We start from the raw sequence: 57,671 nt of genomic DNA on the forward strand, positions 1-57,671 counted from the left end.
ATGAAGTTACCAAAACAAAAAAGAATGCGATCGCTCCAACTAAGCAAAAATTTCGTTTTCGAGCGCAGCTAACTTTCACCATCATACTTTAAGCCTCCCAATATTTACTTTCACTTTCTGGTGTAGGGTGCGTCGCCCTCGAATAGCTTTAGATCGTAACGAAAATTTCCGCCGCGACGCACCTTACAAAATAATAGAATTAAACCGACAAATCTTGACGTGGCTTGAAAGACTCAACCTGCAGCAATTTTTCGTATAATTCTCGTTCCTCCTCACTAATTTCCTTGGGAATTACAACCATAATTTCTACTAGCTGATCGCCCCGATCGCCATTTCCAGTCGGATAGCCCTTACCAGCCAGCCGCAACCGCTTCCCAGACGTAACTCCAGGCGGCAATTTCATTTTCACCCTACCATCCAGCGTCGGTACTTCAACATCTCCGCCCAACACCGCTTCGCTGGGAGTCAGCGGCAATTCGCAGCAAATATCCGACATTTCCAAACGAAAAAATGGATGGGGAGAAACCGTGATTTTCAAATATAAATCTCCGCCCCCCATACCTTGATTTCGCAAGCGAATCCGCTGCCCTGATACCATAGCAGGAGGCAGATTCACCTCGATCGCTCGCCCATCTTCCAAACGAATTCGCTCGGTTCCCCCGGAATAAGCTTTTTCCAAGCGCAAAGTCAGCCTGGCGTCAATATCCTGTCGCATTTCGCGATCGTCTATTTCCCTAACTTCCCGTCTAATTTCGCGATCGTCCAACTCCCTTCTATCTTCGCGAGAATTAGCCACATAACTCGTTTTCTTAGAAGCCGTATTCCACGGTTCCGGCGAACTAACTCGCGCTGCATCATTCGCTGTCGCCATCCTGACTTCCCGGCGCCTTCCGAGCACTTGATCGAGAAATTTATTAAAATCCGAGTAATCGCTAAAATCGATATCCTGAGCAGGTTTTTTGCGGCTAGCTTTACCGTTTCCCCAGCTTTTGAAATTGGGAAGTCGCACCCCTTGTTGGCTTTGAAATCCCTTTTGTTTCCAGAATTTACTAAACTGGTCGTATTGAGCTCGCTTGTCAATATCGGAAAGAATATCGTAAGCTTCATTAATATCCTTAAACCTATCTTCAGCAGATTTATCCCCCGGATTTACGTCAGGGTGCAACTGTCTGGCCAGCCGTCGATAGGCTTTCTTAATCTCATCAGCCGAGGCATCTTTGGGGACTCCCAAAATTAGATAGTAATTGCGAAAATTCTGCATAGTTAGTCATTAGTCATTAGTTATTAGTCATTAGTTATTAATTATTAGTCATTAGTCATTAGTCATCGTGCTTCCCTGCTTCAAACTAGGGACTAATGACTGGGGACTAATGACTAACCACTAATTAGAGCCAATCGTCGTCATCATCCCAATCGTCGCTTTGATTTTGATAAGGGCGAGTGGGGCGATTAGCACTGCTTCTGCGATCGCCCATACGATCGCCCATACGATCGCCCATACGATCGCCCATACGATCGCCCATACGATCGGGAATCGGATCGACAGTCGATCGGCGATACGGTTTAGCATTGGTATAATAGCTGCTGTCATCGCTGCGCCGCTTGGTACCGTCGCCCGTAAAAGTCCGCTTCACAGACTCAAAGAAATCATCATCATCGTCATCATCAGCAAAAGCTGAAACTTCCCGGCTCAAATCGTAAAGAGCATCTTGCAAATCCGAACCAACTTGGTCAACTCCCCGCTCGTCGTTGCGTTCCAAACTGTCTCGCAATTCCCGAATTAAAGTTTCAATTCGCTGGCGGCTTCTTTGAGCAAACTGCATTCCGCGATCGAGCGCAACTTCCCGCAACTGCCGCTCAGCTTGATAAGCTAAAGCTTCAGCGCGATTGCGTTTTTCTACCCTTTCCCGCTGCAACTTATCAGCTTGAGCAAACTGTTCCGCATCGCGAATCATTTGATTCACTTCCTGCTGAGTCAGCGTCGAAGCACCTTGCACAGTAATGCTTTGTTCCCTGCCGGTAGTTTTGTCCAAAGCAGTCACCAACAGCATCCCGTTAGCATCAATATCAAAAGCTACTTGCACCTGCGGAATCCCTCGCGGCGCCGGCGGAATTCCAGTTAGTTTAAACCGTCCCAAAGACTTATTATCTCTGCCTAATTCCCGTTCCCCTTGGATGACGTGAATTTCTACCACAGTTTGGTTGTTTTCAGCAGTGGAAAAAATGTCCGATCTCCTCACAGGAATAGTAGTATTCCGAGGAATCAGTTTTTTCATCACCCCGCCGATAGTTTCCAAACCCAGCGACAGCGGCGTCACATCCAGCAGCAGCACATCGCGGACATCCCCCGCCAAAATGCCCGCTTGAATTGCCGCACCCACCGCCACAACTTCATCGGGATTCACATTTTGATTCGGTTCTCGATCGATCAAACTGCGAACAATTTGCTGCACCAAAGGAATGCGAGTCGAACCGCCGACTAGCACAACTTCATCAATGCGAGAAGGGCTTAAATTTGCATCGGCTAAAGCTTGTTTCACCGGGCGCCGCAGCCGCTGCACCAAATCGGTGCACAGCCCCTCAAATTGACCGCGAGTTAAGCGCGTTTCCAGATGCAAAGGCCCGTCTTCATTCGCATCGATAAACGGCAAATTAATTTCGGTGACACCGACTCCCGACAGCTCAATCTTGGCTTTTTCTGCTGCTTCGATCAAGCGCTGCAAAGCTTGGCGGTTGCGTCGCAGATCGATTCCTTCTTTTTCTAAGAATTGTTCTGCCAACCAGTCAACAATTTTGGAGTCAAAATCATTGCCGCCCAATTGAGTGTCGCCGCTAGTTGCTTTGACTTCAAATACTCCGTCTCCCACGTCTAAGATAGACACATCAAAAGTACCGCCGCCCAAATCAAACACTAAAATAGTTTGACTTTCTCGCTTCTCCAAACCGTAAGCCAAAGAAGCCGCTGTCGGCTCATTTAAAATCCGCTTGACATCAAGTCCCGCAATTCGTCCAGCATCTCGCGTCGCCTGCCGCTGCGAGTCGTTGAAATAAGCGGGAACAGTAATTACAGCACCCGTCACCTCTTGTCCCAGATAGCGGCTGGCTTCATCGGCCAACTTCCGCAACACCATCGCCGAAATTTCCTCTGGGGCAAAATCTTTTTTCAGGCGGGGACACTTGACTTTGATGTTGCCGTTTTCTTCGCGCTTAGTTGTGTAAGGGACGCGCTTTGCTTCTGGAGTCAGTTCGGTATATTTGCGTCCGATGTACCGCTTGACGGCGTAAAAGGTGTTTTGCGGGTTGAGAACAGTCTGGCGTCTGGCCATCTGTCCGACAAGGCGTTCTCCTTCCTTTGTGAAAGCAACCACCGAGGGAGTTGTCCGCATCCCTTCTGCATTGGCAATCACAACCGGTTTGCCGCCTTCCATGACGGCTACTACTGAGTTTGTTGTTCCGAGGTCAATGCCAACTACTTTACCCATGCGTCTGTTGTCTCCTGTGGCGTGGTGTCTAGCCTTTTCAATATAAGCGTTAAGTATGATTGCATTTATTGTACCGCGTCGAGAAGCGGGGGCTGCGGGGGATTGCCTCACCTGCGGCTGAGCCTGGGGTGCGATCGCTCCGCTGGTGGATTGGCGATCGCCTTTAGGAGTAGGATTGTCAACTTAGGAAAGCCGTGTATGTCCTTCTTTTGAAAGCAAAAAAAATTTGAGAATTGATTAACTACTGCGTTTTGCTAAACTAAAAGCAGCTAGCAGGATTGTTGAGCAAACAGGAACATAAAAATATGACTGTCAACTCTGTTCAGAATTCAGAATCCTCTCAAGAACACTCGATCGTTGACGTGCAGCATACCAACTGCTGCATTGTCGGAGGTGGGCCTGCGGGTGCTGTTTTAGCATTACTTTTAGCGCGGCAAAACATTCCAGTCATGCTGCTAGAAGTACACAAAGATTTTGACCGAGAATTTCGCGGCGATACGCTGCATCCGTCAGTAATGGAAATTATGGATCAATTGGGAATAGCCGAAAAATTGCTGGAATTGCCCCATACAAAAATGCGCCAACTCACCATCCAAGCTGCTGGCAATACCGCCACACTCGTAGATTTGTCCAGTCTCAAAACCAAGTATCCTTACATCACTATCCTTCCCCAAGTCAAGTTTCTCGAATTCATCATTGCCGAAGCGCAGCGCTACCCCTGTTTTCAGCTAGTAATGGGAGCTAATGTACAAGAAACGATCGTAGAAAATGGGGTTGTGCGCGGAATTCGATACCGGGGACGCAGGGGATATCATGAAGTGCGATCGACCCTCACTGTCGGTGCAGACGGTCGCTTTTCCCGCCTGCGCCAATTAGCAGGTTTTGAACCGATTAAAACTTCCCCGCCGATGGATGTTCTTTGGTTTCGTTTGCCGCGCAGTGCCGATGATGTCAAAGATTCCGGCGTGGGAGGTCGAGCTGTTGGAGGTCATTTATTAGTCACGATCGACCGCTTGGGTTATTGGCAACTCGGTTACATTATTCTGAAAGGCAGCTATCAGAAATTGCGCGAATCAGGAATAGAAGCTTTGCAAAAATCTGTTGCTGAATTAGCACCAGAATTTGCAGATAGGGTAGAGCAACTGAAAGATTGGTCGCAAATTTCTTTTCTGTCCGTTGAATCGAGTCGCCTTCCCCGCTGGTATCGTCCCGGTTTGCTCTTAATTGGGGATGCCGCTCACGTCATGTCGCCCGTAGGCGGTGTGGGAATTAACTATGCTATTCAAGATGCTGTCGTCGCGGGCAATGTACTCAGCGCCTCGCTGAAAAACGATCGCGTGCATCTGTGGGATTTGGCAGAGGTGCAGCGACAGCGGGAGTTGCCCACACGTATCATTCAAGCATTTCAGTCCTTTGTACAGGAGCAAATTATTAAGGGGGCATTAAATAGCGATCGACAGTTTACACCGCCACCTTTTTTGCAGTTACCAATTTTGCGAAATATTCCAGCGCGATTAATTGGTTTTGGATTAACTAGGGTTCGGGTGCGAAATCAATGAGATACACCTATACTTAAGTTATACCTATCATCAAAATAGAGGTAGCCTGAATGACCGGATTAGAAGTATTGCAGTCAGTTGAATTTCTCAATATAAAAGGCAAACAAGTGGCTGTCTTAGATGTCGAAACTTGGCAAGCACTCATCGAATGGTTAGAGACTTTAGAAGATTTGCAAATTGCCAAACAAGCATTAAAAAAATTAAAAGCTGCTGGTGGAAATCGCGAGCGTGCCGGTTGGCGGGATTGGGAAGCAGTTAAAGATAAATGGGATGAAGATTGAGGTTATTACAGGATTAAATTTCAGTACAAACTTAAGGAAGCCAGAGTAATGCAAAGTATTAAAGTACGATCGCGGGTTGGTGGGGACGGGATGTTGCATTTGCAAGTCCCGGTTGGGATTACAGATACAGATTTGGAAGTTATTGTAGTTTTCCAGCGCATATCACCTGCAACTGAAGCTAAAACACCGGAAGATTTAGGCTGGTCTCCCGGTTTTTTTGAGACAGTAATAGGAAGTTGGGAAGGAGAACCGCTTGTTCGTCCCGATCAGTTGGAATATGAAATGCGGGAAGAATTGCTGTGATTTATCTTTTAGACACTAATAGTTGTATCCGTTTGTTAAACGAAGACCGCAACTCAGCCGTATCTCGCCGACTAGCAATGATGCGATCGGGTGATGTAACATTATGCTCTGTCGTTAAAGCAGAACTTTACTGGGGTGCTTTTAGAAGTTCGCGTGAAGATAGCAATCTAGCTAGACTCAAACGTTTTTTCAGTGAGTTTGTAAGCTTGCCTTTTGATGACCAGTCTGCCGTAATTTACGGTCAAATTCGCGCTCAACTAGCTGCATCTGGGACACCTATCGGTCCTAATGACCTCTTGATTGCCTCTATTGCTCTTGCCAACAACCTAATTCTTGTAACTCACAATACCCGCGAGTTCAGCCGCGTTGAGGGTTTGCGTCTGGAGGATTGGGAGATAGATGGCTGAGTTAGATGTATCGAGTTTGCATCTACTCAAAATCAAAACTTGTTTCAAAACAATGCTTGCGACCCAAATAACATTATGAAATTCACCTTAGATGTAGAAAAAAATCCTACAGGCTGGCCAGACCACACTCAGCTACCAGAATCCGACGGTACTTTTGTGAAAAATTTCCAAGAACATCCTCAAAGCATTCTGTTAACCGATTCAATTACTCCCGTCTTCCAAAGCATTCATCCAGATGGTAACTATTGTATCGGTCAAGATAGCGGCATTTATTGGCGATTAACTGAGCCGCTAGAACGGGGTGCAGAAGCGCCTGACTGGTTTTATGTGCCTAATGTCCCGCCAACTATTGACGGTCAATTGCGCCGTTCTTATGTGATGTGGCAAGAATTTGTAGCACCGTTAATTGTGTTAGAATTTGTATCGGGCAATGGTACAGAAGAACGGGACAGAACGCCTTTGTTGCGATCGGGTCAACAAGAAACTAAGCCGGGTAAATTCTGGATTTATGAAAATGTCATCCGTCCGGCATTTTACGGGATTTATGAAGTAACTAAGGCTAGCGTTGAAGTCTATCACCTGATCGAAGATAGGTATCAATTAGTTGCTGCAAATGAGCGCGGTCATTATCCCATTGAACGGTTAGGAGTGGAATTGGGAATTTGGCAAGGAAGGTATCAAAATGTTGAGTTACCTTGGCTGCGCTGGTGGGATAGTGAAGGGAATTTGCTGTTATCGGGAGCAGAAAGAGCTCAACAAGAGCGGCAAATAGCTGAACAAGAGCGGCAAAGAGCCGATCGCGAACAAGAAAGAGCTCAACAAGCAGAAGACCAATTAGAGCAATTGCGCGCTCAGTTGCGATCGGCCGGAATTCAACCGGAATTGTGAATTGTCTGCAAGTGCGATCGCCCCCATCTGAGCCCGATCGCACCTAAAAACTTTACAATGGCGATCGGGAACTCCGATCGATCCTCTTGAAGCTAAAATCAAACAACAACCCAAAATAAATCTATGGGACTCTTTGACAAGATTCGCGGTGAATTTGTCGATATCATCGAATGGTTGGACAATACCAGCGACACCATTGCCTATCGATTCGAGCGCCACCAAAACGAAATTAAACAAGGTGCTAAACTAACTGTACGACCAGGACAAATAGCAGTCTTTGTCAGCGAAGGTCAAGTTGCCGATGTCTTCGATCCGGGAATGTACGAACTGTACACCCGCAACTTACCCGTTCTCAGCACCTTAAAAGGTTGGCCCTACGGTTTCAATTCTCCCTTCAAAGCAGAAGTCTACTTTTTTAACACCAAAATATTTACCAACCTGAGATGGGGAACCTCTAACCCTGTAATTATCCGCGATCCAGAACTCGGCCCAGTGAGAATGCGGGCTTTTGGCACATACAACATTAAAGTTTCCCATCCAGAAAAACTCTTAAAACAACTAATCAGCACTGACGGACTATTTCAAGTAGATGAAATCAGCGATCAGCTCCGCAATACAATAGTCAGTGCCTTTGCCAATTGGGTTGGCAATTCCCGCGTTCCCCTGCTAGACTTTGCATCCAACTACACCCACATGGGCGAACAGGTGCGAGTTGCCATAGAGCCAAGTATCCAGCAGTTTGGGTTAGAGTTAACTCAGCTATTAATTGAAAATATCTCGATGCCGCCTGAAGTTGAAGAAGCACTCGACAAACGAGCCTCAATCGGACTTCTGGGAAATATGCAGCAATATACCCAATATCAAGCTGCTAACGCTATAGAAGCATCAGCAAATAACCCTAGCGGCGGCAATCAAGCATTAGAATTGGGCATGGGAATGGCACTAGGTCAGCAAATGACAAATATGATGCAGCCGCCAGCATCGCAAACTCCACCGCCACCTCCCCCGCCAACACAAACTCAGTGGTATATTGCCCAGAACGGTCAACAATTAGGCCCTTTTGAATTGCATCAACTTCTGCAAAATGGTTTGACACATCAGGTAATGGTGTGGCGTGCGGGTTTTGACGGCTGGAAGTTAGCATCGCAAGTGCCGGAATTAGCATCTTTGTTGGCGACAGTCCCGCCGCCTCCCCCGCCAGCCGCCGCCTAAAATTTTGCATATTTAGTTAATTGGTAATTAGTAATTGATCTGCTTTCCAAATTACCAATTACCAATTACATCACCAATAAACTATTATGAATACTTCGGAACCTGCTGTTAAACTTTTTCCCTGTCCTAGCTGCGGGGCTTATTTAGAGTTCAACCCCCAAGCAGGAAAACTCAAGTGTGCTTACTGCGGCTGGGAAGATGCAATTCCCCAAACTGCTGAAGAGGTAAAGGAAAATTCTTACGAACAATATCTACAATTCGACGAAACAACGCTGACAGCTTTATCAACAACAGCCCTTGAAGTAAAATGCAATGATTGCGGAGCAAGTGTTACTTTTGAACCGCCAAAAGTAGCGGGCAAATGCCCATTTTGTGCTTCTCCAATTGTGACGCAACCTGCCAAAGCCAGCCCGACTGTGCATCCAGAGGGAATTGTAGCGTTTGAAGTTACTGATAAACAGGCCAGAGAAAGCATTCAGAAGTGGCTAAGCAACCGCTGGTTTGCTCCTTCTGCTTTGAAATCCCTAGCGCAACAAGAGAAAATTCAAGGGGTTTATTTGCCGTTTTGGACTTACGACACTTATACGGTTAGTTACTATCAGGGTTCTCGCGGAGAACACTACTACGTGACTGAAACTTATACGGAAACAAACTCGCAGGGCGAAACTGAAACTAAAACTCGCCAAGTGCAACATACCATGTGGTGGCCTGCTTCTGGCAGAGTCGATCGCTCTTTTGACGATATTCTGATTCCCGCCACAACTTCAGTCGATCGCCCCCGTCTGGATGCGTTAGAACCTTGGCATCTCAAGGAGTCGCTGCGCGCTTACAATTCATCTTATTTAGCTGGGTTTGAAGCGCAGCGATCGCAAGTTTCTCTCACTCAAGGATTTGAATCTGCTAAAAATGTCATGGCCGGTACTATTCACTTCGATGTTTGCAGGAATATTGGTGGCGACGAGCAGCAGGTTCACAGCATTTCCACTGATTACAATGCTATCACTTTTAAGCATATTTTGTTACCTGTGTGGTTGTGTGCCTATCGCTATCAAAACCAGCGATATCAAGTAATGGTTAATGCACGCACCGCTGAAGTTCAAGGCGAGCGTCCCTACAGTGTTTGGAAAATTACTGCTGCGGTTGTTAGCGGTGTCGTGCTTGCGGGTGTTATGTACCTATTGTTTACTGGTAATTGGAGATATATCCGTGTTCCCGGTCTGCCTCAACCGCAACCCCAACCAACTTCCCTACCTGTACCGAGCCAAAAATTACCGCCAGTTCCTATTCCCTCTACCGCACCTGTACCGAGCCAAAAATTACCGCCAGCGCCTGTTCCGTCTGCTAATTAGTTCATTGTTCATTTTTTATTTAAACGAAGTACAACCGCGTCTCTGAGCGATCGCCCTCACAGAAGAGTGCGATCGCTTTCTAAACTGTATTTCCAACATTCAACTCACCGAGGCGCTTCAAAATACTCAGCACGCTGTACAAATCGTTCCCCGGATTGAACATAGAAAACCAGCGAGAAAAAGCGTACTGCGGTGTTTCCCGCTTAACTAACTTGACAAATAAAAAACTCGATCCATTGACTAACAGCCCGTAAGTAGGTCGATCGGCACTCAGATTAGCTAACATATAAGCTAGTAACTGCGGTATGCCTACTTCCAAAGAAAACGCAGCTTTCTTAGATTCAATAACTACTACCCAAAACTCCTGAAATAAAGCCAAAACATCCAACTGTCCCCTCACAATCACTCCCTCATCTTCGTCAACAATTTCTACAGATTTTTCTGAAGTAACATGAAAAGGAGCAAGATAAAAATCAGCTAAATCCAAAAACGGAGACAGCACTACCATTTTGACTGTATTTTCGAGCAGCGGCGGATGTTTGAGCAAATTCCTGTAACTTGCTTTCACTCTGTCTAATCGTTGTTTTTCAGAATCACTGATTTCTGGCAAATCATCTTGCCACTCGCGAAAAAATTGGTCATCCTCAACCCACTCAATTTTGAAGTGGGTTTCCAAATCATTCAGTGCGACATTTCTAGCTTGAATTGTTTGTACCATAAATTTAACCAATTTATCAAAATTTGTTCTTAATCTATGATAGCAAAAATAGCTAAATTTCCGTTAATACTGAAGTATTGCGTCTTATAAAACAGGACATTGCTCAATAATGAAATTGCCCGCAGCTCCCCGACTTCTGAATCAAACAATCCTAAACCCATCAAAATGTAAGGGGTAGGGAAACGGCATTGCCGTGTCCTCCCCGCGCCGGACACGGCAGCAGCGGACACGGCAGTGCCGTGTCCCTACAGAATGACAAAATATTGTAACGAGTTGTAAAGTATAATTAAACCGAAGCGAACACAGAGGCCAAGTAGTATCAAATGCGAGTTGCGATCGCCGGAGCAGGCTTAGCAGGACTTTCCTGCGCTAAATATCTTACCGACGCGGGCCACACCCCCATCCTCCTAGAAAGTCGGGACGTACTCGGCGGCAAAGTCGCCGCCTGGAAAGATGCAGACGGCGACTGGTACGAAACCGGCCTTCACATCTTCTTCGGCGCATACCCAAATATGCTCCAACTATTCAAAGAACTCGACATCGAAGACAGGCTGCAATGGAAAGAGCACTCGATGATTTTCAATCAGCCAAACAACCCCGGAACTTATTCGCGGTTTGACTTTCCCGATCTTCCGGCCCCCTTCAACGGCGTCGCAGCCATCCTGGGCAACAACGATATGCTCACCTGGCCCGAAAAAATCCGCTTCGGTATAGGTTTGATTCCGGCAATGCTTCAGGGTCAAAACTATGTCGAAGCAATGGACAAATACTCGTTTTCCGACTGGCTCAAAAAGCAAAACGTCCCCCCCAGAGTCGAAAAAGAAGTATTCATCGCCATGTCCAAGGCGCTCAACTTCATCGACCCCCACGAAATATCTGCAACCATACTGCTGACAGCCCTCAACCGCTTCCTGCAAGAGAAAAACGGCTCGAAAATGGCCTTTTTAGACGGTTCCCCCACAGAGAGGTTGTGTCAGCCGATGGTAGACTACATAACTGAGCGCGGCGGTGAAGTACGGCTGAATGCACCCATCAAAGAGTTTTTGCTCAACGATGACAACACGGTGCGCGGCTTCCACATTCGGGGAGTAAAAGGGGCAGAGTCAGAAATTCTGACGGCCGATATTTACGTTTCCGCGATGCCGGTTGACCCGCTGAAGCTGATGATGCCGAAACCTTGGGGCGAAATGGATTATTTCAAACAGCTCGAAGGCTTGGAGGGAGTACCCGTCATTAATGTACACTTGTGGTTCGATCGCAAGCTAACTGACATCGACCATTTGCTGTTCTCGCGATCGCCCCTGCTGAGCGTCTACGCCGACATGAGCAACACCTGCCGCGAATATGCCAACCCAGACAAATCAATGCTGGAACTGGTTTTAGCACCGGCCAAAGACTGGATAGGCAAATCTGACGAAGATATCGTCGCAGCCACAATGGTCGAGTTAGAAAAACTCTTTCCCGATCAAATCCCAGAACCAGCCAAACTGCTCAAATATCACGTAGTCAAAACCCCACGTTCCGTCTACAAAGCCACTCCCGGACGCCAGCAGTGCCGTCCCACACAAACAACTCCCATTAGCAATTTCTATCTAACGGGGGATTATACAATGCAGCGTTATCTTGCGAGTATGGAAGGTGCCGTGCTTTCTGGTAAGCTGACAGCGCAGGCTATTTCAACGCCCAATAAAAAATGAAAAATTAAGAATTTTTCATAAAGAGGTAAAAAAATCTCCCGTTTTCTAAACGGGGGAAAATCAGTTCTAATCTTTAAATTTCTTATTCTCGGATGCTGCAACTGTCAAAACTCCAGTGCATGAGAACTCTGGCTTCTGTGGATGACTCTTACGAACTGTGCCGCCAAGTCACGGCGAGTTATGCCAAAAATTTTTATTTAGGCACTCAACTCATGCCCCAAGCCAAGCGTCGGGCGATTTGGGCGATTTACGTCTGGTGCCGCCGCACCGACGAACTCGTAGACGGGCCGGGTTCTGATGCAACGACCCCTGAAACCCTCAATCTGTGGGAAAAACGGCTAGAATCTGTGTTTGCCGGCCATCCTCACGACGACTACGACGTAGCTTTGGTGGATACGCTGTCTCGTTTTCCGGCGATCGACATTCAGCCGTTTCGAGAGATGATTGCGGGCCAGCAAATGGATTTGTACCGCAGCCGCTACGAAACTTTTGAAGAGCTCAATCTTTACTGTTATCGAGTAGCGGGTACTGTAGGGCTGATGTCGATGTCTGTCATGGGTGTAGACGAATCGAACTCCGCTGCTAACTGGAATTGGCACTGGGGGAATAGAATTCCCAAAGAAGAAGCCATCTCCCTCGGTATTGCCAAGCAGTTGACTAATATTCTGCGCGATGTCGGAGAAGACGCCCGCCGCGGCCGCATTTACATTCCCTTAGAAGACTTAGCCTTGTTTAACTACACCGAAGAAGATTTATTCAACGGTGTCATTGACAACCGCTGGCGGGAATTGATGCGGTTTCAAATTCAGCGAGCTCGCAAATTATACGCCAGCGCCGAGCCCGGAATTAAAGTGCTCAGTCCCGATATCCGCTGGACAGTTTGGGCTGCTACCATGCTGTACAGCAGGATCTTAAATGCGATCGAACGCAATCAGTACGATGTTTTCCAGAAGCGGGCTTATGTTAGCAATTCTCAGAAACTGCTGTGTCTCCCCGCCGCTTGGGTGAAGTCCAAAGTGCTTTAGCCGCGGGCAATTTTGCTTTTATCTTAGTCCGCGTAGGCGGACTTTGTTTGTATAGCCCCGAATTATATTCGGCGGATTCAAATTTTGTTTTCAATTGTTTGTTTTCAATTGAGCGATCGAACTTTCCAACAATTGCTTTTCCTGCTGGAGTTTTGCCTCTAAATTTTGAATTTGTTCCCGGCGGGCTTCAACTTCGATCGAGCGGCGAGACAACTCTTGACTTTGCAAAGTGAGAGATTGCCGCCAATCTTCTGCTTTCTGGGCTTCTTGCTGCAAAAAATCGGGAGTAAAGCCTGTTGTTAAATATTTCTCAACTAATTCTAGCACCCAGTTTGTAGCTGCTTGAATATGCAAAACCTTGCTATTTTCCCCAATATCTGCTAATACTAGCATCCCTTCATTTAAAACATTAGTTGCAGAGTTAATTGGATTTTGAGCAAAATCTTTCGGTAATGTCAAGAAACTTTTTTCAGTAAGAATAGCCCAAGTATCATCAGAATTTTGGCAAGCCAGCAATTGCAGACGTATCTCGCCTAAAATTTCCTGATTTTGTACTTCGGCTAAATATAACATGAGGGTGATTAGTAATTTGTAATTGGTGATTTGTTGTAGGATTTGGGAACTCGTAGGGGCTGGTTTTACAAACAATCTATGCCTGAAACTAACTATCTCGTAAACCCGCCCCGGCCACTTTAGCCGCGCCCGCAGTGGGTGAGAGTCAATATTTTCATTGGGATTCCAAGATTTTTCGCCCTCACGCACCCTACAACAACTTGACTAAAAACAGTCAACTGTCAACTGTCAACTGTCAACCGTTAACTATTAAAACAACTTTAGCCGATCGCGCAAAATCTCCGCCTGTTTTTCGGCTTCCGCCAAAGCATCCCTCGCGCCCTGAACCACATCAGGAGTAGCCTTTTCCACAAACTTCTGATTAGTCAAACGCGCCGCAGTATGCTTAATTTCAGCTTCCACCTTGCTCAACTTCTTCTCTAACTTAGCACGCAAAGCCTCCAAATCGACCACCCCAGCCAGAGGAATCAATACTTGCACAGTACCGACAACCCCAGCAATTGTCTGCCCCAAATCTGCATCCACACTAGCAGTAACTGTCAGATTTTCGACTTTTGCCAAATCCTGAATGTAAACGCCTCCATCTGAGATTATTTGGCGTTCTTTTTCGCTTTCGCTTTGCAAAATCGCCGTCACCTTCACACTGGGTTTGATATCAGCATCTGCCCGCAAATTGCGAATAGTGCGAATTGTACCGAACAACAACTCAAACTGCTGTTCCAAATCAGCATCTATTAGCGAGATATCCGCTTCAGGATAAGCTTGCAAAGCCAAACATTCACCATCACCTGTTTGAGTCAGAGTGTGCCAAATCTCCTCAGTAATGTGCGGCATAAAAGGATGCAGCAATTTCAGAATTCCTTCCAACACAAAAGCAAAAGTTTGCTGTGCCACTTTCTTAGAATTTGGTTCAGCATCCTGTTGCAAGCGAGACTTGACTAACTCAATATACCAGTCGCAAAAATCGCCCCAAATAAACTCATAAAGTCCCTTTGCCGCTTCCCCCAAACCGTAATTTTCCAAACAATTGCGGCTTTGTTGCACAACTTGATAATAGCGAGAAAGAATCCAGCGATCGCACAATTCCAACCCCTCTTCACTCCCATCTTGAGAAAGCGAGTCTTCATCACTCCCACCCTTAGCAAAGGGAGAGTTCTTACTCCCCCCCTTAGCAAGGGGGGGCTGGGGGGGGTAAGGACTTCCCAACTGCTGCGGAGTCTGTCCCTCCAGATTCATCATCACAAACCGGGCCGCATTCCACAGCTTGTTTGTGAAATTCCGGGAAGCCTCGACTGATTTCGATTCATGAGTTTTGCGATCATACTCCATGCGAATATTTTGACCGGCCCCTACCACTTCCTTTACCAAAGTGTAGCGCAAAGCATCAGTCCCGTACTTATCAATTAACAGCAGCGGATCGATGCCATTACCTTTACTCTTCGACATTTTCCGACCGTTTTCATCCAACACCAAACCGTGAATGTAAACAGTATCAAAAGGCATCTTTTCAGTAAAATGTCCTGCCATCATCGTCATTCTAGCAACCCAGAAAAAGATGATATCAAAACCCGTAACTAAAGTCGTTGTCGGATAGTAAAACTCCAAATCTTTAGTTTCATCGGGCCATCCCAAAGTTGAGAAAGGCCACAACCCAGACGAGAACCAAGTATCCAATACATCTGGATCTCTGGCTAGCTGCACGTCATTACCAAATTTAGCCGTTGCTTTTTCCCTAGCTTCCGCTTCAGTTTTTGCCACCACAAACGGCGTCGTGTCAGTAATTTCCCCTTGGGTTTCGCTAACAGCATACCAAGCCGGGATTTGGTGTCCCCACCACAATTGTCTGGAGATACACCAATCCTTCAGCTTCACCAACCAATCGCGATAAACCTTTGTCCATCTTTCAGGAACAAAGACTGGTGAGTTATTTTGGTCTAATTCTTTTAAAGCACGTTGAGAAAGAGGATCTATCTTCACAAACCATTGCGTAGATATCAAAGGTTCGACCGGGACTTTGCCGCGTTCGCTGTAGGGAACAGTATGCTTGTAATCTTCTATTTTAACCAAAACCCCGTCAGTTTCTAACCGCTTCACCACATTTTTCCGGGCAACAAATCGGTCTTGTCCCTGGAACTCTCCGGCATTTTCGTTTAAAGTGCCGTCCTTATTCATGATGTTAATAAACGGCAAATTGTGACGCTTACCCATCTCGAAGTCATTCGGGTCGTGGGCGGGTGTCACCTTGACACAACCAGTTCCGAAAGTCGGATCGACAAACTCATCAGCAATGATTGGGATTTCCCGATTCATAATGGGCAAAGTCACAGTTTTACCGATAAGATGCTTGTAGCGATCGTCCTCTGGATTCACAGCCACCGCCGTATCGCCCAGCATCGTTTCCGGTCGAGTCGTCGCCACCTCCAAATAACCCGAATTGTCCGTCAAAGGATAGCGGAAATGCCACAAATGCCCCTCAACTTCCTGCTGTTCCACTTCCAAATCCGACACCGCCGACTGACTCGCCGGACACCAATTCACCAGGTAAGTGCCGCGATAAATCAGCCCCTCATCGTAGAGACGGACAAACGCTTCTAAAACCGCAGCGGATAAGCCTTCATCCATCGTAAAGCGTTCGCGCGACCAATCGACAGACACGCCCAAACTGCGTAATTGATTAGTAATAGTATTGCCCGATTCAGCTTTCCACTCCCAGGCCCGTTCCAAGAATTTTTCTCGGCCTAAATCGTGACGAGTTTTGCCTTCTGCTTGGAGTTGATTTTCGAGAATAGTTTGAACGGCGATGCTAGCATGATCCGTTCCCGGCAACCACAGGGTATTGCGTCCAGTCATGCGGTGATAGCGGACGAGGACATCAATCAGCGTCTCTTCAAAAGCGTGTCCCATGTGGAGACTGCCGGTCACGTTGGGCGGCGGGATGACGACGCAGTAAGGTTCGCCGCCGGCTTCTGGGTCAGCTTTGAAGGTTTGATTATCTTCCCAGTATTTTTGCCACTTGGTTTCGGTGGCTTTGGGGTCGTATTGCGGGGGTAGGTTTGCGGTCATGGTGGCTTGAGGGTTTTATCTTATTTAGATTGTGCCATAGAAAGGAGGAGAAGAGTTTTGAACCGCATCCGCGTCAGAGGCAGAGGGAAGAGCGATATTCAAGGCGGGGCGGGTTTACGTTAAAATCAAGGTAAAATTAAAAGGTTTGATGGCATTATGAATGTAGCAGCACTTCGACATCAAATCGATCGATGGCTCGATCGACTTTCTCCAGAACATCTGGCATTAGTTGCGAGTTTTATAGAGTTTCTAAGCCAAAAGCAACGTCAGGGGGTAATCATTTCGCAAAATAATCTGCCAGAGGTTTTCTCAGCAGAAATCCAAGAGATGCCTCCTGCTAATTCTTTTAGTATTCCAGAACCCTCAGAAATTGACGGAGAGGGCCAATCTAAAGCAGCGCTTCTACAAGATTTTCGGCAAGCTTGGCACGAAGCCATGACTGGGCAAACCATTTCGGTTGCTCAAATGTGGGAAGGAATTGAAAATGACTGACTTGCCCTTAATTCAAGTTATAGTTTCACCAACCTTCAATCGCAATTTACGCACTCTTGCAAAAAAATACCGCAGCATTCGCAATGATATTCAACCCATTATCGAACAACTCACACGGGGAGAACTGCCAGGAAATCGAATTGCTGGAGTGGGTTATGAAGTCTTCAAGTTGAGAGTCCGAAATAGCGACACTCAAAAAGGTAAAAGTGGTGGATACCGTTTAATTTACTACGTCCAAACAGCAATGGGAATCATTTTGCTGACCGTTTACACCAAATCCGAACAAGTCGATATTGCAGCAGAGGATATTCAGAACATTATTACAGAATACGAGCAGCAGCAGAGCGAAAATCGAGAGGATATCTAAGAGTTGGGGAATCTTGCGCCGTCGAATATGAGGTTTCGACATCTTCAGTGCTAAAATCCTTTTAATATCTTATTTGACAGAAATCCGTAATCCAAAACCCGCATTCTCTCGGAGAAAGCCACGATTTTGCAGAGAAACCTGTTTTCTTTTTGCCTTAGTCCTACTGGTAAAACCACTTGCAATAATTAAGGATCGCAATGAATAACAGTTATCAAACTCCAGGACTTTCGTTTAATTTGCTCACACTTAAACAAAAATTTCTAGTTTGTATGCCGGGTTTAACATAGTTTAGCAACACGGGCGACTGCTATATGTCGATTATTTCACCTCCTTGTAATCCACCCCGTAACTCGTATCTCTCCCCGACAAATACGTCGTTTTCCCCGTTAAAGTCTCCAGAGTTTGTTTCGTTTCAGCCGAAGTAATCGTATTCAGCGGCACGCCGAACTTGCTAGCCAAACCAGCCGCCACGCCCACACCTTGTCCTTGATAAATATTCACCGTCGCAATTCGCCCGACGGATACAGCCATACCGACATAACCGGACGATCGCCCGACAATGGCTAAATTCTTGACTTTGCTAGCCAAAGCGCTTTCTATGCCAAAATTATACACTGGCAGCGGCGGAATTCTCGCAGATAAATTCTTGACTCCGCCCCGCATATCGAAATCGTAGGAAAAACTGCCGATCGACTTTTCGGGTTCTGTTCCTCCTTTAATAATTTCCTGTCCCGTCAGCGGATCTACCACATCGCGAACATTCAAAGTTTGTCTGATATAAACCTCGTCTGGAATAAATACTCTCACATCTTTACCAGACTTCTTTTGTAGCCATTGTTGGAGATATGACATTTCTTTAACCATCTCAGGAGTCGGTTTTCTGCCGTTAGCTTCCATCTTCATTATTTTGTCAACTTGGTATTTAAACAGAAACCCGTTCCACGACAGCGAATTATCTTTATAAACGCAAACATTGGCTTTGTCAAAAAAGAATCCTTTATTTTGACTGAAGGGCATATTTCTGTCTATGTGATACGCTGCTCCTATAGCTACGCTTCGGATGTCGTAGCCGTCTGTATATGGCTGATAGATGGTACTCCAGAAATTCCTCATCCAGAATTTTGTACTGGCAGGATCTTTAGATTTTGTAATGCTTTCTTTAATCTTTTTTACTAAAGGGGTGTTGTAGAGAATTTCATCTTCTATTCTGTGGAAGTCGGACATCGTTATACCCGTAATTACCGGAACTACTGATACAGCTAGGGTTTCATTTTTAGATTTTATATTTTGAGATTCATATCCTGTATAATAAGATAATCCGGCTTTTCTTGCCAGTTCGGCGTCTTGAGTTGCGTCAATGTAAGAGTTAGCTTTAATTGTGACATTGCTGCCTTTTACTTCAGCATATTCAATTTTTCGATCGACTACGTGGGGAGTGAGAGTCGAGTTGGAAATAACTTTTATTCCGGCTGATGATAGCATTTCTTTGAGAGCTTTATTTGCCATTTTTGGTTCTAAGCAAGATTCGGGGACATTCGCTTTATCTAAGAATTCCCGGAAACATTGGGCGTAGGGTTGGCGGTACCAATCGGGGATTTTATCTAAATCGATGTAAGCTAAACCGCCGCGCGTGAGTAAGCCGCCCAAAGGAGCACTTCCGTAGTTCGATCGCACGATCGCAACTTTGCCCTTGGCGCCTAAAGTTTTCTTAGCCCATATCGCCGCACATATCCCCGATACTTCATCACCATATACTACTACATCGAACTTTTGCTCAGGTGATTTTTTGGGAGGTACGGCAGGCGGGCTGCTGGCTTTTTGGCGCTGAGTTTCAGTGTCTAAGGTGGCACTTGCTGGGTTTCTCTGTTCGATATAATTTTCTGCTTCTCTCAAAGGCGGATAATTAACTAAAAGTTTTACGGCGACAAAGAAGATTGCAATTGAAGCTAATTTCTTAAAAGTAGAGAGCATTCAGTTGACTCGTTGATAAATTTGCATTACCTGAAAGTGTTTTTCAGGGTTTACGGACTTGAATATAGCACGTTTAGATAATTTCGACACAGTTTTAACTTTTCCGGGAACGGTGGTAAACGAATCTTCTCAACCCAAACCTGGTGATGCTGTCCTTGGCAGCCAAAATGCTACAATTACATCAATCACCAATTTAAACATAAAAAACATGACTTTTGAGGCGGTTTTAAATCTTGTTAAGCACTTGTCTCTAGCCGAAAAGTTACGATTGATTAAGTGGATAGTTCCTGAAATAGAACGAGAATTAGTTGTTCGGCCGACTCCCCGCAAATCATTGTGGGGTTTATGTGCTGACTTGGGCATTGCACCTTCTGCCGCTGATATAGATGAAGCTCGCAGCGAAGAATGGGCGAATTTCCCAAGGGAGGATTTCTAATGCTGCGTGCTGTAGCTGATACTCATGCTGTTATCTGGTATATCTTTGGCGATTCACGACTTTCGGTGACTGCTAGAACGACAATAGAAGAGATAGCTGCCGAGGGAAATCAGGTGGATTTTTCATCAATTACATTAGCAGAAATTGTCTATCTGACCGAGAGAGGGCGGATTAATTCAACTACTCTCGATCTATTATTGAGAGAAGTTGAGAGCGATGATGCCTTATTGGTTGAAATTCCTTTCATCGCAATATAGCTCTGACTTTAAGGCAAGTTGACCGATCGCAAATTCCCGATTTGCCCGATCGCATTATTGCTGCTACTGGTTTGTATCTTAATGTACCCGTTATTAGTCGCGATCGCCGGATTCAATTATCTAGTATAGACAAGACACAATTTGGTAAATCTGAGTCACTCGGCGCAAGTTTAAATTTTCCGGCAACTGTTGTTAGCGGTTTTGCCTGTGTTACTGGTTTGGGAGGGCTATTGATGAGGGTAAGGATGGGGGGTGCGATCGTATCTCAGATATCTGGTGTCGGATAGGGCGATCGGCTACAATAATTTAAGAACAACAATTGAGTCACCTTAAAAATACAGAAAAAATGGAAAAAGTTTTTGTACATCCTGAATGTCCTTTTTCAGAAGACACCTTTAACTTATTGGCACAATTTTATGAAAACCCCAGCCTAGATTTTCGCATAACACACAAAAAAGATTTCTTAAAATATGTAGAGGAACCATTCAAGTATATTTTAAGCCAGGTAGAAGAGCAGTTACCTGATTTTATCAAAAAATATATAAATATTAAGTATGAGAGCTGTTGCCTCCTTGATTCATCAAGAAAATATTCGGTATGTACAGTCTATAGGGTAGACTACTGTAGTTTTAACAGTATGATTCCTTTCCAAGCTCCTCAGTTAATGTTAAAAGTTGAAGATCAGAGATTAACTTTTGGTTTGGAGGTAAAAGAAAATGTATTTCAGTTAATGCTATATAACTACAAAGAAGAATATAGAGATAACATTGATTTTATCGAAATCCTCAAAGGCTATAACTTGAGTAATAAACATCATTTTTATTTAGAATCTAGCTGGATAGACGAAGATTACGATGATGATGAGCATTATTTTTATGGTTTAAAGATGGAGGATGCTTATTGCCAAATGGAATCTGATAAAAATTTGCATGAGCTATTAGAAAATATTTTGAAAAATATTCCTATCGATTCACGAGAATGTGAAAAATTTAAAAGTGTTTTATTTGGTAATATTTTTACTGGGATATCACTTGAATTACAACAAATATTAGAATATTCTGCCCAACAACTAATTTATAAAATAGCGCAAACATTTAAAAAAATATTTCCATTATTTTTAATTTCTAGTCTCTACGATGACCCGGATTTACCTCGTCTACTCGATGAATATCTTTCAATCTATAAAAAGGAATTTAACCCAGTGCATCAATTAGAAGAAATTTCCGAAACTACTGGTTTTCAAACAACCCAACTAAATCAATGGATACAGGCGATTAACCGCAAAGGCCAAGCCATCATCCAAGGCCCACCCGGAACCGGAAAAACCTTCATAGCCGAAAAACTAGCCAAACACTTAATCGGCGGCGGTGACGGTTTCTCAGACATTATCCAATTTCACCCCGCCTACACCTACGAAGACTTTATCGAAGGCCTCCGCCCAATAAGTCAAAACGGACAATTAACCTACTCAATAGTTCCCGGTAGATTCCTAGAACTCTGCGAAAAAGCCGAAGCCTGTGAAGACACTTGCGTTCTCATTATTGATGAAATTAATCGCGCAAATCTTTCTCAAGTCTTTGGCGAGTTAATGTATCTCCTAGATGACCGACAAGACACAGCACGCTTTATTACACTAGCCAGCGGTAAACTATTTAGAATCCCTACAAATGTCCGCATTATCGGCACAATGAACACCGCAGACCGTTCTATTGCCTTAGTCGATAACGCACTGCGCCGCCGTTTCGCATTCATTCCCGTCTATCCAAACTATGATGTCCTGCGACAGTATCACCAAAGAGAGGAAACAGGTTTTCCAGTTGAAGAATTAATTAGTATTCTAGAGAAACTCAATAAGAAGGGAATTAAAAACAAACACTATGAACTAGGCATCTCTTTCTTTTTGACCAACCCATTAAATGAAGATATTATAAAAGACATTTGGCAAATGGAAATTGAGCCATACCTCGAAGAATACTTCTTTAATGACCAGGCAAAAATGAATGACTTTCTCTGGAATAAAATCAAGAAAACATTGGGCTATTGACAATCTAACGCCGTCATTAACGCGGATACCGTGACGTTACTTTATCCACCACAATTATGAAACCAGAATCACCCCGAATTATTGAACTTACAGAATATCAATTAGCAACTTTTGATCAAGACTCAATCCCCGAATCAGTAGGAGAGAAAATAGACCATAATTATTCCAAGGAAATAAAAATAAAATTTCCCGAAACTAAACCAAAATATCAATGGCACTTAAAATCTAAAGGCCGAGTTGGCAACATTCCAATCACTCCAGAATTTCACATCGCCATCCGCCCAAAGGTTCCCATAAACAACCTCTTCGGAATGATTGACTATGCCTACAACCTTAAGATAAAATTTCCCCAAGGCTCGATTCAGTGCCAATCTTTAGAAGAAAGTTACGAGAGATTAGCTAACATTCTTGCCCAAAAAATTCTAGAACGCTGTCGCAAAGGATTATATCGCGATTACTTACCCAAAACAGAAAGACTTGCCTACATTCGCGGCCGCGTTGATTTGCGATCGGCCCTGCAAAAACCTTGGGATGTTAAACTAAAATGCCACTATCACGAACAAACAGGCGACATCGAAGATAATCAAATTCTGGCTTGGACACTTTTCATCATTGGCCGCAGCGGTTTGTGCCGTGAATCTGTTTCATCCACTGTGCGAAAAGCCTTTCACGCACTCCAAGGATTTGTCACATTAAAACCTTTTAAATCCGAAGCTTGTATTGATAGAAATTATCACCGTTTGAATCAAGATTATCAACTTTTACACGCCTTATGTCGATTCTTTTTAGATAACACAGGGCCGAGTCACGAAACAGGCGATCGCGAAATGCTCCCTTTTCTGATAGACATGGCTAATTTATATGAACAATTTGTCGCTGAATGGCTCAAAGCAAATACACCAAAACGCTTTAAGGTCGAAGAACAATACCCAGTTAAACATGACAAAGATTATTTCGATGAGATTGACTTAATTATACGCGATATTGAAACAAATGAAATCCTGTACGTCCTCGATACAAAATACAAAGCTCCCAATAGAGTAGGCAGTGATGACCGTAATCAAATAGTTGCTTACGCAAATGCCTTAAATTGCCAAAATGCAATTCTCGTTTACCCGCAAGACCTCACAACGCGACTAGACATAAAACATGGCGCTATCCGAGTTCGCAGTTTAACTTTTTCCCTAGATAGCGACCTCGATGAAGCCGGAAAAACCTTCTTAACCTCTCTACTTCCAAACACCCTCCCCTAACTCTTCTCTGCGCCCTCTGCGCCCTCTGCGGTTCATTTCTCCACAAAAAAAGAGGCGCAATTGCGCCTCCCAAATCTTTCATGTCAGGGTTCTAAACACTAACAGCCACTTTCGCTTCTTTTGCAGTCAACTTCTCGTAAGTCGCCCGCATCTTCAATCCCACTAACACTTGGAACAAACCAGTTCCATTGTTGGAACCGGGATATTCGCGGTGCTGGAGCAACAGGTGAGTTAACTCCCCTTCATACTTCGCAGAAATCTTGCTCAAATGGCTTTCGATGTAAATCACTTCTTCGAGATTTTCAAACTGACCGTCTACTTCCAAAATTGAGACTTCGTGTCCGTAGAAAGCATCGGGCCCGTAGTACATCTTAATTCCGGGATAGGAACAAGTCAGCTTGCGGCCGCAAGGAACCCAGTTAATTGTTGAACCTTCGTCAAACAAATACGCAGGTTCAAAATTGGCGACGCCTTCGCGCTGGATCATCTGCACCCGCAGAACTTTCCGCTCTTTGTCATCTTTGATGAAGTTGGTCGGCAACACTTGAATTACCACATCAGCATATTGCTTTTGCGGGTCGATGTAGGCTGTAAAATCAGGTTTGCGAGCATTGATCGCAAACAGCACGTCTTCGTATCGGTGGCCCCGTTCCGCCATGTCGCGCTGGATTTTCCAAGCAATTTTTACTTCGTCGCTGATGTCGAGGTAGACGCTGAAGTCGAGGAGCGATCGAACTCGCTCGTCGTACAGCGGGTGCAGTCCCTCAATCACAATCACGTGATTCGGCTCTACCCGCTCAGGAGGATCGAGCAGACCGGTTTCGTGGTTGTAAATCGGCTTGTCGATCGCGTGACCTTCTTTGAGGGCCTTCATCTGCTCGGCCATCAGGTCGAAATTGTTCGCTCTGGGGTCAAGGGCGGTAATCCCAGTTTCCTTGCGCTGCTTGCGATCTAGACAATGATAGTCGTCGAGACAGATTACAGTAACGAAATCTTCCCCGAACAAATCTGTCAATCGGCGCAAAAAAGTAGATTTTCCGCATCCGGAATCTCCGGCAACGCCAATTAAAACCACGCGATCCGGCTTACTGGTCATAGTTTCCCTCTAACAAAATCACTGTTTACTAACTAACTCAAGTCTAGATTCCACAAAATTTAAGCCCGCAGATAGCGACAAGCAGGCTTTGTGCGGCTTTGCTACCCTGCGAGGATCGAGTTCTCACCAGCATACAGCAGTCAGTTGACTGCCTGCTCGGGAAGACCGAAGCAATCTTCAACGCAAGTAATTAATGCTAACTTTAGTGGTTGATCTTACCAGATTGCGTCCGCCCCCTACAAGCTCAGCGTCAATCGATTTTAGATTTTAGATTTTAGATTTTAGATTGGAGAATTAACGCCGTCAGTCAGCAGACGTGCTGGCATAAATCCAGAACCTTATAGCTCAATACGCTTGGGTTAAGGAAAATTGTAGCGAAAATGTTGGGCGGAGTGAAACGGAGGGTTCGTTCACTCGTACCCAACCGTAGCGCGATCGGTTTTTTTAGCACTAACTGAACCGTATTGCCTTATAGCTGGCTGCTGTCGGTCAATAGAAGCTATTTTTGCCCCGATGCCCCTACTCCATCCCCGACTGCCGATCGAAACGACTTATCGGGGCCGATCCCCCGATCGGGTAAAATATTGCCAGTACGCAGACAACAATAGCTATAGGTCAACACCTGAACGCAGCCGGGCTCGGCGAGCGCGGCGTTCGGCTAATTGGGAATTCCAGACGCGAGCGATCGTAACTTGACACTCCCACCTAAAGGCGAGGCCTAAAGATTGGCGCGACCAATTAGTCCAGATGGCCTTAAGAAAAAAGTAAATTGAGTCTAACGTCACATTCTCTTTCTTTATAACTCTGTATCGTGAAGGACAAGCAACAAATGTACAGCCCAACCATATCTGGTGTAGCGGCCAACTCAGAATCAGGCAGCCGCATCTTTGTTTACGAAGTCGAGGGTATGCGTCAGAGCGAAGCAACTGACCAAACAAGTCACCCGATTCGCCGTAGCGGCAGCGTATTTATCTCCGTACCCTACGATCGCATGAATCAAGAAATGCGAAGAATTATTCGCATGGGTGGCAAAATAGTCAGCATTCGTCCTTTAAATGGCGCTCCCGAAACTACTAATGGCAAAGTCGCACCAGAAGCAGGGCTACAGAGTCAGAAATCTGGAGAAGAAACTAAGCCCATGACCCAAGCAAAGGAAAAGGTTCAGGTTCCTGTTAACTTATACAAGCCGGCCAATCCCTATATTGGTAAGTGCATTTCTACAGAAGAAATGGTCAGAGAGGGCGGCGAGGGCACAGTCCGCCACGTCACCTTCGACATTTCTGGAGGAAATTTGCACTATCTCGAAGGTCAAAGTATCGGGATTATTCCCGATGGGACGGATAAAAACGGCAAACCTCACAAAATTCGGCTTTACTCGATCGCCTCCACCCGTCACGGTGACAACCTCGACGACAAAACAGTTTCTCTGTGCGTCCGCCGGCTGGAGTACAAACACCCGGAAACAGGCGAAAAAGTGTTCGGCGTTTGTTCGACTTTTCTCACCGGTTTGGAACCGGGGGCTGATGTCAAAATCACCGGCCCGGTAGGCAAGGAAATGCTGTTGCCCGACGACGAAGATGCCACCATTATTATGATGGCTACCGGTACGGGTATTGCTCCTTTCCGCGCTTATTTGTGGCGGATGTTCAAGGAAAACAATCCAGATTACAAGTTCAAAGGTTTAGCTTGGCTGTTCTTTGGAGTTGCTTACACTCCCAACATTCTCTATAAAGAAGAGTTGGAACAATTGCAGCGCGAGTTCCCCGATAATTTCCGCTTGACTTATGCCATCAGCCGCGAGCAAAAGACTGCTGACGGCGGCAAGATGTACATTCAAAGCCGGATTAAAGAGAACGCTGACGAACTGTGGGAATTGGTTCAAAAGCCGAATACTCACACTTACATCTGCGGTTTGAAGGGGATGGAAGGTGGCATCGATGAGGGAATGTCGGCTGCATCTAGCAAGTACGATGTTGACTGGATTGCCTATCAGAAACAGTTGAAAAAAGACGGTCGCTGGCACGTTGAAACCTATTAATGTGTAGCCTGATTTAATCTCAGTTGTAGGGTGGGCATTGCTCGCCCTACATTTTTTTTAAACAGTTGTTTTAAACAGTAGTGTAAAATATGAAGTAAGCTCACCGAAAAAGGGAGATCGCTGACATGACCCTAATTTCTACCCAAAAACTGACCTTTCAAGAGTATCTGAACTATCAGGGAGAATCAGGTGTTTGTTATGAATTATATCGGGGACATCTCATTGAAATGCCAACACCCACAGCAATACATATCAAAATCTGTGAATTTTTGGTTTACCAGTTCCGGCGCTTCTTTGCAGCACACAACCTACCGCTAGTTGCAGTTGTCACCACCGCAGTCCGAACCGAGGAAAACTCTTCCCGCGTTCCTGATGTTGTGATTTGCACTCAGAGTCTTTGGGAACAAGTCTGTGCCCAACCTGGTTCCGCAGTCTTGGACTTTGAAGAAAAACCGCTGTTAGTGATAGAAGTTACCAGTCAAAATTGGCGGGACGACTACATCCGCAAACGGGCAGAATATGACTTAATCGATATCCCTGAATATTGGATTGTAGACCCCAATCAACCGAAAATACGAGTGTGTAGCCGTCCCGAAAATGAAGGCAGTTACTCTCACCAGGAATTTTTGCCGGGACAGCAAGTTCAGTCTGTACAGTTCGCTGAATTTATTCTATCGGTGAATACGCTGCTCTCTGGGCCGCTAGTAGAAGATTTAATTCGAGAAGAAGAAGCACAGCGACAGCAGCTAGAACAGCAAAATCAGGAGTTAGAACAGCAAAATCAGGAACTCGAACAGCAAAATCAGGAGTTAGAACAGCAAGTTAATGCAGAACGGCAGCGGGCCGAAAGATTGGCGCAGCGGCTCCGAGAAATGGGGATAGAGATGGATACAGAACTTTGAATTGTAATATCAAATCCGGTTAATTAGTCATTTAGATCCCCGACTTCTTAAAGAAGTCGGGGATCTGGGTATTGGGCTTACTTAATGACAAATTGCTTTATTATCATACAATGATTGTAGGTTAATTGAGTTTCAACGGGTCAAAGTCGTGGCTTTCAAAATTGGTTTGCTAGGTTTGGGTACAGTTGGCGCGGGAACGGCAGAGATTTTGCTCTCTCCAGACGGCCACCATCCGCTGTTGCAGGAATTGGAAATCTATCGGGTGGGAGTGCGCGATATTTCTCGAACTCGGTCTTTACAATTGCCAGAAAATGTGCTGACAACTAATCTGGAAGCGATCGCAACTGACCCGGAAATTGATATTGTAGTAGAACTGATTGGCGGATTGGAACCGGCGCGATCGCTCATTTTACAGGCTATTGCCAGCGGCAAGCACGTCGTCACTGCCAACAAAGCAGTTATCGCCCGCTACGGGAATGAAATATTCGAGGCCGCTAACAAAAAAGGCGTTTACGTAATGCTAGAAGCTGCTGTCGGCGGCGGCATTCCGGTCATTCAAGCCCTCAAACAATCCTTAGTTGCAAACCGCATTAAAAGTGTCACCGGCATCGTCAACGGTACAACTAATTACATCCTGACGCGGATGCAAACAGAAGGCGCAGACTTTGCCGAAGTGCTCGCTGACGCTCAGCAATTAGGTTATGCTGAAGCTGACCCCACAGCAGATGTAGATGGATTAGATGCGGCCGATAAAATTGCTATTTTAGCCTCGCTAGCTTTTGGCGGACGCATCAAATTAGCAGATGTTCACTGCGAAGGTATTAGACAAGTTAGTGCTGCCGATATTGACTACGCCGACAAGCTGGGATTTGTGATTAAATTGTTGGCTATTGCTCAAGAAACCTCCCGCCGCAATGGCGAGCAAGCGGAGGGAGAAAGCGAACTGCTGTCAATTCGAGTGCATCCTAGTTTTGTGCCGAAAACTCATCCGCTAGCCAATGTAAACGGGGTTTACAATGCAATTTTAGTGGAAGGAGAGCCGATCGGGCAATTGATGCTGTACGGGCGCGGCGCGGGTGCGGGCCCCACAGCTAGCGCCGTAGTATCCGACATCATGAATGTGGCAGCCATCCTGAAAACCGAAACTGTTCCGATTCCCCATCCTTTGCTGAGTTGCAGTCACCAACACTACTGCAAAATTGCTCCGATGCAGGAACTTGTTACTCGCTTTTACGCCCGTTTTCTGACGCGCGATACTCCCGGGGTAATTGGCAAACTCGGCACTTGTTTCGGCAATCACAAAGTTAGTTTGGAATCAATTGTGCAGACGGGGATTCACGACGATTTAGCAGAAATTGTCGTCGTGACTCACGATGTTAGGGAAGGTAATTTTCAACAAGCACTCGATGAAATTCGCGCGATGGAAGCAGTCGATAGTATTGCTAGCACGTTGCGAGTTTTGTAAAAGTGATTTGGTAGCGGCGGGTTTTACAAACAAGATTTGCCAATAATTGACAATCTATAAAACCCGCCCTCGCCCAACGGTAAATCCCCGCTTACATTTTTCGCATTTGATATAAGTAAAAGTTGATTGAGATTATTCGTTGTGCGGGGGCAAGTTTATGTAGATTGTTTGTACTCATTAAATATTGTTGGTAAAATCCGCCCCTACCAAAAAATGAAAACTGAATTGGATTTTGTCGATCGCCCTACAGGAAGGCACTTGCTAGATTCTATCTACGAAAAATTTGCAAAACCCCAACTGCACGATACTTTTAAACCCAATAATCCTTCAATTTACATTCGGCACGATGAGGGGCAAGTTATTGATGGAAATTATATCATAAAAAAAGTGTTTGAAGACTCTCGGACTGGTTTTTATGCTGAAAGTCGCGTTCCCGTTTCTGGCAATAATTCGCCTGTTCTCGTGATTCGCGGATACGGTTCATGGTATCCTTTCGAGCGCGTTTTGGAAGATACGCCAGATGTATTTATGGCAAAACTAGAACGCCAGTTAAAATCGGCGCAAACGGAGGGTGCTGTTGATTGGATCGAGCAGCAATTTCACAGCGGAAATCCGCCGGATGTCATCGGAGAAAGTTTGGGCGGCAAAGTTGCTCAGCAAATAGCAGCAAAATACCCGGATTATATTAGATCGACTGTAATTTTTAATTCTTTGGGCGTTTCGGAAAAGTTAGCTCAAACTTCCACCGCTAACAATGTTTTTCACTACTTTACTTTAGGCGAAAGGTATGCTTTCTGGGCAAATGAAGGCGATTACATACCGGGAAAGATTTTTGTGATTTCCCATAAAGGCAACAACTGTTGTTATAAAATCGAAGAGGCGATCGTCCGAATGGCACATTTTGAAGGCAAGTTTCAGAAAAGGCGAGTTTTGGTGGTAGTATTGGCTCAGTTGCTTTTGGTAAACAGGCACAATGCGATCGTTCTGAACAAGCGAAAACCGGTAGTCGTTCAGATCGATCGCGCTCAATTGCAAATTTTCCGAAAAAACCGCTTTGTGTAAACTCAGAGAGAATTGCTTGAGGCTGCAGATGGCTGATTTTCCCGCGCTGCGGCGGCGAGAACCAGACAAAGTGCCGCTATCGCCTTTTCCCATTCTTGCTTTACGGCGGTGGGTTGAACCTCGTCAAAGGCGCTAACTAAACGAGGGATCGATCGCTCTAATGCCGATCGAGGAATTGATTTGTGCAGATCGACTAAACGAGTTAAACTTTCTTGATTCTTCAAAAAACCGACTACCCATTTAGTAGCATGATCGGGACTGTCAGGGACGTTTTTAATTCCTAGTTCTGTTTGCAACCAATCGTAAAAAAGCGGAAGCTTTTGAGCTAAAACAGTTCCAGCAGTTGGCAAAGTTTCTTTGAGTAAAGCAGTATCGAGACTTCCCAAGAGTTGACTGAGTTCCGGTGAATCGAGCAAGCTGGTTAATGGAAGTGAAAGCAGGGCTTCAGAAGCCTCAGGGGATACATTTAAAGTCCGCGAAAATGTTGGAATCATTGAATAGTATGTGGTATGGATGACTTTTGTAGCATAACAATAACGCGGATCGAGGAATATGAGGTAGCTCATATTAGCAATATTGTAACATCTCGATCGCCAAACAAGCATCTAAATCTAGCTGTACATATCTCCGTATATCTGCGTATATCTGCGTGAATCTGCGGTTAATAATTTCCCCTTAAATATTCTAAACAAATTCTCCCTTAGCAACCATCACCACCTTACCACCAACCAAAACTGCTATTTCCCCTTCATTTTGGGCTGCTTGTAACAACAGCAAAGAAGGTCGATCTATTTCATAACCCTGCTCAACTCTGACATCAATCTTTTCTTGCCCATAATAAGCATATTCTACCAAATATCCAGCCAAACAGCCGTTAGCACTGCCAGTCGCCGGATCTTCTGGAATTCCTAATGAATGGGCAAAAACTCGCACGCTTAAATCATTAACGTCGCTGTAGGTTTCTGGGCAAAATATCAAAATTTCTTTTGCTTCCATTCTATCAATTAGCTCAAAATATTTATCTAAGTTGACTTGAGATTTTTTGAGCGAGGCGAGAGTTTTTAATGGGACAATTATAAACGGTACTCCCGTAGAAACTTCTTGAATTGGGAAGTTTGCATCAATTTCATCTGGTTCTAAATTCAGAACATTTGCCAGACTTTCGGCTGATAAAACTTGACCAAAACTAGGCGGGTTTTGCCGCATCCACAAAATATCTGCCAATTCATTGTGATAATTAAAAGTAACTGGAATTTGACCGACGGCTAGATTGAGAATTACTCGATCGACCTTTTGGCGAATCATCTCTTGCTGCAACACAAACGCAGTGCCCAAAGTCGGATGACCCGCAAAGGGCAATTCCTTCTTGGGCGTGAAGATTCGCACGTCATAGCCGCCATTTCGCGGATCGGGCGATCGCACAAACGTAGTTTCTGAATAATTGATTTCCCTCGCTATCAGCAGCATTTGGGCCTCAGATAGTTCGGCAACTCCCGCACCGCAAAATACAGCTAGTTGATTGCCAGCATATTTTGACTCCGCAAACACGTCAACTATATAAAAATTCACATTTCCCTCGTTCAATAGTAGTTTGTGTAGCAGCGGTTTCAACCGCCTCCTCCTTATAAAAGAGGTTTTTAACTTGCTATTTCAAACAGCGAATTGCTTCCAACATTCCCCTGGCTTTATTGAGCGTTTCTTCGTACTCCATATCAGGGTTAGAATCAGCCACCAAACCAGCACCTGCTTGCACAGAAACCGAATGTTTATCGCCTCCTTGAGAACGAACAACCATAGTCCGAATGGCGATCGCACTATTCAACTGTCCCTCAAAATCATAATACCCGTAAACCCCAGAATACGGCCCCCGGCGGCAACCTTCCAACTCGTGCACGATTTCCATCGCCCGAATCTTCGGAGCACCGCTAACCGTACCCGCAGGAAAACCAGCTTTCAACAAATCCCAAGCCGTCTTATCCTCAGCCAATTCTCCCACCACATTGCTCACAATGTGCATCACGTGAGAATAACGCTCAATTCCCATTAATTCGTCAACTTTTACCGTACCGTTTCGGCACACTCTGCCTAAATCGTTCCTACCCAAATCAACTAACATGACGTGTTCCGCAATTTCTTTCGGATCTTGCAGCAATTCAGCAGCCAAAGCATCATCTTCTTGAGGAGTCTTACCCCTGCGGCGAGTGCCGGCAATCGGTCGCAAAGTTGCTATCTTTTTGCCATCGGCAGTATTTTCCGCCTTCACCATAATCTCTGGACTCGAACCGATAATCTGCCAATCTCCGAAATTGAAATATGCCATGTACGGAGAAGGATTAATCAGACGCAAAGAGCGGTAAAGTGCAAAAGGATCGCCGCTGTATTCAGATTCCAGCCGCTGGGAAATAACTACTTGAAAAATATCTCCCGCTTTGATATAATCCTTAGCTTTTAATACATTGGCACAATACTTTTCGGGAGTAGTATTGCTGGTGTAACTCAATTCTGTATTTCCGGTTGTGGAACGGGCATCTTGCCCGTCATCGGGAGGAGTCCATTCTATCAGAGTAGATTGCTGAGAAAGTGGCGATTTCAGCTTATCAACTAACTGAGAAACCCGATCGCACGCTTTCTGATAAGCCGCAGCCCAATCAACCCCAACCTCCCGCAAATCCGCATAAGCTACGGCCCAAATCTTCCGTTTCACCTGATCGAAAATCAACAAATTATCAACCTGCATCCACAACCCATCCGGCAAATCATTCTCGGTTGCTGGATAAACAGGAACTCGCGGCTCGATCCACTTAATTAACTCATAACCCCAAAACCCGAATAACCCGCCAATTCCCGGCGGTAACTGCGGCAATTTGACGGGTTTGTAAGACTGCAAACATTCAGTTAAAGCCGCAAACGGATCGCCCGTAAATACTTTTTCGGAACCGTCGCGGTAAACTTGAGTTGTGCGATCGCCCTTAGCCTCCAAAATCCACAGCGGATCGCACCCTAAGAAACTATAACGCCCGAGTTTTTCCCCACCTTCCACCGACTCCAGCAGAAAACTGTAAGGTTGACCCGCACAAACCCGATACCACGCAGACACCGGCGTATCCAAATCAGCAACCCATTCTTGATACACGGGTACAAAATTGCCTTGTTTCGCCAGTTCCGAAAATTGTGAGAAATCGGGGAATATCATATATAGCAGATGTTGAAGGAAGAAGGAAGAAGGAAGAAGGAAGAAAGAAGAAGGAAGAAGGAAGAAGGAAAATGCAATCCTGGCAATAATTTCAGCGATTAAAAGCGCCCTAACCGTCTTGGTACTCAATAAGCAAAAGACGGAAACCAACATCCCTCCGGCGACTGATACTCGCCAACTGCCATCACCGCCATCGGCTTGAGGGCACGCAGCCCCTCTTGCAAGCACCAGCGAAACAAACTTGCATACCTCAGCGGCAAGTGAAAAGAAAGCAATTCTTCTGAAATGTACGCAGCAGCCCCCAAGAGCAAAGCCTGCATATCCGCTTCAGTTTGGGCGACGCTGTGGCTCAAAGCAGACACCGCACAAGTATAAGCCACAATCTGACCTTGCCGGCAGGCAACGAAGGAAGAAAAGTCATTCAGGGCGTCTTCAATCTCCGAAGTTCGATCGCACCCGCACAGTTTTTCGCACAAAGCGGCACATTCACCAACATCCTCACTAGCCATCGGTCGCACCTCAAACCCATGCTGCGGCTGGCTGCGAAACTTGCCCTGCATTAACACGAAAGGTTCCTTCACCTCAAAACCCAAAGAAGCGTACAGCGACAGCGACGCCATATTAAAAGATTCTTGAACCAAACGGATGCCCACAGCGTCCTGTCCGCGTTCCAGCAAAGCTTTCATGATTTCCCGTCCCGTGCTGCGGCCTTGAAAAGTTCGATCGACACTGACGGGCCCGATACCGCGAATCGGGTTGCGTTCGTCCATAAATCCGCAGCCGACAACGGCACCGGAACTCTCGGCTACTATGTCAAAAAACAACGGACTTTCGATCAGAAAGTCTATAATTTCAGTTGAAAACTCCAGCGTCGGAAAATCTGTTGGGAACTGATGGCGATCGGAAATATCTTTAAAAGCTTCATAATTAATGCGAGCGCAAACATCGATATCAGAAGGCTGCGCTCGCCTGATTGCGACATTCATTTTTAATTTAACGATTAACTTTTAATTAGATTTGAATTTTGCAGTAGAGTTCGGGCGCGGAAGCCAACGGCATCAGGCACCCGAATACTACTGCAAAAACAAGTTTACAAGCTGAGCCGTCCAGGGAATGTTACCTATGTTTTGCTCAGCGATGCAGTCACGACCTTAAGGATCGTAAGTCTTTTTACCGGTAAACTTCACCTTAATCGGATTTGGATTGCTGCCAATATTGCGGTCAATCTTACCGTTGTAGGGACGACCTTCGTTCACCTTCTCAGGGAACACGCCATCCTTGGGATGCAGGTACTCAGTAGTACCGTCTGGAAACACGCGGTAAATTTTGTAGTTCGTGATTTTGAATTTAGCCCGCAGTTGCTGGCCGCCCAAAGCGATGCACTGCTCCTTCCGGGGCAGATGCAGCAAGTTGTCGCCTTGACGCATAATCGCAGCGCCACCAGTAGGCATTTCAAACACCTGCTCCTTGGGGCTAGTCCAAGTGATAGCGTACTTCTCTTCAACTAGCGCCTTGGTCAGCAAGCCGCCTGTGCTGCCGCCGAAGATTGGGGGTTGTCCAGTGAGTTGTTCGGCCATAGATATATCCAAAGGATTTTTAGGGCATCGTATCATCGAGACTGCACGCTGTTCTCGAAATTGTAAGGAAAATTAACAGTTTTTTGGCGATCGATCTTTTCTGATAATTGATTATTAGTAATTAATAATTGATAATTGGTAATTTCCACGAAAGTTAGAAAACAGAATTAGGAAACACGAATCCCGAAAAAATAATCAAAAAAAGCAGCAATCCTTCTGGTGCTTGTGGCGCACCAGAAGAATCGCACATTCCCCCCAATTCCCCCCGCACGCGATCGAACAATTTACCGCGTCAACCCTAAGTCAAGAACCAATTAGGGTCATAGCCGCGCGGAATTTGACTCAAAGCAGTCCAAGTTTCTCGATCGACAATCCCGTCGGCCTCCATCCCAAAGCTTTTTTGAAATGCGCGAACAGCTTTCTCCGTTAAATTAGACCGGCAATCAAAATTATTAAACATTACGGTGATTTACCAAAATTAGAATGCCATCCAGGACAAATCTCTCATGTATTTATAAATTTGATTGCTAATGCGATCGATGCTTCGGAAGAATCCAACCCGGGCCAAACCTACCCAAATATTGAAAAAAATCCCAATACAATGACAATTGATACGGTGAGTGTTTGCGAGAAATAACTGGAAATAATAGACTGGATTGTGATTCGGACTGCTGACAGCGGGCTGGGAATACCGGAATCAGTCATTCGATTTTAGATTTTAGATTTTGGATTTTGGATTGACCCCACGGATAAATTCGGGGGCTTGAGGATTTTAGATTTTAGATTTTGGATTGATTCCACGGATAAATCACGTGGCGGGTACTATCAAAAAAAAATTGTCATAACAAAATTATTTACGCCATTTTTTACAACTAAAGCAGAAGGCAAAGGTACGGGATTGGGACTGTCTATTTGCTATCAGATAGTAACTGAAAAACTTGGGGGAAATCGCTCTAAACAGTGGGAATAGTAAAGTGAAATTCACTTCCTCGGTCTTTTCCTGCAGAATCTACCCAAATTTTACCGCCCCACCCGGCAACAATCTGTTTGCAAATTGCCAATCCCAAACCGGTACCGCCTGCGCTGCGCCGCAAAGCTCCTTCTTCTTGATAAAATCGATCGAACACTACTTTTAAACTGTTAGCCTCTATTCCCCTCCCCGTATCGGCTACGATCACTTCCACCATCTGACAACCGTTGCATTTCGCTCTTATGGTCACGCTTCCTTGAGGTGTGGTGAATTTGCAAGCGTTGTCTAGCAGTTTCGAGATCACCTCCACCAACCACTCTCCGTCTGCTTGCACTAAAGGCAATTCTGCGGACACTTCGGCGATAATTTCCGGTAACTGTCGATCGATCCCGCCGCGCGATCGCACGCTGCTGAGGGCCAAATCAACGCATTCTTGCAGCGTCAGCGATTCTACATTCCATTGAACTCGCCCGCTTTCTAAGTGAGAAAGAGTTAAGAAATCCTGCACGAGTTTCCGCATTCGATCGGCATCGCCGAGGGCAGTTTCTAACATGATTTGCCGCAATTCTGCGGGCATATCTGGTTCGGAATTCAAGCTTTCCAAACAAACTTGAATGGTAGAAAGCGGAGTGCGGAGTTCGTGTCCGGTGATGGCAATTAGATTGCTGCGAGTGCGGTCTAATGCTTCTAATTGTTGGTTGAGTTCTTCTAAATGAGCGTAGGTTTCGGCTTGAATTAAGGCTGCTCCGAGCTGGGTGGCGATCGCCTCTACTAAAGCAATTTCGTCTTCTTCCCAAGCCAAAGCCGATCGGCACTGGTGCATTTCCACCATGCCCAAAACCCGCCCCTGATAAAGCACCGGCACCATCAACCAAGACACGATCTGCCAATTTTTTACAGTTTTTTTCAGGGATTTTGTATTGACAATCAGCGGGTGTTGTGCTGTGTCTTGGATGTAAACTCGCTCTTGCCGCGCTACCGCGTCGCTCCATATTGGATTTTCCTGCAACGGCCAAGTCTGATTTAGTAGAGAACTAGCACCCCGACGCAAAAACTCGCGATCTATTTTGACCGCCACATCTGCGGCTTTGCACCGATAAATCAAACAGCGGCTTGCTGACAGGGCTGTTCCCAGTTCTTGCACTGCGACTTCGACGATTTCTTGCGGGTTGAGAGACTGCCGCATTGCCGTTGTAATTAAATTTACGAGGCGTTCTTTGCGTTCCTGAGCGGCGATGGCGGCGTATGCTTTGAGCAGTTTGTGCTGACCTGCTTGCAAGTAGGTTACTAAGCGTTCGGTAAAAGCGTCGCTCAATTTGGGATTGGGAATTTTTGAGTCTTTTGGCGCACTTATGTCGGGTTTTGCGGCTTTGGAGGCGGCGGATTTCCTGGTTTTTTTCGGTGTTTTGACGAGATTGTAAGTAGTTCGCGCTCGATCGATCTTTTCGGCCAATTCCGGGCGATAATTAACAATTCTATCGAGCAACAATGCGGCAGCTTTGGAGCTTACCTCGCGGTCGAACGTCCAAATTCCTTCAAATCTGCGAGCTTGATCCATCAACAGCGGCTCGCGCTCGTCCTGATTTTCGACCGGCACAATTTTTTCTTGACAAATCAGGCAAGTTGAGTAGTGTTGCCCCAGCACCACTAAGTGCCACTCTTTACTTAATCCGTCCTCCGGTGCAAACGCCACAGTTTCGTGACACTCCGAAGCATTTTTAAAGTCAGTTTCCGGTGCTGCTAGCACGTATACCTGAGAGGAGCGTGAGGCAATTCGTCGGTAGCGGTGAGCTTCCTGGCGGTAGAAGCGCTCTCGCTGAAAGCTGGCAATGACTAGCGGTTCGTCGTCGGAGCCCGCCAAAACCAAGTCTTCCATCGCGTGAGACAGCGCTGTCATGGAAGATTTGAAATAAATTTGTGCCCGCAGTTGGGGCAAAGCTTGCAGAAGTTCTGCCAGTAGCGAAATAGGGACGATCATCTAGCCTTAAACGTGCATTTTTGCCGATGACAAAACAGGATCGATAGGAGTTGAGATCGATCCTTCTTCAGTATCTGATACATTTACAGCACTTGGTAAATAAAGTACAAATTCCTGGACGTATGGGGGCGCTTATTCCCGGCTTATACGAAAAATTTTGGCCAGAGGAACGATTCGTATACGAAGAAACCGGGTTTCTGATGTCGCAAGTGCGAGCGCGAACTTTCATCACAAGTAATTGGCCGTTAGTTAAAAACTAACGACCAATTATTTTGAGGAATTATCCCAAAAAACCGGGTTTTTACCAAAAAGCTATGAATAAACCGGTTTTCTTCGGTCAGCGCGAGTAAGTCAATTATTTTTTTTTGAGGCGATCGCCCCTGAGTATAAATGCTGCGGCTGTGGTTGAATCAGGCTAGTTCCCCCCCTTCGTCGCTGCCGCCCGGAGATGATTTGTAGAGAGCATCTAATTGTTCGCGAGCGTCTTGGACAGTCAGCGAACGCATCACTAACAGCGGCTCATTGACAATGTTTCCGTATTCGTCTAAAAGTTCTGGATGGGGTACCGCTTGAGAGCGAGGATAGGATGCGTAGCGATTATTTGCCCTGAATTGTTGGGGGCGCTGGGACTCCATACCTACGGTGACTAGACTGCGGATTAAGTTACCGACTGCCAGAAAGGCAAGAACGGTAAAAGCTAAAATATAAAGCAGGTGCAACATTATTTTCTCCTCCGGGCTAAACAGCCACACAGCAATTTACAAAAGTGTTTCAGCAAGTAATAACTTATTAACTGGAAATCTGTTTTACATTGTCAAGTCAGCCGCGACATTTCCCAAGGTTTGGGATGTGACTGCAAGTTTAACTTGAACTGGCTTCTTTATTTTCCAGGGGGAGCCGACTGCAACGATCGAAAGCGCGCCGATACTTGCCAGCATTCGGCGAGCAGTCTGTGCCACGGCATCAGTGCTGCGGTTTCAATTGCAACTTGACCTCCGGTTGCTTGAAATAGAGCTTTAGCCGCGCCTACTTCTTGCTGAGCCTGTTTGACTCGCGCCAGCAAGTCGGATTGATCTTCGCCGCTCAGAAAGGGAATTTCCTCAGTTTCTAAGAGTTTTGCCGATCGGTTCAACCAGTAATTGAAATCCTCTAACAGCGGTTCCAGTAACGCTTTGAGCAATTCTGATTCCGGCAATTTGGAATTAAGCATGGATTAAAACTGGGTTATTTATCTATTCTAATCTTAGATGCTCTTTACAATTTGTAACATTATTATAACAAAAATTCCAGGATTTAACAACAATTACCAGGTGGGTGTGAATAAATTTAACAGTGTCAGCAGCGATTTGTGAGTCGCAATCCCAAAATTCTGCTAAATATGCGCTCAGACTCGCTAGCGACAGCTCATAGCAGAAGGAAGTTCGGCAACGGATTCGCTTTCTTGGGATGTAACGGATGTAACGCATGGAAGGAAGAAGGAAGAAAAAAACTATGCCCAATGCCCAATGCTTAATGCCCAATGCCCAGAATCACTAATTTCCAGGAGTGTCCCCCAGCCGGAAGTCGGCGGTTGCTGTCCCAATCTGAGTAAGATAGAAGCAACTGCAACTAAATTAATTGCTAATTCAGCCGATGTCTAGCTCAGAATCCCTTTCCGCTCCAGAACAGTCCGCTAAAATTGAGTTGCCCCGCACGAGTGAGTCGGAGGCACTAAAAAAAATTCGCCACACCACCTCCCACGTTATGGCGATGGCGGTGCAGAAGTTATTTCCCAAGGCGCAAGTGACAATTGGCCCTTGGATTGAAAACGGTTTCTATTATGACTTTGACACTCCCGAACCTTTTACGGAACAGGATTTAAAAGCCATTAAAAAAGAGATGATCAAAATCATCAACCGCAAATTGCCTGTCACTCGCGAAGAAGTCAGCCGGGAGGAAGCGGAACGCAGAATTAAGGAGATTAACGAACCTTACAAATTAGAAATTTTAGAAGGTTTGATCGAACCGATTACTCTTTACCATTTGGGCGAGGAATGGTGGGATTTGTGCGCGGGGCCTCACTTGGATAATACCAGTGAGTTGAATCCAAAGGCGATCGAACTCGAAAGCCTAGCAGGCGCATATTGGCGCGGCGACGAAACCAAAGCTCAGCTACAGCGCATTTACGGCACTGCTTGGGAAACCCCCGAACAGCTAGCAGCATACAAACACCGCAAAGAAGAAGCCTTAAGGCGGGATCACCGCAAATTAGGTAAAGAATTAGGCTTGTTTATCTTTGCTGATGCGGTGGGGCCGGGTTTGCCTTTGTGGACGCCGAAAGGCACTGTTTTGAGAAGTATTTTAGAAGATTTCTTGAAACAAGAACAAATCAAGCGCGGCTATTTGCAAGTTGTGACTCCCCACATCGCCAGAGTCGATTTGTTCAAAATCTCTGGACACTGGCAGAAATACAAAGAAGATATGTTTCCGCTGATGGCAGAAGATGCAGAAGCGGCAGCAAACGAACAGGGTTTTGTGATGAAACCCATGAATTGCCCTTTCCACATTCAAATTTACAAAAGCGAACTGCGTTCCTATCGCGAACTGCCGATGCGCTTAGCGGAATTCGGCACAGTTTACCGCTACGAACAATCGGGAGAATTGGGCGGTTTAACGCGGGTGCGCGGCTTTACGGTGGATGATTCCCATTTGTTTGTCACGCCGGAACAGTTGGATCAGGAATTTTTGAACGTGGTGGATTTGATTCTGTCAGTCTTCAAGAGTCTGCAACTGAAAAACTTTAAGGCGCGTTTGAGTTTCCGCGATCCGAACAATTTAGATAAATATATCGGTTCCGATGAAGCTTGGGAAAAGGCTCAAGGTGCAATCCGCCGCGCGGTGGAAACTTTGGGAATGAATTATTTTGAGGGAATTGGGGAGGCGGCTTTTTACGGGCCGAAACTCGATTTTATTTTCCAAGATGTCTTGGATAGAGAATGGCAATTAGGAACTGTTCAGGTAGATTACAATTTGCCAGAACGTTTTGATTTGGAATACGTCGCTGAAGACGGCACTCGCAAGCGTCCGGTGATGATTCACCGCGCTCCTTTCGGTTCTTTGGAACGCTTGATCGGGATTTTGATCGAGCAGTATGCGGGCGATTTTCCGCTGTGGTTGGCGCCGATTCAGGTGCGATTGTTGCCTGTCAGCGCCGAGTTTTTGCCGTTTGCGAAGGAAGTGGCGGCTAAGATGAAAGCGCTAAATATTCGCGCAGAAGCTGATGAGAATAGCGAGCGTTTGGGCAAGTTGATTCGCAATGCTGAGAAGGATAAAATTCCGGTGATGGGTGTTGTGGGTGCGAAGGAGGTTGAGGCGAATAGTTTGAATATTCGGACTCGGGCTTCTGGGGAGTTGGGGGCGATTTCGGTTGATGAAGTGATTGGGAGGTTGCAGGCTGCTATTAGTAGTTATGGTGATTTTTAGGGGAGTTTTTTAACCGCAGATGCACGGGGATTAACGCAGATGATAGTTTGATATTGTCTGCGTTTTTCTAATCTGTTTGCTAAAATGATAGTAATCAACGGGAGGTACGATTATGCCTAATCCATTTCCGGGGATGAATCCCTATTTAGAAAGTCCTGACTTTTGGCGGGCGGTTCACAATCGGTTGATAGTAGCGATCGCAGATTTTTTGACTCCGCAACTGCTGCCTAAGTATTTAGTGGACATCGAACAAAGAATTTATCAAATCAGCGGGGAAGATGCTTTATTGGTCGGTATTCCCGATGTGGCCGTGCAACGATCGCCAATTCCAGCAACTTCTAGCACTGGAAATGTTGCTGTCATGTCGCCGCCTGTGACTGCTTTGAGAGTGAGAGTGCCTACAACGGTGGAAGTTAGAGAAAGTTATTTGCAGGTAATAGAACAGGAAACTAAGAAAGTAGTTACAGTAATAGAAGTGCTTTCGCCGACGAACAAGCGCGGCAAAGGGCGGGAGATGTATGAGGAAAAACGGTATAAGGTGTTCGGAAGTCGATCGCACTTAGTGGAAATTGACTTGCTGCGAAGTTACCAACCTTTGCCTGTTTTTGGGAATGATATTGAGGGAAGTTATCGGATTTTGGTGAGTCGGGGAGATTGTCGCCCCGTCGCTGATTTGTATTTGTTTAATCTACCGGATGCAATTCCGGCTTTTCCTTTGCCTTTGCGCGGAGGCGATGTGGAACCAATTGTAGATTTACAAGCGTTATTAAATGGGGTTTACGATCGCGCCGCCTATGATTTTAGAATAGATTACACCGCCGCAGCCGTTCCCGCGCTGTCGGAAACCGATGCTGCTTGGGCAGATGCTTTGTTGGAGGAGAGGGGATTGAAAGGGCGATCGCAAATCACAACTGATAGTTAAGCGCCTAACCGCTTTTTCAAAGCATCCAAAAAATGAACAGACCAATATTCAAGAAATCTGCTTTTCAGGTGTTTGATGAATTTATCCCAAGGATTGAGGTCAACAATATAATTGCCGATTTTGATACCAACTGGCTCTAAATGTTTCCCTTCTATTTCCTTGCTCAACAAAGGCAATTTTCTATTACTTAGCTGTTCTATGAGCCAAAGTACATCGCTGTTTTTTTGTATTTCTGGACTTTTGTTGATATCATTGGTAGAACCAGCAATATCATCTCGATCGAAAGAAATTATTGCCGTCAAATTAAACAGAGAACTATTAGCAATAAAGCATTGAGTTTGTTCTCTGGTTGGTAGCACTCCTAAGCGGAATTTGTCTAAGAATTGTGCTAGCGATCGCACTGGAATAGCGCTCTCTGTATTGCTGATATCAGGAGCAATTAATAAGGAGGGCTGGTCTTTAATTGAAGGTCGGTCGATGCCCAGATTTTCGATTAAGCTTTGAATCTGTTCGCAGTCAGGGCGATCGCAGAATTGAGCCACAATATTTGGATACCGATCGTCGCTTAAAAATTCTAAAAGAGCAATATACTTGCATCCCAGACTGTGACCGACCCAAAAATAACTCGATAAATCCTGATAAATTTCGCTTTCATAGCCTAATCTTTGAGCAATTTCGGTCAGTTCGGTTCTCAGCATCTCCTGTTCTTTTAATAACCCAATAGCGATCGGCCAGTGACGAAAAGTAAATCTAAATGGCAAAGCAACTACGGTATAACCTTCTTCAAACAACTGCTGTAAAAAATATCGATAAAACAAAGTTGGCAAACTGCCAAAAAAAGTTCCACCAATAAATTGCACAACACCTTTTGGCTGCGGATGAATAGCTACCCAACTAAAAGAAACGGGCTGAAATTTAAATGAGTTCGACATTGGAAAAACCTCACTGAGTGTAAAAATTGGTAGAATTAAACGTAAGGTGGGCATTGCCCACCCTACAGTTACTTACCCTTTAACCGTTCTAGCTGCGAGACATTCTGACAGGAATATCGAATTTGTCCATCACTGTATTTAGCTCTTTCAAATTGACATCGTTGGCATCGAGTTGGGCTAGCAGTTGCACTAGCATTTGAGCTTTTTCTGAATTGTCTGCTTCCAAACTAGGCAAGTCCAAAGTACCGTTGCGTAACTCTTCCAAAATCGGCGCAACAATTGGCAGATCGATAATAATTTGTTGGCCTGGTTCAGGAGGAATCTCATTCAAGGCTTTTCCGCTGGCGATCGCTAAAGTGTAACTAATTTGATCGAAGTCAGGTGAATTCCGAGTTACTGATGGGAAATCATTGGGCAAGAAAGTACCCCGAATTTCGGGATTTAATAACACCTTGACTGGTTTGTCGCTTTGGGGTACAGGAATCGGAAAGCTTCGGCGCGGCGGCAAAAACAGGGAGACATATCCGCGTACTTCTAACAAACCTGGGTTGAGACTTGCTGGCAGAATTGGCAACAATTCAACAGATGCAGTTTTGTGAGCGGGTATTTTGAAAAATCCGCGATATACCTTCGGTTTCCCCGGCTGCTGAGTCAGAATTACAGGGGTGTTATTGCCTTCAACGTCAATAATTAACGCAGCGTTGCCGAGCAAGATTTTATTAGCATCTGCCGGCACGGGCAAGCTGACGGTAAACTCAATCCGATATCGCAAGTCGATCGCTTCGAGATTGGAGATGGTGAGAAAGTATCCCTGAACGACTCGGCGAGCAACTGAGGCGAGTTCTGGAGCACTAGGAATCACAGGTGCGATCGGCTTTGTGAGGATTTCAAAGGTGGAAATTTCCATGTTTTTGTCAGAGTAATTTAAGTGTTTGGTCTGGTATTTGCCAGGAAAATTTTGTTTCTGTTTTTCCGTGGCTATATCTATGAATAACTGCCCGTCGCGATTGGTTAACAGTCGCTTTTTCTGGTGACACTCGTTTGAGTTAACTCAAATGAGTGTCGCTCGATCGTGCGACTTGACAATTTAAAAATTTTTGTTAAACGGCTGATGAAGACCGATCGGGAATTTAATTTATCCTTGTGTATCCGGGGATGAAGATAAAATATCCAATTGATAATCAGCCCGATCGCACATTAATCTGTTGGTATAATCCCCGTTAAACAGGGTGGCGGCGATCGAAAAGCTAAAAAATCCTACACAAAACGTTACATATTTGTTAACATCGGGGCGAGCCTGTCCTCAGCAGCCCCTCTGTTAACCTTCTAAACTAACCGTTATGAGTCAACCTCCCTCAGCAATTCCCGCCTCCGAAGAGTCCGCCGCCGAAACCCCGACAGCGCCGACAAACAATGCACCTCCACCGAGTTATGTCAAGCTGGCGATGCGGAACATGGTTCGCAAGCGGGCGACTTCTTTGTTTCACTTTGCCTTGACTGCGGCGGGACTTTTAGGCGTACTCGTCGGTTTGGCTTTTCTCGATCGCTATTTCAATTCTTAATCGGGGATTCCAACAATCAGCCTCTAATTTCCGCTGATGTTTTTGATCTTTCTTAATCGGGAGTTAAGGTGATGGTGTTCCCGGGCTGTTGCAATCTCTAACAGATTGCTGTATCTTTCCAGCAACAGCAAAATCCCGTGCCGCTCGATCGCACAATTTGAGATTGTAAAAAAATTGAATATATTGCTTGACACCAGATGCTGAAAATGTTAATCGAGGTAAACGTCGAAGACTGTTACGGGCTCGCCCAACCGTCTGCCGACGCTTCCAACCTCCCTGAAAGTGCCGCCAGCGGGGAGATTTGGGCCGAAACCTGGGAAAATTGGTTTAGCGTTTGGCTGGAAAACCAGGCGGCGGATGTGCCAGTGGCCCCGGGCTACGAAGTCAGTCTGCGTTTAACCGCCGATCCCGAGATGCAAGCCCTCAACCTCCAGTACCGCCAGCTCGATCGACCGACCGATGTACTAGCTTTCGCAGCTTTAGAGGTAGACTGTCCTCAGCTAGAGGAAATGCAGTCATCTGAACCTTTATACTTGGGTGATATCGTGATCTCGATCGATACAGCTAACAGACAAGCCCAGCAGCAAGGACATCCCCTGAAGACCGAACTAGCTTGGCTGGCAGCCCACGGTTTTCTGCATCTTTTGGGGTGGGATCACCCGGATGAAGAGAGTCTGACTCAAATGCTCGATCGACAAGAAACATTGCTGCGGGCGATCGGCATTGCGATCCAAACAGCATAACTGAAGTTGATGGTTACTTAACAAATCATGTCAAGCTCAACAGAACTTTCTGAAATTAAACCAAAACTTTAGTAAAAACTTAGGAAAGTTATCTAGACTTGATTAAGTCAATTTAAAAAGTCTAGCTTTCATTCATCTCTGTAACTTAAAGTTGGTTATTTATGACACTAGATAAACCGTCAATTTCATCAAAAATCGCACAGTTTCTGCCCATGCCTCCAGACTCTTCTAGCCAGACAGTCCACGAGTCTAAAAAAGCCTTGAAATACAACCGAGAGCTGTCGTGGAAAATCGCATCTAGCTTAGCTACGAGTTTTAGATACGCTTGGGGGGGGCTGACTTATGCTTTTGAAACTCAGCGCAATTTTCGGATTCACACAGTTATAGGAACATTGGCGATCGGACTCGGCCTATTTTTGCAACTGAAACCTGTAGAAATGTCTGTGATCGGCGTCACCATTGGCATAGTTTTAGCAATGGAACTTTTGAATACGGCGATCGAATCGGTGGTAGACTTGACCGTCGGGCAATCTTACCACGAACTCGCCAGAATTGCCAAAGACTGCGCTGCCGGAGCAGTTCTGGTATCGGCAATGGCCGCGGCAATTGTTGCTGCTGCACTTTTGCTTCCTCCCTTGTGGGCAGTCGTTCAAATTGCGATCGCCCGTCAGTAACTTATTGGATCCAGAAAATTTTAGGTTTTAGATGACCAATTTGAGGTTTTTAGTTTTATTCGTACATATTGCAGCTATTTTTATATTCGGCATCTATCTAAAATCTTCAAACCCTTGCTTTCAGGCAGCGAGTCAATCTAAAATCTAAAATCTAAAACCTAAAATCCAACTTAACCCGTGATTATAGTCATCGATAACTACGACAGCTTTACATACAATTTGGTACAGTATCTAGGAGAACTCGGTGCCCAGTTGCCCGTAGCAAGCGAAGTGCAAGTCTACCGCAACGACCAAATTTCCTTAGCAGAAATTCGCCGATTGCAGCCGGCAGCAGTGGTGATTTCTCCAGGCCCGGGGCGGCCGGAAGATGCGGGAATTTCTCTGGAATTAATCAAAGAATTGGGGCCGACTCTGCCAATTTTAGGCGTGTGTCTCGGACATCAAAGTATCGGTCAAGTATTCGGCGGCAAAATTGTTTCTGCACCCGTTTTGATGCACGGCAAAACTTCTCAGGTAGAACACGCAGGAGTCGGAGTTTTTGTCGGAGTGGAATCGCCGATGATTGCAACTCGCTATCACAGTTTAGTAATTGAAAAGCAAAGCTGTCCAGAAGTTTTGGAAATTACGGCTTGGGTTGAAGACGGAACTATTATGGGCGTGCGGCATCGGGAATATCCGCACATTGAAGGCGTACAGTTTCACCCGGAAAGTATTTTGACGACTTCGGGAAAGCAATTATTGCGAAATTTCTTGGAACGGCTTTAGAGCTTTTTTGGATTGCGTAAAAAGTGCGATCGGATATAACGATCGATAAACGGGCAACGAACGGAGGACATGGCAATGCCGTGCTCCTATCCCAAAACATTGAGGAGGACACGGCAATGCCGTGTCCCTAACCCAAAACATCACCCGACTAATTGTAGGGAAACGGCACTGCCGTGTCCTGATTTCGGGTAACTTGTCAGGGCGATCTGATTCTGAAAGATTCAACAAATTGAATATATAGTTTTTTCATGGATTTGTGGTATAACAACAAACGACCAACACCCGACAACCGCAACCACAAGATGAAACGGCGACAATTAATACGTTACGCACAGACGGGTTTGCTAGCAGCTTTAGCAACTGGTTTACCATCTGGATGGGAAAGCTATCAAGCTCAAACTGCTGATTCTTTGTCGGTTCAGTGGTTGGGCCACACTTGCTTCTTGTTCGCCGGAGGCGGTGCGAGGGTGCTGGTGAATCCTTTTCGCCCCCTGGGCTGTACCGCAGGCTATCGCTCTCCTAAAGTGCCAACAGATTTGATTCTGATTAGCAGCCGGTTGCTCGATGAAGGGGCGATCGACGGATTTGCGGGCAATCCGGGTCTTTTGTACGAACCGGGGGCTTACAGGTCTAACGGGCTGCGGATTCAAGGGATTCGGACGCAAAAAGACCGTGAGGGAGGAAGACGGTTTGGGGTCAACGTGGCTTGGCTGTGGCAGCAAGCGGGCGTTAAGATTTTACACTTGGGCGGAGTTGCTGGCCCGATCGGCATTGAAGAACAAATCTTGATCGGGCGGCCGGATGTAGTGCTGATTCCCGTCGGCGGAGGGCCGAAAGCTTACACTCCGGCGGAAGCGAAGCAAACTTTGCAACTTCTCAAACCGAAGATGGTGATTCCCACACATTTCAAAACCCAAGCCGCCGATGCTGCTGCGTGCGATTTGGTGCCGCTAGATGAATTCTTGGCGCTGATGGATGGTACGCCGGTGCGCCGATTGAATAATGACACGATTTCGATAAAATCTGCTGACTTACCCCAAACTGGTTCGGTGATTGAGGTTTTGAGTTACAGATTTAGCGGTTGAAGCTCTTTTCCCCTCAGCTTGCGTTATAGTGGGGGAGTTTTGGTCGATCGGGAATGCCAGAGATTTTTCTCTCTACCTTAGCCTCTTCAAACCATACCTTTTGTAGAGATTTGGCTAACAGAAGAATTCATGTTCACTGTTTTACGTAGTAATAAGGAAATGCCAGCGCAATGAAAAATCAAAATGTACCTAACTGGATGAAACAACTCGCAGGTTTCGCAGGAGTAATCGGCGCTAGCGCGCTAATCGGTTTCCCAGCTTGGGCTCACATCAACTCCAACACGAATGTTGCTAATGCAACTCAAACTCAACAAGCTCCAGGAAGCGTAAAAACTGCTGCTTCGCCCGCACCAATGGCTCAAGCGAAGGATATTGTCGCTATTGCATCTGGCGACGCTCAATTCAAGACTCTGACAAAGGCTTTGACAGCCGCAGGTTTGGTTACAACTTTACAAGGAAAAGGCCCTTTCACTGTTTTCGCACCGACAGACGCGGCATTTGCTGCTTTGCCAAAAGGCACTTTGGATGACTTGCTGAAACCGGCCAACAAAGCCAAACTTACTAAGATTTTAACTTACCACGTTGTTCCTGGTTCAGTTTTATCTACTAGCCTGAAATCCGGCGATGTTAAAAGTGTTGAAGGCACCTCGCTGAAAGTAGTAGTTAGCGCAGGCAAAGTTACCGTCAGCGGCGCTAATGTTGTGAAAGCTGATATCAAAGCTAGCAACGGCGTTGTTCACGTAATTGACAAGGTTTTGATCCCCGCTGATGCGAAGTAAGACTAGCGGTTTTTGCATCTACAGCAATTAACTGATATCGAGTAAAATACAGGTATTTTGTAGGGACACAACATTGTTGTGTCCTTATTTTTATGGCACACAATGAACGCATTACCCCGGAAACGGCACTGCCGTTTCCCTACAGCAATTAAATGATATCGGGTGAAATACAGATATTTTGTAGGGACACAACAATGTTGTGTCCTTATTTTTAGGGCAGGCAATTCTGAATTGGTATAGATAAAGTTTTAGCTAGCTGCTGACACTGGCAAAAATCGCTGCCAACCCTTACCCCGATAGCCAAAATCGAAGATTTCGGGATGGAGAATTTCTGCTAAAATTTCTAAGGAATCAACTAATCTCGGCCCCGGCCTGTTAAAGTAAGCATTGCCGTCAGTTATATAAACTTTACCCGTTTTTACTGCTTGCAAATTTTGCCATTCTGCGTGTTTAGTTATCTCGATTGCTTCGCTGCGAGTGCGGTTTAAATCAAAGCCGCAAGGCATGAAAATAATTACATCGGGATTAGCTTCTACCAGCGATTCCCATTTTAACCAAGGGGAATGTTCGCCTATAACCCCAAACAGCGAATTTCCTCCCGCCATTCCAACTAATTCGGGAATCCAATTTCCCGCAGCCATCAAAGGTTCAATCCATTCGATGCAGGCTACTGCGGGTTTAACGGTTAATGTTTGGGTTTTTAAGATAATAGCATCGATGCGGGATTGCAAAAGTGCGATCGTACTTTTGCCATTTACGCCCAAAGCAGCAGCAACTCGCCCAATATCCGTCCAGATTTCTGCAAGCAAATTGGGCTGCAAAGAAATAATTTCCGGCTTGCTATTTACCAGCGTGCTTACTGCTTGTTCAACCTCTGCTAGAGAACAAGCGCAGACTTCACATTGAGCTTGAGTAATAATGTGAGTTGGCTGCAATTTTTCCAAAGTATCTATTTCTACTTTATAGACACTCAGCGCATTTTGCAACAATTCTGTCACGCGGTTGTGAATTTCGCTGCTAGTTCCTTCGGGATTGAATTTAGGCTGAGTGCAAACAGGTAAATTTTGGATTTCTGGGGGATAATCGCATTCGTGAGAACGGCCCACAATGGCATCGGTTAATCCTAAAACTGCTACAATTTCGGTGGCACTGGGAATTAGGGAGATTATTCTTGGTTGGTTCATTAGTTTTTACAGATTTCTAAGCACAGGCGGGACGCCCGTGCCACAATTAAAGGGATTGTTAAATTTTCAACTTTTTCAAGTATTGCAAATCTTGCCATGCTTGGATGAGATTACCTTGCATCAGTGCCGCTACACCGTTTAAAACTCTAATTTCCGGTAGGTTGGGGTTGATATCCAGAGCTGGTTTTAAGGCAGTTTGAGCGGCTTTCGGATGCCAGCCGTACAGGTGTACGAACGCGAGATAGGCGTAAGCGTAAGGGTTTTTTGAGTCGAGTTGAGTGACTTTTTCTAAGGCGGCGATCGAACTTTTGACATTCTGCTGCAATACCCGAGAAAATGCCAAAGCATAAGCCCATTCTAGATTATTGGGTTCCTGCTTCAGCCGATATTCTAACGCTTGTTCCGCTTGAACGGTATAATCTTGAATTGGATCGTACTGATTGATGCGTCCAATCTGCTCGAACACGGGTTCTAAACCGGGCAATCCTTGCGGTAAATTAGCCGCCATCGCCCGCAATTGAGTCACCAAATCTAACTCAGGCTTATCCTCGTTACCAGCAAGAGCCTGAGAACGCATATCCAGAGGCTCTGCCTCGATTTTAACACTAACTGCCGGCACATTAATCGGATAAGTTTCGCCGGTTTTCCGATTTAGATAAGTAGCTTGCAGATTGTAACTTCCCGGTGCAATATTAGCAGGAGGAAGCATCGCCGTGCGATCGACAATTTGAAAGCCCACAGCAAATTTATCGGCTTCCAAAATCCCCGGATGCAAAGTCGCCTGGGCGATCGCGCGATCGTGTAAAATCCTGAAAGTCTGTCCCGGTGGAATATCGCCAGACTGCTGATTTTGCCACGTTACCAACACTAAACCAGACTGCAACTGCTGCCAAGGTCCAGACCAAGTATAAGTTACCGGCAGCGCAACTCCGGGAACTGAAAAAGCCGCAACAGTAACTCGATCTAATTGTACTTGCGATCGCGCTTCATTCAACGGCTGTACTTCCACAGGCTGCAACCGCTTGTGATAAAGATTCAAATTAGTATTGTCAGGCAAAATCCAAGTTTTTTGTAACAGGAACTTCTCGCCTTTTTCAATCGTCGCCACCGCTGCATTTTGAGCTTGTTTAATCCGTTCGCGAATCGAACCTTGCGGCCCAGTTTTAGTTACGAACCAAGAGAGCGATCGCACATCTTGCGGCACTTCTTTTAAATTCGTTCCCACCTGCCGCCCGTAAACCTGAAAATTCGCCAAAGCACCGTAATAATTCAAATTGTGCTGGTTAATTTCCGCAGTCGAAGGTAACACGCCTAAAGTCGATTGCAAATAGGGTTCCGTATCAATAATTTCTGCAATTACCTCTCGGTGCGGCCACTCTTTCCCCAAGTAAGGATAACTGGAATTGCCGGGACTAATAGTTTGAACTAAGTTATGTCCTAGAGAACCTCCCAAAGGCCACATATGCAACAGCATCGCCAGAATTGCCAAGCCAATTGTACCCCAGCGAATTTGTGACCCCCACTTGCGAGGCCACAGCGTTAAACCATATGCTAAAAAGATTGCTAAAACAGGTAAATAAGGTAAAACATATCGGTCGTCTTTGTTGATATTTAGCGAGTTAATTAAATAAGACCCAACCCAAAAAACAGCCAGCCACCGACAGGAGTTAATGTGAAAGATTGACGGAGACTCGCGGCGGCGACGCCAATAAAGTATCAATCCGACTGAGGGAATAAGTAAGAGAGGCCAAGAAACGTGTTCTGGTAAATGCTGAGCGTAGTAAATCCAAGCGCCGATCGTATTCAGGCTTGGATCTCCTTCGGCGATCGCAGAATCGAAAGTAGCCCGTTTTCCCCCAGTCAAAATTAACAGCCAATTGGTTTTTGCCCACGGGCCAAACACCGCCGCCGACAGCAACAAAGCACCTGCTAATTGAGCTAATCTTCCCCAAGCTTTTTGCCGCACAGCACCAACAGCCAACCACACAATCGGGGTAAACAGAAATAATACAGTAGTGTGTTTGACTAAAATTGATAAACCGAGAGAAATTCCAAAGGCGATCGCCCAAAAGAAAGATAACGGCGAGAGGGGGGGAGTGGAAGAGAATTTATACTTTTTCTGTGTTCGTTCTTCCAACGGGGTTCTATCAGTTACATCCGTTATAAAATCCGTTGCCGAACTTTCTGCTTCCTGCTTCCACATTGTCAAACAATAAAAACAAAAAGTAATCGCAGCAGTTAGGGGAAAGTCGAGCAAAAATTGCAAGCGGAAGCGATAAAGTCCCGGCAACAAAACGCAAATAGCAGCGCCCCACAAACCGACTTGCCGGTTAAATAATTGGACGCCCAGACTGTAGACTGAGGCGAGCAGAATTGCACTAAATAATAAATGAACGAGGGTTGCCCGATCGCCCTCAGCACCAAACACCTGAAGAAACGGAACCGTTAAGATGTACGCCAAGGGCGGAATTTTCGTCGAAAGCAGCCAGAAGTTCGTCCACCACTCCCCGGAAAACCACTGAGGATGCTGCAACGCCTGCAAGTAATTCAGGGTACTCGTGAGGTATTCTGCCTGATCCCAGGCGGGGATAGATCGATCGAAGGCAAACCAGAGGCGATCGCTAATTGCCCCCAACAGCCAAATTATCCCTAGGACAAGCAGACTCTTGCCCCCATTGCCCCGATGTAGCTGTGCCATTGCGATTTTGGGTTTTAAGCGTGCAGCTTTTAGCTTACAGGCGGGGGGTTGTCGCGCGAACTAAAAATTATTTTACAAAAGTGCTTGCTAAATTCAGCATATGTCTGCTAAGCTGGTTAAGCGTAAAAAAACAAGCCGAGATAGCTCAGTTGGTAGAGCAGTGGACTGAAAATCCACGTGTCCGGAGTTCAAGTCTCCGTCTTGGCATCGCAAAGCCCTCACAAAGTTGAGGGCTTTTTATTTGGGAAACTTGAACTATGCAATCAATTATCGAACTCGATTTGCCTGAAAGTTTAGCTGAGGAGATTGATGAATCTGTTCGACCTGAATATTTGAAGCTGTGGAGAAGTGTTCAACCCCGCCGAGAATAGTTTTTTCGGGATAGCGCCTTATTTTTGAGTGAGGTACGACGCTAATTCTGGAATTTCACCGGCGCGCAGCCACTCGGCTTCCCCGCGCCGCACTTTGGTTCGGGCTGTAATTTCCTGAATCTCCCACAATTGCAATTTAGTATAGGGCCCTTTGGCTTCACCGCTGCGAAACACATACCATTCGGGAATTTCAGGAGTTGGGCGCGCCCCGCGCCTCACAGGCTTCATCCGATTCATTCCGCTTGCGGCTTTGAGCTGATTTAGCTCTTGTTCTACCGGATTCGGAGGCGGTGAGTTAGAATTGGGCGATCGCTTTTTCTTAGCTGAACTCTGACTTTTCTTAGCCTTGCCCTTATCGGTGGCAATTTCTACTTCGCGAGGCCACCCCCAGAAATGCCACAGCGCCATCCAAGCTAGCACCGCAACCAATCCTAAAGTCTCTTCTGGCGTTTGTGTCAACTCCGACGAATCTCCAAACAGCACATAACCGAAAAAAGCGAGGATGAGCGATATGAAATTTAGGTAAATTAGGTTGGTAGCGTCGTTAGCTGCTAAGTGCCAACTGGTTGTGTGCCGAGCAAAAGATTGGCTAGTTGCTGTTTTGTTGTGTTTCCAAGCTTTTCGAGCTTGGAGGTTACTGTAACCAGGAGAGTCGGCGGGCCACCACATCGCTGCCCAATTAACTAAATGCGCTGACCAATACTGCAAAGCTGCATATCCCACTATTCCGCTCAGCAGTACGCACACAACTAAGAAAAAAGTTGTTAATGGTAATAGCTGTGTCGGTAGGATTTTTGCCGTCGCAATAGTTAGCAGAAAAAACGGAGTACCAGTTACTACTGGAACTAACAAAAGTTCAAATATCTTTAGAAGGTCTGCATAGAAAATCCATAAGAATTTAAGAATAATTTTAAGCTGCTTTGCAAAGCGGAAGTGATACAGGTAAGCAGATGCGATCGCACTTCCTAGAATTAAAGCAACGAGCGCGCCCGAAGAGCTGTTCACCGGCAGCATAAAAATTGCGATCGCCGGAATTCCCATCATGATTGCTGCTGGCAGCGTGAGAAATGCAATAACGCCTTCCCTCCAGTGCTGCCAAGCCGATACAGTCGGCGGTTGCTGATTGTGTCGGCGAATTTCCACCCACTCGGCAACCTTCGTTACTCCCCAGTGATAGAAAGCAAATAACAAGATTTGGCACAACCAAGCAAATGTTATTACGGCTTGAAAGTCAGAGCTCCTGATGGTGTACCAGTACCTCCTGCTAAATCCGTAGGAATAATAGTAAGCACTGGGCCACAGTAGAGAAACAATCAGCCAAAAGCTAATGCTTAAGGCAAACCCTCTGGCGCACGATGTAGGATCGGGGAGGAATTTCGGCCAATTATTCATGATTGGGATAATTTGACGGGATATCAATATTGTCCCATTGCGCCGATCTTTTAAATTAAATGTCAGCCTTCCTCAAAAAATCATTTACTCCATTAGCCACAATCTCGCAATAATCCGCCCTAATTTCAATATTGCTTTTGCCCGATCGCACATTGTCTCCAAACAATCAACATTATAATTAAGCAATTAGGAGCTTGGAAGTACGGTTTACCTAAAATATTCGCGATCTCAATCAAACTCATGAAATATTTGGGAGATATTTTGTTGACAAAATGCAAGAATCATAGTAAGTGAGTTTAGAAAAATTGTCAAACTCATCTGGACTGGGAATCGCCCTGTCGGAAACAAAAGGTTACAATTAAAAATAGCTTCTATTTCCATAACATTACTGTTTATAGCTTGAAATTCTCAGTGTCCAATAACAACACCTCAACACAATCATTTCAATTTGACTCGATCGACAGCGCCCTGGCAGAACTCAAAGCAGGTCGGATGCTCGTAGTAGTCGATGACGAAAACCGCGAAAACGAAGGCGACGTGATTTGTGCCGCCCAGTTCGCCACGCCGGACAACATCAATTTCATGGCCGTGAACGCCCGGGGTTTGATTTGTCTGGCCTTGAGCGGCGAAAGGCTCGATCGGCTCGAATTGCCCCTCATGGTCAGCAAAAATACCGACAACAACCAAACCGCCTTCACCGTCAGCATCGATGCAGTCAACGGCGTCAGTACCGGTATCTCCGCCGAAGACCGGGCCCGCACCATCCAAGTAGCCATCCACCCGGACACCAAACCTCAAGACTTGCGCCGTCCCGGTCACATTTTCCCGCTGCGGGCGATCGACGGCGGCGTCCTCAAACGCGCCGGTCACACCGAGGCCTCGGTTGACCTCGCCAGACTCGCCGGCTTGTATCCCGCCGGCGTCATCTGCGAAATTCAAAACCCCGACGGTTCGATGGCGAGGTTGCCGGAATTAATCGAGTACGCCAAAACCCACAACCTCAAAATCATCAGCATTGCCGATTTAATTAGCTATCGGCTCAAGCACGATCGATTCGTCCGCCGCGAAACAGTCGCCAAATTGCCCACTCAATTCGGCGATTTTATGATTTACGCCTACCGCGACACTCAAGACAATTCAGAACACGTTGCTATTGTCAAGGGCGATCCGGCAGAATTTAAAGACAAACCCGTGATGGTGCGGGTGCATTCCGAATGCCTGACCGGCGATGCTTTTGGTTCCCTGCGCTGCGACTGTCGGATGCAACTGCAAGCGGCACTGAAAATGATTGAAAATGTCGGTTCTGGCGTCGTAGTTTACTTGCGCCAAGAAGGTCGGGGGATTGGATTGGTAAATAAACTAAAAGCTTACTCGCTGCAAGATTTGGGATACGATACCGTAGAAGCTAACGAGCGGTTGGGATTTCCCGCCGATTTACGCAACTACGGCGTCGGAGCGCAAATGCTGAACGATTTGGGAGTTCAAAAAATTCGGTTGATTACTAACAACCCGCGCAAAATTGCAGGTTTGAAAGGTTACGGAATTGAAGTAGCCGATCGCGTCCCCTTACTAATTGAAGCCACAGATTACAACTCGATCTATCTGGCAACAAAAGCTCAAAAACTCGGTCATCTGCTGCTGCAAACTTATCTAGTAACAGTAGCGATTCAGTGGAACGAAACGAAGGCAGAAGGTAGAAGGCAGAAAGCAGAAGGAAAAGACGAAAATGCTGCCATTCAAAATCGGTACGAACACCTCGAAAAACTGCGGCATTTGGCGGCGGCCCAGGACTTGCTGCTGCAAGAAGAAGCGCGGCCGGTAGGAATAGCCCTGTTCGGAGAAGGCTCCCTGATCGTTCATCTCGGCTTCGATCAAGCCGGACTCGCGGCTCCCGACTGGTACTCGGAGGTAAATCATCCTTACGTCAAGGCGATCGCCCAAATTCTCGGCGACCTCAGCACAGACCCGAATTTGCAAACATTAGAATTCATGGTTTCCTCCGGTAGCGATCCGCTCAAAACCCTGCAAGTCCAGCTCGATCGAGAGACCTTCCCCCTCGGACAAGTAGCGTCTGCGTGCGAAAGGCTTCAACCTCAAACAATCTACAGTTTTTGTCCTATTTCCGATTGAGCCCTCGGAATGTCAAGCTAGGGTCAAGAACAAAGAGGGCAAATCGACATGGACATGAACGTTGGTGACTTTCTGCACCGACTCGACCTCAGAGGACAAGCGCTTAAAGGCACCAACCTCGGCGGTGCGGAACTCCGGGGAGCCAACCTCAGAGGAACAGACCTCCGAGAAACCAATCTGGGCGACGCTATTCTCAGGTATGCAGATTTGATCGAAGCCGACCTCACCGACGCCAATCTGGGCGGCGCGGATTTAGCTGAGTCACTTCTCAATTTAGCCAACCTCACCAGAGCCGATTTGACCGGTGCTATCCTCCGAGAGGCTACTCTCGTAGGAGCCGAACTCAGTCAAGCCAACCTCCAACAAGCAAGTTTGATCAAGGCTAATTTAGTTGGAGCAAATCTCCAAGAAGCCAACTTAACCAGAGCCAACCTCAGCGGCGCTGATTTGCGCGGTTCTCAGATGACCGACGCGATTTTAGACAAGGCCGTCTACAACAACCGGACTCTCTTTCCCGAAGGTATTGACCCAGGCGCAATGGGAGCAATTTTGCTAGCTCCCAATGCCTCGCTCCCGGGATTAAATCTGATTATGGTAGATTTGACCGGAGCCGATTTAAAAGGAGCCGATTTGCGGCGGACAAACTTATACAAAGCTATTTTATTTGGAGCCAAACTCGATCGGGCAAACTTAGCAGGAGCCAACCTCAGCGGAGCGGATTTGAGGGAAGCCAGTTTGAGCGGCACCATTTTAGAAAAAGCTGTTTACAGCAACAAAACATTGTTTTCAGAAGGCATTGACCCCAGTCTGGGCGGAGCTTATTTAATTGCTCCCAATGTATCGCTGCAAGGGGTAAACTTAACCGGAGCCGACTTAAACGGGTCAGATTTAAGCGGAGCTAATTTGAGCGGTTCTAACTTAAGTTCGGTCAATCTCAAAAATGTAGACCTCAGCAGAGCCAGCTTAAAAAAAGCTTACCTCAAAGGTGCAAACTTGGAAGGAACAGATTTGAGAGGAGCCGATTTAAGCGGCGCAATTTTGCACCAAGTAAACTTGAGTTCTGCTGACCTCCGGGGCGTAGACTTAACAAGGGCCGACCTCAGCGGCGCTAATTTAAGCGATGCCGATTTGAGGGAGACAGATTTCACCGGAGCTACTTTGCTGCTCGCTAACTTGAGCGGGGCAGACTTGAGAGGTGTAGACTTGACAAAAGCTGACCTCAGCGGCGCTAAGTTAAACGAAGCAGACCTCAGAAAAGCAGATTTGATGAGAGTAAATTTGGAGGGAGCAGATTTAACTGAGGTAGACTTGAGC

General features: G+C 45.9%; 55 protein-coding genes and 1 tRNA gene (2 of these 56 cut by a window edge). 33 read left to right on the top strand and 23 right to left on the bottom strand.

The window, feature by feature from the left end:
• The 3 genes from QUA02_RS04970 to dnaK all read right to left on the bottom strand — a co-directional run.
• Positions 1–85: the 5' portion of a leucine-rich repeat domain-containing protein gene (locus QUA02_RS04970; protein ID WP_333025761.1), read on the bottom strand. Its footprint begins 965 nt before the window's first position; only the first 85 of its 1,050 coding nucleotides appear in the window; its start codon is at positions 83–85; the stop codon falls past the left edge of the window.
• A 114-nt stretch (positions 86–199) separates the two neighbouring features.
• Positions 200–1,261, bottom strand: coding sequence for a DnaJ C-terminal domain-containing protein (locus QUA02_RS04975; RefSeq protein ID WP_333025762.1), 1,062 nt, complete (start codon positions 1,259–1,261; stop codon positions 200–202).
• Between the two features lie 124 nt (positions 1,262–1,385).
• The gene (gene dnaK / locus QUA02_RS04980) at positions 1,386–3,482 is read right to left on the bottom strand and encodes a molecular chaperone DnaK (RefSeq protein WP_333025763.1); all 2,097 of its coding nucleotides are present in this window, start codon (positions 3,480–3,482) and stop codon (positions 1,386–1,388) included.
• Positions 3,483–3,787: 305 nt separating this feature from the next.
• Here dnaK and QUA02_RS04985 point away from each other — a divergent pair, with 305 nt between their 5' ends.
• The 7 genes from QUA02_RS04985 (at position 3,788) to QUA02_RS05015 (ending at position 9,481) form a co-directional block, all read left to right on the top strand.
• Positions 3,788–5,041, top strand: coding sequence for an FAD-dependent oxidoreductase (locus tag QUA02_RS04985; RefSeq protein ID WP_333025764.1), 1,254 nt, complete (start codon positions 3,788–3,790; stop codon positions 5,039–5,041).
• Between the two features lie 50 nt (positions 5,042–5,091).
• Positions 5,092–5,322, top strand: a complete 231-nt coding sequence (locus tag QUA02_RS04990; RefSeq protein WP_333025766.1) for a hypothetical protein — start codon at positions 5,092–5,094, stop codon at positions 5,320–5,322.
• Positions 5,323–5,370: 48 nt separating this feature from the next.
• Positions 5,371–5,625: a hypothetical protein gene (locus tag QUA02_RS04995; protein WP_333025767.1), complete on the top strand. Its 255-nt coding sequence runs from the start codon at positions 5,371–5,373 to the stop codon at positions 5,623–5,625.
• Complete coding sequence (gene vapC / locus QUA02_RS05000) at positions 5,622–6,032, top strand: type II toxin-antitoxin system tRNA(fMet)-specific endonuclease VapC (RefSeq protein WP_333025769.1); 411 nt, start codon at positions 5,622–5,624, stop codon at positions 6,030–6,032. Before QUA02_RS04995 ends, vapC begins: the two co-directional genes overlap by 4 nt.
• 75 nt (positions 6,033–6,107) lie before the next feature.
• Positions 6,108–6,920: a Uma2 family endonuclease gene (locus QUA02_RS05005; RefSeq protein ID WP_333025770.1), complete on the top strand. Its 813-nt coding sequence runs from the start codon at positions 6,108–6,110 to the stop codon at positions 6,918–6,920.
• A 123-nt stretch (positions 6,921–7,043) separates the two neighbouring features.
• Positions 7,044–8,132: an SPFH domain-containing protein gene (locus QUA02_RS05010; protein ID WP_333025771.1), complete on the top strand. Its 1,089-nt coding sequence runs from the start codon at positions 7,044–7,046 to the stop codon at positions 8,130–8,132.
• Positions 8,133–8,218: 86 nt separating this feature from the next.
• Positions 8,219–9,481, top strand: a complete 1,263-nt coding sequence (locus QUA02_RS05015) for a TFIIB-type zinc ribbon-containing protein (protein ID WP_333025772.1) — start codon at positions 8,219–8,221, stop codon at positions 9,479–9,481.
• A gap of 79 nt (positions 9,482–9,560) precedes the next feature.
• Here the strand turns inward: QUA02_RS05015 and QUA02_RS05020 are convergent, their stop codons facing one another.
• A complete protein-coding gene (locus tag QUA02_RS05020; protein ID WP_333025774.1) occupies positions 9,561–10,199 on the bottom strand; it encodes a restriction endonuclease subunit R in 639 nt (212 codons plus the stop codon).
• 323 nt (positions 10,200–10,522) lie between these two features.
• On the opposite strand from QUA02_RS05020, the gene pds reads away from it, so the two are divergent.
• Together pds and crtB are read left to right on the top strand one after the other, a co-directional pair.
• A complete protein-coding gene (pds, locus tag QUA02_RS05025; protein ID WP_333025776.1) occupies positions 10,523–11,896 on the top strand; it encodes a 15-cis-phytoene desaturase in 1,374 nt (457 codons plus the stop codon).
• Between the two features lie 92 nt (positions 11,897–11,988).
• Complete coding sequence (crtB, locus tag QUA02_RS05030) at positions 11,989–12,921, top strand: 15-cis-phytoene synthase CrtB (RefSeq protein WP_333025777.1); 933 nt, start codon at positions 11,989–11,991, stop codon at positions 12,919–12,921.
• Positions 12,922–13,011: 90 nt separating this feature from the next.
• Here crtB and QUA02_RS05035 read toward each other — a convergent pair whose 3' ends face one another.
• Both QUA02_RS05035 and QUA02_RS05040 read right to left on the bottom strand, forming a co-directional pair.
• Positions 13,012–13,494, bottom strand: coding sequence for an HmpF-related protein (locus QUA02_RS05035; RefSeq protein ID WP_333025779.1), 483 nt, complete (start codon positions 13,492–13,494; stop codon positions 13,012–13,014).
• A gap of 249 nt (positions 13,495–13,743) precedes the next feature.
• A complete protein-coding gene (locus QUA02_RS05040; protein ID WP_333025781.1) occupies positions 13,744–16,557 on the bottom strand; it encodes a valine--tRNA ligase in 2,814 nt (937 codons plus the stop codon).
• A gap of 156 nt (positions 16,558–16,713) precedes the next feature.
• Here QUA02_RS05040 and QUA02_RS05045 point away from each other — a divergent pair, with 156 nt between their 5' ends.
• Together QUA02_RS05045 and QUA02_RS05050 are read left to right on the top strand one after the other, a co-directional pair.
• A complete protein-coding gene (locus tag QUA02_RS05045) occupies positions 16,714–17,049 on the top strand; it encodes a hypothetical protein (RefSeq protein WP_333025783.1) in 336 nt (111 codons plus the stop codon).
• Positions 17,042–17,416 carry a type II toxin-antitoxin system RelE/ParE family toxin gene (locus QUA02_RS05050; protein ID WP_333025784.1) on the top strand — a complete coding sequence of 125 codons (375 nt, stop codon included), beginning with the start codon at positions 17,042–17,044 and terminating at the stop codon, positions 17,414–17,416. The genes QUA02_RS05045 and QUA02_RS05050 overlap by 8 nt, the downstream gene beginning before the upstream one ends.
• Positions 17,417–17,734: 318 nt before the next feature.
• On the opposite strand, the gene QUA02_RS05055 is transcribed toward QUA02_RS05050, so the two are convergent.
• Positions 17,735–19,387, bottom strand: a complete 1,653-nt coding sequence (locus QUA02_RS05055; RefSeq protein ID WP_333025785.1) for an FAD-dependent oxidoreductase — start codon at positions 19,385–19,387, stop codon at positions 17,735–17,737.
• A 58-nt stretch (positions 19,388–19,445) separates the two neighbouring features.
• On the opposite strand from QUA02_RS05055, the gene QUA02_RS05060 reads away from it, so the two are divergent.
• Genes QUA02_RS05060 through QUA02_RS05080 form a run of 5 tightly spaced genes read left to right on the top strand, consistent with a single transcriptional unit; the run spans position 19,446 to position 23,377 of the window.
• Positions 19,446–19,823, top strand: a complete 378-nt coding sequence (locus tag QUA02_RS05060; protein WP_333025787.1) for a hypothetical protein — start codon at positions 19,446–19,448, stop codon at positions 19,821–19,823.
• A complete protein-coding gene (locus QUA02_RS05065) occupies positions 19,823–20,080 on the top strand; it encodes a type II toxin-antitoxin system VapC family toxin (RefSeq protein WP_333025788.1) in 258 nt (85 codons plus the stop codon). The genes QUA02_RS05060 and QUA02_RS05065 overlap by 1 nt, the downstream gene beginning before the upstream one ends.
• Positions 20,081–20,121: 41 nt before the next feature.
• Positions 20,122–20,367 carry a hypothetical protein gene (locus tag QUA02_RS05070; protein ID WP_333025789.1) on the top strand — a complete coding sequence of 82 codons (246 nt, stop codon included), beginning with the start codon at positions 20,122–20,124 and terminating at the stop codon, positions 20,365–20,367.
• Between the two features lie 59 nt (positions 20,368–20,426).
• A complete protein-coding gene (locus tag QUA02_RS05075; RefSeq protein WP_333025791.1) occupies positions 20,427–22,124 on the top strand; it encodes an McrB family protein in 1,698 nt (565 codons plus the stop codon).
• Positions 22,125–22,180: 56 nt separating this feature from the next.
• Positions 22,181–23,377 carry an McrC family protein gene (locus tag QUA02_RS05080; protein ID WP_333025792.1) on the top strand — a complete coding sequence of 399 codons (1,197 nt, stop codon included), beginning with the start codon at positions 22,181–22,183 and terminating at the stop codon, positions 23,375–23,377.
• Between the two features lie 91 nt (positions 23,378–23,468).
• On the opposite strand, the gene QUA02_RS05085 is transcribed toward QUA02_RS05080, so the two are convergent.
• Together QUA02_RS05085 and QUA02_RS05090 are read right to left on the bottom strand one after the other, a co-directional pair.
• Positions 23,469–24,473: a phosphoribulokinase gene (locus QUA02_RS05085; RefSeq protein ID WP_333025793.1), complete on the bottom strand. Its 1,005-nt coding sequence runs from the start codon at positions 24,471–24,473 to the stop codon at positions 23,469–23,471.
• A 608-nt stretch (positions 24,474–25,081) separates the two neighbouring features.
• On the bottom strand, positions 25,082–25,258 hold the full coding sequence (locus QUA02_RS05090) for a hypothetical protein (RefSeq protein ID WP_333025794.1): 177 nt from the start codon (positions 25,256–25,258) through the stop codon (positions 25,082–25,084).
• Positions 25,259–25,302: 44 nt separating this feature from the next.
• Between QUA02_RS05090 and cpcD/petH the strand changes: the two genes are divergently transcribed.
• From cpcD/petH to QUA02_RS05110, 4 genes are all read left to right on the top strand, one after another.
• Positions 25,303–26,511 (top strand): bifunctional rod-capping linker CpcD/ferredoxin--NADP reductase PetH, encoded by a 1,209-nt coding sequence (gene cpcD/petH / locus QUA02_RS05095; protein WP_333025796.1) that lies wholly within the window; start codon positions 25,303–25,305, stop codon positions 26,509–26,511.
• Positions 26,512–26,636: 125 nt separating this feature from the next.
• Positions 26,637–27,413 (top strand): Uma2 family endonuclease, encoded by a 777-nt coding sequence (locus QUA02_RS05100; protein ID WP_333025798.1) that lies wholly within the window; start codon positions 26,637–26,639, stop codon positions 27,411–27,413.
• A gap of 148 nt (positions 27,414–27,561) precedes the next feature.
• Complete coding sequence (locus tag QUA02_RS05105; protein ID WP_333025799.1) at positions 27,562–28,878, top strand: homoserine dehydrogenase; 1,317 nt, start codon at positions 27,562–27,564, stop codon at positions 28,876–28,878.
• A 213-nt stretch (positions 28,879–29,091) separates the two neighbouring features.
• Positions 29,092–29,940, top strand: coding sequence for an alpha/beta fold hydrolase (locus tag QUA02_RS05110; RefSeq protein WP_333025801.1), 849 nt, complete (start codon positions 29,092–29,094; stop codon positions 29,938–29,940).
• A 2-nt stretch (positions 29,941–29,942) separates the two neighbouring features.
• Here the strand turns inward: QUA02_RS05110 and QUA02_RS05115 are convergent, their stop codons facing one another.
• The 6 genes from QUA02_RS05115 to QUA02_RS05140 all read right to left on the bottom strand — a co-directional run bounded on the left by QUA02_RS05115 (position 29,943) and on the right by QUA02_RS05140 (position 35,170).
• Positions 29,943–30,506, bottom strand: coding sequence for a hypothetical protein (locus QUA02_RS05115; protein ID WP_333025802.1), 564 nt, complete (start codon positions 30,504–30,506; stop codon positions 29,943–29,945).
• Between the two features lie 118 nt (positions 30,507–30,624).
• The gene (locus QUA02_RS05120; RefSeq protein ID WP_333025804.1) at positions 30,625–31,509 is read right to left on the bottom strand and encodes a PhzF family protein; all 885 of its coding nucleotides are present in this window, start codon (positions 31,507–31,509) and stop codon (positions 30,625–30,627) included.
• Positions 31,510–31,585: 76 nt separating this feature from the next.
• On the bottom strand, positions 31,586–33,133 hold the full coding sequence (trpE, locus tag QUA02_RS05125) for an anthranilate synthase component I (protein ID WP_333025805.1): 1,548 nt from the start codon (positions 33,131–33,133) through the stop codon (positions 31,586–31,588).
• Between the two features lie 125 nt (positions 33,134–33,258).
• Positions 33,259–34,119, bottom strand: coding sequence for a GNAT family N-acetyltransferase (locus QUA02_RS05130; RefSeq protein WP_333025806.1), 861 nt, complete (start codon positions 34,117–34,119; stop codon positions 33,259–33,261).
• A 165-nt stretch (positions 34,120–34,284) separates the two neighbouring features.
• A complete protein-coding gene (locus QUA02_RS05135; protein ID WP_333025807.1) occupies positions 34,285–34,710 on the bottom strand; it encodes a photosystem I reaction center subunit II PsaD in 426 nt (141 codons plus the stop codon).
• Between the two features lie 298 nt (positions 34,711–35,008).
• Complete coding sequence (locus QUA02_RS05140; protein ID WP_333025808.1) at positions 35,009–35,170, bottom strand: peptidoglycan-binding domain-containing protein; 162 nt, start codon at positions 35,168–35,170, stop codon at positions 35,009–35,011.
• A gap of 303 nt (positions 35,171–35,473) precedes the next feature.
• On the opposite strand from QUA02_RS05140, the gene QUA02_RS05145 reads away from it, so the two are divergent.
• Positions 35,474–35,680 carry an ATP-binding protein gene (locus QUA02_RS05145; RefSeq protein WP_333025809.1) on the top strand — a complete coding sequence of 69 codons (207 nt, stop codon included), beginning with the start codon at positions 35,474–35,476 and terminating at the stop codon, positions 35,678–35,680.
• On the opposite strand, the gene QUA02_RS05150 is transcribed toward QUA02_RS05145, so the two are convergent.
• From QUA02_RS05150 to QUA02_RS05160, 3 genes are all read right to left on the bottom strand, one after another.
• On the bottom strand, positions 35,664–37,658 hold the full coding sequence (locus QUA02_RS05150) for a DICT sensory domain-containing protein (RefSeq protein ID WP_333025810.1): 1,995 nt from the start codon (positions 37,656–37,658) through the stop codon (positions 35,664–35,666). The two genes, QUA02_RS05145 and QUA02_RS05150, sit on opposite strands and share 17 nt — an antisense overlap.
• Positions 37,659–38,068: 410 nt before the next feature.
• Positions 38,069–38,380 (bottom strand): DUF2973 domain-containing protein, encoded by a 312-nt coding sequence (locus QUA02_RS05155; RefSeq protein WP_333025812.1) that lies wholly within the window; start codon positions 38,378–38,380, stop codon positions 38,069–38,071.
• Between the two features lie 158 nt (positions 38,381–38,538).
• Positions 38,539–38,868 (bottom strand): DUF2605 domain-containing protein, encoded by a 330-nt coding sequence (locus QUA02_RS05160; protein ID WP_333025813.1) that lies wholly within the window; start codon positions 38,866–38,868, stop codon positions 38,539–38,541.
• A 295-nt stretch (positions 38,869–39,163) separates the two neighbouring features.
• Here QUA02_RS05160 and QUA02_RS05165 point away from each other — a divergent pair, with 295 nt between their 5' ends.
• The 3 genes from QUA02_RS05165 (at position 39,164) to QUA02_RS05175 (ending at position 42,042) form a co-directional block, all read left to right on the top strand.
• Complete coding sequence (locus QUA02_RS05165; protein ID WP_333025814.1) at positions 39,164–39,298, top strand: hypothetical protein; 135 nt, start codon at positions 39,164–39,166, stop codon at positions 39,296–39,298.
• A complete protein-coding gene (gene thrS / locus QUA02_RS05170) occupies positions 39,291–41,120 on the top strand; it encodes a threonine--tRNA ligase (protein WP_333025816.1) in 1,830 nt (609 codons plus the stop codon). The genes QUA02_RS05165 and thrS overlap by 8 nt, the downstream gene beginning before the upstream one ends.
• A gap of 112 nt (positions 41,121–41,232) precedes the next feature.
• Positions 41,233–42,042: a DUF4058 family protein gene (locus QUA02_RS05175; protein WP_333025818.1), complete on the top strand. Its 810-nt coding sequence runs from the start codon at positions 41,233–41,235 to the stop codon at positions 42,040–42,042.
• Here QUA02_RS05175 and QUA02_RS05180 read toward each other — a convergent pair.
• Together QUA02_RS05180 and QUA02_RS05185 are read right to left on the bottom strand one after the other, a co-directional pair.
• Positions 42,039–42,974: a DUF1350 family protein gene (locus tag QUA02_RS05180; RefSeq protein WP_333025819.1), complete on the bottom strand. Its 936-nt coding sequence runs from the start codon at positions 42,972–42,974 to the stop codon at positions 42,039–42,041. The two genes, QUA02_RS05175 and QUA02_RS05180, sit on opposite strands and share 4 nt — an antisense overlap.
• An 88-nt stretch (positions 42,975–43,062) precedes the next feature.
• Positions 43,063–43,881 carry a hypothetical protein gene (locus QUA02_RS05185; RefSeq protein ID WP_333025820.1) on the bottom strand — a complete coding sequence of 273 codons (819 nt, stop codon included), beginning with the start codon at positions 43,879–43,881 and terminating at the stop codon, positions 43,063–43,065.
• 433 nt (positions 43,882–44,314) lie between these two features.
• On the opposite strand from QUA02_RS05185, the gene QUA02_RS05190 reads away from it, so the two are divergent.
• The 6 genes from QUA02_RS05190 (at position 44,315) to QUA02_RS05215 (ending at position 48,582) form a co-directional block, all read left to right on the top strand.
• A complete protein-coding gene (locus QUA02_RS05190) occupies positions 44,315–44,536 on the top strand; it encodes a DUF3285 domain-containing protein (RefSeq protein WP_333025822.1) in 222 nt (73 codons plus the stop codon).
• Between the two features lie 206 nt (positions 44,537–44,742).
• Positions 44,743–45,279, top strand: coding sequence for an rRNA maturation RNase YbeY (gene ybeY / locus QUA02_RS05195; RefSeq protein WP_333025824.1), 537 nt, complete (start codon positions 44,743–44,745; stop codon positions 45,277–45,279).
• A gap of 161 nt (positions 45,280–45,440) precedes the next feature.
• The gene (locus tag QUA02_RS05200; protein ID WP_333025826.1) at positions 45,441–45,953 is read left to right on the top strand and encodes a diacylglycerol kinase family protein; all 513 of its coding nucleotides are present in this window, start codon (positions 45,441–45,443) and stop codon (positions 45,951–45,953) included.
• Between the two features lie 177 nt (positions 45,954–46,130).
• Positions 46,131–46,718 (top strand): anthranilate synthase component II, encoded by a 588-nt coding sequence (locus QUA02_RS05205; protein ID WP_333025828.1) that lies wholly within the window; start codon positions 46,131–46,133, stop codon positions 46,716–46,718.
• Positions 46,719–47,020: 302 nt separating this feature from the next.
• Complete coding sequence (locus QUA02_RS05210) at positions 47,021–47,803, top strand: MBL fold metallo-hydrolase (RefSeq protein WP_333025868.1); 783 nt, start codon at positions 47,021–47,023, stop codon at positions 47,801–47,803.
• A gap of 170 nt (positions 47,804–47,973) precedes the next feature.
• On the top strand, positions 47,974–48,582 hold the full coding sequence (locus QUA02_RS05215; protein WP_333025829.1) for a fasciclin domain-containing protein: 609 nt from the start codon (positions 47,974–47,976) through the stop codon (positions 48,580–48,582).
• Between the two features lie 248 nt (positions 48,583–48,830).
• Here QUA02_RS05215 and QUA02_RS05220 read toward each other — a convergent pair whose 3' ends face one another.
• Positions 48,831–49,766 (bottom strand): cobalamin-binding protein, encoded by a 936-nt coding sequence (locus tag QUA02_RS05220; RefSeq protein WP_333025830.1) that lies wholly within the window; start codon positions 49,764–49,766, stop codon positions 48,831–48,833.
• A 58-nt stretch (positions 49,767–49,824) separates the two neighbouring features.
• Positions 49,825–52,464, bottom strand: a complete 2,640-nt coding sequence (locus tag QUA02_RS05225; protein WP_333025831.1) for a glycosyltransferase family 39 protein — start codon at positions 52,462–52,464, stop codon at positions 49,825–49,827.
• 134 nt (positions 52,465–52,598) lie between these two features.
• Here QUA02_RS05225 and QUA02_RS05230 point away from each other — a divergent pair.
• A tRNA-Phe gene (locus QUA02_RS05230) sits at positions 52,599–52,671 on the top strand.
• Between the two features lie 182 nt (positions 52,672–52,853).
• Here QUA02_RS05230 and QUA02_RS05235 read toward each other — a convergent pair.
• Positions 52,854–54,227, bottom strand: coding sequence for a DUF4339 domain-containing protein (locus QUA02_RS05235; RefSeq protein ID WP_333025833.1), 1,374 nt, complete (start codon positions 54,225–54,227; stop codon positions 52,854–52,856).
• Positions 54,228–54,638: 411 nt separating this feature from the next.
• Between QUA02_RS05235 and ribBA the strand changes: the two genes are divergently transcribed.
• Both ribBA and QUA02_RS05245 read left to right on the top strand, forming a co-directional pair.
• Positions 54,639–56,357, top strand: coding sequence for a bifunctional 3,4-dihydroxy-2-butanone-4-phosphate synthase/GTP cyclohydrolase II (gene ribBA, locus QUA02_RS05240; RefSeq protein WP_333025835.1), 1,719 nt, complete (start codon positions 54,639–54,641; stop codon positions 56,355–56,357).
• A 48-nt stretch (positions 56,358–56,405) separates the two neighbouring features.
• Positions 56,406–57,671, top strand: partial view of a pentapeptide repeat-containing protein gene (locus QUA02_RS05245; protein WP_333025837.1) — the 5' portion only. Its footprint extends 174 nt past the window's final position; 1,266 of the gene's 1,440 nt are visible here — the first part of the coding sequence; the start codon lies at positions 56,406–56,408; its stop codon lies beyond the right edge, outside the window.

The organism is Microcoleus pseudofavosus SVA1_A4 (assembly GCF_036700565.1).
In the GTDB taxonomy this organism is placed as follows: Bacteria; Cyanobacteriota; Cyanobacteriia; order Cyanobacteriales; family Microcoleaceae; genus Microcoleus.

Coding starts and splice junctions, on each gene's coding strand:
- QUA02_RS05210 (WP_333025868.1), top strand. CDS start 47,021: ATGAAACGGCGACAATTAATACGTTACGCACAGACGGGTTTGCTAGCA.
- ybeY (WP_333025824.1), top strand. CDS start 44,743: ATGTTAATCGAGGTAAACGTCGAAGACTGTTACGGGCTCGCCCAACCG.
- QUA02_RS05010 (WP_333025771.1), top strand. CDS start 7,044: ATGGGACTCTTTGACAAGATTCGCGGTGAATTTGTCGATATCATCGAA.
- QUA02_RS05180 (WP_333025819.1), bottom strand. CDS start 42,974: ATGTCGAACTCATTTAAATTTCAGCCCGTTTCTTTTAGTTGGGTAGCT.
- QUA02_RS04985 (WP_333025764.1), top strand. CDS start 3,788: ATGACTGTCAACTCTGTTCAGAATTCAGAATCCTCTCAAGAACACTCG.
- QUA02_RS05135 (WP_333025807.1), bottom strand. CDS start 34,710: ATGGCCGAACAACTCACTGGACAACCCCCAATCTTCGGCGGCAGCACA.
- QUA02_RS05220 (WP_333025830.1), bottom strand. CDS start 49,766: ATGAACCAACCAAGAATAATCTCCCTAATTCCCAGTGCCACCGAAATT.
- QUA02_RS05100 (WP_333025798.1), top strand. CDS start 26,637: ATGACCCTAATTTCTACCCAAAAACTGACCTTTCAAGAGTATCTGAAC.
- QUA02_RS05150 (WP_333025810.1), bottom strand. CDS start 37,658: ATGATCGTCCCTATTTCGCTACTGGCAGAACTTCTGCAAGCTTTGCCC.
- QUA02_RS05065 (WP_333025788.1), top strand. CDS start 19,823: ATGCTGCGTGCTGTAGCTGATACTCATGCTGTTATCTGGTATATCTTT.
- QUA02_RS05075 (WP_333025791.1), top strand. CDS start 20,427: ATGGAAAAAGTTTTTGTACATCCTGAATGTCCTTTTTCAGAAGACACC.
- QUA02_RS05140 (WP_333025808.1), bottom strand. CDS start 35,170: ATGTTTAATAATTTTGATTGCCGGTCTAATTTAACGGAGAAAGCTGTT.
- QUA02_RS05110 (WP_333025801.1), top strand. CDS start 29,092: ATGAAAACTGAATTGGATTTTGTCGATCGCCCTACAGGAAGGCACTTG.
- QUA02_RS05055 (WP_333025785.1), bottom strand. CDS start 19,387: ATGCTCTCTACTTTTAAGAAATTAGCTTCAATTGCAATCTTCTTTGTC.
- QUA02_RS05005 (WP_333025770.1), top strand. CDS start 6,108: ATGAAATTCACCTTAGATGTAGAAAAAAATCCTACAGGCTGGCCAGAC.
- QUA02_RS05215 (WP_333025829.1), top strand. CDS start 47,974: ATGAAAAATCAAAATGTACCTAACTGGATGAAACAACTCGCAGGTTTC.
- QUA02_RS05155 (WP_333025812.1), bottom strand. CDS start 38,380: ATGTTGCACCTGCTTTATATTTTAGCTTTTACCGTTCTTGCCTTTCTG.
- QUA02_RS05015 (WP_333025772.1), top strand. CDS start 8,219: ATGAATACTTCGGAACCTGCTGTTAAACTTTTTCCCTGTCCTAGCTGC.
- QUA02_RS05020 (WP_333025774.1), bottom strand. CDS start 10,199: ATGGTACAAACAATTCAAGCTAGAAATGTCGCACTGAATGATTTGGAA.
- QUA02_RS05190 (WP_333025822.1), top strand. CDS start 44,315: ATGAGTCAACCTCCCTCAGCAATTCCCGCCTCCGAAGAGTCCGCCGCC.
- QUA02_RS05160 (WP_333025813.1), bottom strand. CDS start 38,868: ATGCTTAATTCCAAATTGCCGGAATCAGAATTGCTCAAAGCGTTACTG.
- QUA02_RS05115 (WP_333025802.1), bottom strand. CDS start 30,506: ATGAGCTACCTCATATTCCTCGATCCGCGTTATTGTTATGCTACAAAA.
- QUA02_RS05165 (WP_333025814.1), top strand. CDS start 39,164: ATGCTTAATGCCCAATGCCCAGAATCACTAATTTCCAGGAGTGTCCCC.
- QUA02_RS05225 (WP_333025831.1), bottom strand. CDS start 52,464: ATGGCACAGCTACATCGGGGCAATGGGGGCAAGAGTCTGCTTGTCCTA.
- QUA02_RS05035 (WP_333025779.1), bottom strand. CDS start 13,494: ATGTTATATTTAGCCGAAGTACAAAATCAGGAAATTTTAGGCGAGATA.
- cpcD/petH (WP_333025796.1), top strand. CDS start 25,303: ATGTACAGCCCAACCATATCTGGTGTAGCGGCCAACTCAGAATCAGGC.
- thrS (WP_333025816.1), top strand. CDS start 39,291: ATGTCTAGCTCAGAATCCCTTTCCGCTCCAGAACAGTCCGCTAAAATT.
- QUA02_RS05175 (WP_333025818.1), top strand. CDS start 41,233: ATGCCTAATCCATTTCCGGGGATGAATCCCTATTTAGAAAGTCCTGAC.
- QUA02_RS05200 (WP_333025826.1), top strand. CDS start 45,441: ATGACACTAGATAAACCGTCAATTTCATCAAAAATCGCACAGTTTCTG.
- dnaK (WP_333025763.1), bottom strand. CDS start 3,482: ATGGGTAAAGTAGTTGGCATTGACCTCGGAACAACAAACTCAGTAGTA.
- QUA02_RS04975 (WP_333025762.1), bottom strand. CDS start 1,261: ATGCAGAATTTTCGCAATTACTATCTAATTTTGGGAGTCCCCAAAGAT.
- crtB (WP_333025777.1), top strand. CDS start 11,989: ATGCTGCAACTGTCAAAACTCCAGTGCATGAGAACTCTGGCTTCTGTG.
- QUA02_RS05130 (WP_333025806.1), bottom strand. CDS start 34,119: ATGAATGTCGCAATCAGGCGAGCGCAGCCTTCTGATATCGATGTTTGC.
- QUA02_RS05050 (WP_333025784.1), top strand. CDS start 17,042: ATGACTGACTTGCCCTTAATTCAAGTTATAGTTTCACCAACCTTCAAT.
- QUA02_RS05045 (WP_333025783.1), top strand. CDS start 16,714: ATGAATGTAGCAGCACTTCGACATCAAATCGATCGATGGCTCGATCGA.
- QUA02_RS05080 (WP_333025792.1), top strand. CDS start 22,181: ATGAAACCAGAATCACCCCGAATTATTGAACTTACAGAATATCAATTA.
- trpE (WP_333025805.1), bottom strand. CDS start 33,133: ATGATATTCCCCGATTTCTCACAATTTTCGGAACTGGCGAAACAAGGC.
- QUA02_RS05085 (WP_333025793.1), bottom strand. CDS start 24,473: ATGACCAGTAAGCCGGATCGCGTGGTTTTAATTGGCGTTGCCGGAGAT.
- QUA02_RS04990 (WP_333025766.1), top strand. CDS start 5,092: ATGACCGGATTAGAAGTATTGCAGTCAGTTGAATTTCTCAATATAAAA.
- pds (WP_333025776.1), top strand. CDS start 10,523: ATGCGAGTTGCGATCGCCGGAGCAGGCTTAGCAGGACTTTCCTGCGCT.
- QUA02_RS04995 (WP_333025767.1), top strand. CDS start 5,371: ATGCAAAGTATTAAAGTACGATCGCGGGTTGGTGGGGACGGGATGTTG.
- QUA02_RS05235 (WP_333025833.1), bottom strand. CDS start 54,227: ATGAATAATTGGCCGAAATTCCTCCCCGATCCTACATCGTGCGCCAGA.
- QUA02_RS05040 (WP_333025781.1), bottom strand. CDS start 16,557: ATGACCGCAAACCTACCCCCGCAATACGACCCCAAAGCCACCGAAACC.
- QUA02_RS05185 (WP_333025820.1), bottom strand. CDS start 43,881: ATGGAAATTTCCACCTTTGAAATCCTCACAAAGCCGATCGCACCTGTG.